This window comes from Vibrio sp. 10N.247.310.98, assembly GCF_041467395.1.
GTDB classification, from domain to species: Bacteria; Pseudomonadota; Gammaproteobacteria; order Enterobacterales; family Vibrionaceae; genus Vibrio; species Vibrio crassostreae_C.
Map to the genome: position 1 here is coordinate 35,220 of NZ_JBFSUL010000017.1, position 52,609 is coordinate 87,828.

The 52,609-nt window shown below is 43.9% G+C and carries 47 protein-coding genes and 2 pseudogenes; 25 read left to right on the plus strand and 24 right to left on the minus strand.

Annotated elements, in window-relative coordinates; all coding sequences use genetic code 11:
* Nucleotides 1–389, minus strand: a pseudogene (locus AB6E78_RS09140) (hypothetical protein); the annotation flags it as partial.
* Nucleotides 390–934: 545 nt separating this feature from the next.
* Here AB6E78_RS09140 and AB6E78_RS09145 point away from each other — a divergent pair.
* The 7 genes from AB6E78_RS09145 (at nucleotide 935) to pheT (ending at nucleotide 11,342) form a co-directional block, all read left to right on the plus strand.
* A complete protein-coding gene (locus tag AB6E78_RS09145; RefSeq protein WP_004741595.1) occupies nucleotides 935–1,720 on the plus strand; it encodes a TetR/AcrR family transcriptional regulator in 786 nt (261 codons plus the stop codon).
* A gap of 171 nt (nucleotides 1,721–1,891) precedes the next feature.
* Nucleotides 1,892–4,354 carry an RND family transporter gene (locus AB6E78_RS09150; RefSeq protein WP_241823402.1) on the plus strand — a complete coding sequence of 821 codons (2,463 nt, stop codon included), beginning with the start codon at nucleotides 1,892–1,894 and terminating at the stop codon, nucleotides 4,352–4,354.
* Between the two features lie 44 nt (nucleotides 4,355–4,398).
* A complete protein-coding gene (locus AB6E78_RS09155) occupies nucleotides 4,399–5,205 on the plus strand; it encodes an outer membrane lipoprotein-sorting protein (RefSeq protein ID WP_136974813.1) in 807 nt (268 codons plus the stop codon).
* Nucleotides 5,206–5,214: 9 nt separating this feature from the next.
* Nucleotides 5,215–6,423, plus strand: a complete 1,209-nt coding sequence (locus AB6E78_RS09160) for a hypothetical protein (protein ID WP_017060449.1) — start codon at nucleotides 5,215–5,217, stop codon at nucleotides 6,421–6,423.
* Nucleotides 6,424–6,625: 202 nt separating this feature from the next.
* Nucleotides 6,626–7,735 carry a GGDEF domain-containing protein gene (locus AB6E78_RS09165; protein ID WP_029235308.1) on the plus strand — a complete coding sequence of 370 codons (1,110 nt, stop codon included), beginning with the start codon at nucleotides 6,626–6,628 and terminating at the stop codon, nucleotides 7,733–7,735.
* 217 nt (nucleotides 7,736–7,952) lie between these two features.
* A complete protein-coding gene (gene pheS / locus AB6E78_RS09170) occupies nucleotides 7,953–8,936 on the plus strand; it encodes a phenylalanine--tRNA ligase subunit alpha (RefSeq protein WP_004734764.1) in 984 nt (327 codons plus the stop codon).
* Between the two features lie 18 nt (nucleotides 8,937–8,954).
* Nucleotides 8,955–11,342: a phenylalanine--tRNA ligase subunit beta gene (gene pheT / locus AB6E78_RS09175; protein WP_372133168.1), complete on the plus strand. Its 2,388-nt coding sequence runs from the start codon at nucleotides 8,955–8,957 to the stop codon at nucleotides 11,340–11,342.
* Between the two features lie 166 nt (nucleotides 11,343–11,508).
* Here pheT and AB6E78_RS09180 read toward each other — a convergent pair whose 3' ends face one another.
* Nucleotides 11,509–14,391, minus strand: a complete 2,883-nt coding sequence (locus AB6E78_RS09180; protein WP_372133171.1) for a TrlF family AAA-like ATPase — start codon at nucleotides 14,389–14,391, stop codon at nucleotides 11,509–11,511.
* Nucleotides 14,392–14,659: 268 nt separating this feature from the next.
* On the opposite strand from AB6E78_RS09180, the gene AB6E78_RS09185 reads away from it, so the two are divergent.
* Together AB6E78_RS09185 and AB6E78_RS09190 are read left to right on the plus strand one after the other, a co-directional pair.
* Nucleotides 14,660–15,532 carry an alpha/beta fold hydrolase gene (locus tag AB6E78_RS09185; RefSeq protein ID WP_372133174.1) on the plus strand — a complete coding sequence of 291 codons (873 nt, stop codon included), beginning with the start codon at nucleotides 14,660–14,662 and terminating at the stop codon, nucleotides 15,530–15,532.
* A 571-nt stretch (nucleotides 15,533–16,103) separates the two neighbouring features.
* Nucleotides 16,104–17,030, plus strand: a complete 927-nt coding sequence (locus AB6E78_RS09190) for a hypothetical protein (RefSeq protein ID WP_372133177.1) — start codon at nucleotides 16,104–16,106, stop codon at nucleotides 17,028–17,030.
* Between the two features lie 138 nt (nucleotides 17,031–17,168).
* Here the strand turns inward: AB6E78_RS09190 and AB6E78_RS09195 are convergent, their stop codons facing one another.
* Both AB6E78_RS09195 and AB6E78_RS09200 read right to left on the minus strand, forming a co-directional pair.
* Nucleotides 17,169–18,194 carry a hypothetical protein gene (locus tag AB6E78_RS09195; protein ID WP_133154772.1) on the minus strand — a complete coding sequence of 342 codons (1,026 nt, stop codon included), beginning with the start codon at nucleotides 18,192–18,194 and terminating at the stop codon, nucleotides 17,169–17,171.
* A 581-nt stretch (nucleotides 18,195–18,775) separates the two neighbouring features.
* Nucleotides 18,776–20,284: a DUF3360 domain-containing protein gene (locus tag AB6E78_RS09200; RefSeq protein ID WP_017059070.1), complete on the minus strand. Its 1,509-nt coding sequence runs from the start codon at nucleotides 20,282–20,284 to the stop codon at nucleotides 18,776–18,778.
* A gap of 317 nt (nucleotides 20,285–20,601) precedes the next feature.
* On the opposite strand from AB6E78_RS09200, the gene AB6E78_RS09205 reads away from it, so the two are divergent.
* From AB6E78_RS09205 to AB6E78_RS09215, 3 genes are all read left to right on the plus strand, one after another.
* Complete coding sequence (locus AB6E78_RS09205) at nucleotides 20,602–20,940, plus strand: hypothetical protein (protein WP_017059071.1); 339 nt, start codon at nucleotides 20,602–20,604, stop codon at nucleotides 20,938–20,940.
* Between the two features lie 83 nt (nucleotides 20,941–21,023).
* On the plus strand, nucleotides 21,024–21,896 hold the full coding sequence (locus AB6E78_RS09210) for a patatin-like phospholipase family protein (RefSeq protein ID WP_372133217.1): 873 nt from the start codon (nucleotides 21,024–21,026) through the stop codon (nucleotides 21,894–21,896).
* Nucleotides 21,897–21,911: 15 nt separating this feature from the next.
* On the plus strand, nucleotides 21,912–22,280 hold the full coding sequence (locus tag AB6E78_RS09215; protein WP_032545629.1) for a hypothetical protein: 369 nt from the start codon (nucleotides 21,912–21,914) through the stop codon (nucleotides 22,278–22,280).
* Nucleotides 22,281–22,464: 184 nt separating this feature from the next.
* On the opposite strand, the gene AB6E78_RS09220 is transcribed toward AB6E78_RS09215, so the two are convergent.
* The 3 genes from AB6E78_RS09220 to AB6E78_RS09230 form a co-directional block, all read right to left on the minus strand.
* The gene (locus tag AB6E78_RS09220) at nucleotides 22,465–23,145 is read right to left on the minus strand and encodes a haloacid dehalogenase type II (protein ID WP_229647240.1); all 681 of its coding nucleotides are present in this window, start codon (nucleotides 23,143–23,145) and stop codon (nucleotides 22,465–22,467) included.
* Between the two features lie 197 nt (nucleotides 23,146–23,342).
* The gene (locus tag AB6E78_RS09225; protein WP_017059075.1) at nucleotides 23,343–24,146 is read right to left on the minus strand and encodes a MetQ/NlpA family ABC transporter substrate-binding protein; all 804 of its coding nucleotides are present in this window, start codon (nucleotides 24,144–24,146) and stop codon (nucleotides 23,343–23,345) included.
* A 331-nt stretch (nucleotides 24,147–24,477) separates the two neighbouring features.
* Complete coding sequence (locus tag AB6E78_RS09230; protein ID WP_017059076.1) at nucleotides 24,478–25,386, minus strand: dienelactone hydrolase family protein; 909 nt, start codon at nucleotides 25,384–25,386, stop codon at nucleotides 24,478–24,480.
* A gap of 410 nt (nucleotides 25,387–25,796) precedes the next feature.
* Here AB6E78_RS09230 and AB6E78_RS09235 point away from each other — a divergent pair, with 410 nt between their 5' ends.
* Nucleotides 25,797–26,414, plus strand: a complete 618-nt coding sequence (locus tag AB6E78_RS09235; RefSeq protein WP_372133180.1) for a type II secretion system protein — start codon at nucleotides 25,797–25,799, stop codon at nucleotides 26,412–26,414.
* Between the two features lie 20 nt (nucleotides 26,415–26,434).
* Here the strand turns inward: AB6E78_RS09235 and AB6E78_RS09240 are convergent, their stop codons facing one another.
* On the minus strand, nucleotides 26,435–26,890 hold the full coding sequence (locus AB6E78_RS09240) for an Lrp/AsnC family transcriptional regulator (RefSeq protein ID WP_012604166.1): 456 nt from the start codon (nucleotides 26,888–26,890) through the stop codon (nucleotides 26,435–26,437).
* 142 nt (nucleotides 26,891–27,032) lie between these two features.
* Between AB6E78_RS09240 and AB6E78_RS09245 the strand changes: the two genes are divergently transcribed.
* Nucleotides 27,033–28,844, plus strand: coding sequence for a PLP-dependent transferase (locus tag AB6E78_RS09245; RefSeq protein WP_372133183.1), 1,812 nt, complete (start codon nucleotides 27,033–27,035; stop codon nucleotides 28,842–28,844).
* A gap of 151 nt (nucleotides 28,845–28,995) precedes the next feature.
* Here the strand turns inward: AB6E78_RS09245 and AB6E78_RS09250 are convergent, their stop codons facing one another.
* Nucleotides 28,996–29,238: a hypothetical protein gene (locus tag AB6E78_RS09250; RefSeq protein ID WP_050650112.1), complete on the minus strand. Its 243-nt coding sequence runs from the start codon at nucleotides 29,236–29,238 to the stop codon at nucleotides 28,996–28,998.
* A gap of 326 nt (nucleotides 29,239–29,564) precedes the next feature.
* Nucleotides 29,565–30,431, minus strand: a complete 867-nt coding sequence (accD, locus tag AB6E78_RS09255) for an acetyl-CoA carboxylase, carboxyltransferase subunit beta (RefSeq protein WP_372133186.1) — start codon at nucleotides 30,429–30,431, stop codon at nucleotides 29,565–29,567.
* 137 nt (nucleotides 30,432–30,568) lie between these two features.
* On the opposite strand from accD, the gene AB6E78_RS09260 reads away from it, so the two are divergent.
* The 3 genes from AB6E78_RS09260 to AB6E78_RS09270 all read left to right on the plus strand — a co-directional run bounded on the left by AB6E78_RS09260 (nucleotide 30,569) and on the right by AB6E78_RS09270 (nucleotide 33,812).
* Nucleotides 30,569–31,465 (plus strand): LysR family transcriptional regulator, encoded by an 897-nt coding sequence (locus AB6E78_RS09260; protein WP_372133189.1) that lies wholly within the window; start codon nucleotides 30,569–30,571, stop codon nucleotides 31,463–31,465.
* A gap of 262 nt (nucleotides 31,466–31,727) precedes the next feature.
* Nucleotides 31,728–32,777 carry an HlyD family secretion protein gene (locus AB6E78_RS09265; RefSeq protein WP_102428604.1) on the plus strand — a complete coding sequence of 350 codons (1,050 nt, stop codon included), beginning with the start codon at nucleotides 31,728–31,730 and terminating at the stop codon, nucleotides 32,775–32,777.
* Nucleotides 32,778–32,789: 12 nt separating this feature from the next.
* Complete coding sequence (locus AB6E78_RS09270; RefSeq protein ID WP_372133192.1) at nucleotides 32,790–33,812, plus strand: DUF2955 domain-containing protein; 1,023 nt, start codon at nucleotides 32,790–32,792, stop codon at nucleotides 33,810–33,812.
* Here the strand turns inward: AB6E78_RS09270 and AB6E78_RS09275 are convergent.
* Nucleotides 33,809–34,693, minus strand: coding sequence for a LysR family transcriptional regulator (locus tag AB6E78_RS09275; protein WP_017059087.1), 885 nt, complete (start codon nucleotides 34,691–34,693; stop codon nucleotides 33,809–33,811). The two genes, AB6E78_RS09270 and AB6E78_RS09275, sit on opposite strands and share 4 nt — an antisense overlap.
* A gap of 164 nt (nucleotides 34,694–34,857) precedes the next feature.
* Between AB6E78_RS09275 and AB6E78_RS09280 the strand changes: the two genes are divergently transcribed.
* Nucleotides 34,858–35,358: a nuclear transport factor 2 family protein gene (locus AB6E78_RS09280; protein WP_017059088.1), complete on the plus strand. Its 501-nt coding sequence runs from the start codon at nucleotides 34,858–34,860 to the stop codon at nucleotides 35,356–35,358.
* Between the two features lie 197 nt (nucleotides 35,359–35,555).
* Nucleotides 35,556–36,302, plus strand: coding sequence for a nuclear transport factor 2 family protein (locus AB6E78_RS09285; protein ID WP_017059089.1), 747 nt, complete (start codon nucleotides 35,556–35,558; stop codon nucleotides 36,300–36,302).
* 154 nt (nucleotides 36,303–36,456) lie between these two features.
* Here AB6E78_RS09285 and AB6E78_RS09290 read toward each other — a convergent pair whose 3' ends face one another.
* From AB6E78_RS09290 to AB6E78_RS09340, 11 genes are all read right to left on the minus strand, one after another.
* Nucleotides 36,457–37,137, minus strand: coding sequence for a GGDEF domain-containing protein (locus tag AB6E78_RS09290; protein WP_133151389.1), 681 nt, complete (start codon nucleotides 37,135–37,137; stop codon nucleotides 36,457–36,459).
* Nucleotides 37,138–37,335: 198 nt separating this feature from the next.
* Nucleotides 37,336–37,713: a hypothetical protein gene (locus tag AB6E78_RS09295; protein ID WP_240798951.1), complete on the minus strand. Its 378-nt coding sequence runs from the start codon at nucleotides 37,711–37,713 to the stop codon at nucleotides 37,336–37,338.
* 249 nt (nucleotides 37,714–37,962) lie between these two features.
* Complete coding sequence (locus AB6E78_RS09300; protein WP_102333225.1) at nucleotides 37,963–39,132, minus strand: MFS transporter; 1,170 nt, start codon at nucleotides 39,130–39,132, stop codon at nucleotides 37,963–37,965.
* A 128-nt stretch (nucleotides 39,133–39,260) separates the two neighbouring features.
* Entirely contained in the window at nucleotides 39,261–40,169 is a 909-nt protein-coding gene (locus AB6E78_RS09305; RefSeq protein ID WP_372133194.1) for a LysR substrate-binding domain-containing protein, read from the minus strand.
* A gap of 200 nt (nucleotides 40,170–40,369) precedes the next feature.
* A complete protein-coding gene (locus AB6E78_RS09310) occupies nucleotides 40,370–40,549 on the minus strand; it encodes a hypothetical protein (protein ID WP_017059095.1) in 180 nt (59 codons plus the stop codon).
* A 63-nt stretch (nucleotides 40,550–40,612) separates the two neighbouring features.
* The gene (locus AB6E78_RS09315; RefSeq protein WP_372133197.1) at nucleotides 40,613–41,338 is read right to left on the minus strand and encodes a metallophosphoesterase; all 726 of its coding nucleotides are present in this window, start codon (nucleotides 41,336–41,338) and stop codon (nucleotides 40,613–40,615) included.
* A gap of 79 nt (nucleotides 41,339–41,417) precedes the next feature.
* Nucleotides 41,418–41,912, minus strand: a complete 495-nt coding sequence (locus AB6E78_RS09320) for a YcxB family protein (RefSeq protein WP_102320053.1) — start codon at nucleotides 41,910–41,912, stop codon at nucleotides 41,418–41,420.
* A gap of 481 nt (nucleotides 41,913–42,393) precedes the next feature.
* The gene (locus tag AB6E78_RS09325) at nucleotides 42,394–44,388 is read right to left on the minus strand and encodes a choice-of-anchor X domain-containing protein (RefSeq protein WP_372133200.1); all 1,995 of its coding nucleotides are present in this window, start codon (nucleotides 44,386–44,388) and stop codon (nucleotides 42,394–42,396) included.
* A gap of 12 nt (nucleotides 44,389–44,400) precedes the next feature.
* Complete coding sequence (locus AB6E78_RS09330; protein WP_372133203.1) at nucleotides 44,401–45,918, minus strand: esterase/lipase family protein; 1,518 nt, start codon at nucleotides 45,916–45,918, stop codon at nucleotides 44,401–44,403.
* Between the two features lie 489 nt (nucleotides 45,919–46,407).
* Entirely contained in the window at nucleotides 46,408–47,505 is a 1,098-nt protein-coding gene (locus AB6E78_RS09335; RefSeq protein WP_017067870.1) for a nickel/cobalt transporter, read from the minus strand.
* A gap of 94 nt (nucleotides 47,506–47,599) precedes the next feature.
* Nucleotides 47,600–48,322 carry a DUF1007 family protein gene (locus AB6E78_RS09340; protein ID WP_372133206.1) on the minus strand — a complete coding sequence of 241 codons (723 nt, stop codon included), beginning with the start codon at nucleotides 48,320–48,322 and terminating at the stop codon, nucleotides 47,600–47,602.
* Nucleotides 48,323–48,797: 475 nt separating this feature from the next.
* Between AB6E78_RS09340 and AB6E78_RS09345 the strand changes: the two genes are divergently transcribed.
* Together AB6E78_RS09345 and nqrM are read left to right on the plus strand one after the other, a co-directional pair.
* Nucleotides 48,798–49,244 carry a NifB/NifX family molybdenum-iron cluster-binding protein gene (locus AB6E78_RS09345; RefSeq protein ID WP_017059102.1) on the plus strand — a complete coding sequence of 149 codons (447 nt, stop codon included), beginning with the start codon at nucleotides 48,798–48,800 and terminating at the stop codon, nucleotides 49,242–49,244.
* Nucleotides 49,241–49,438 (plus strand): (Na+)-NQR maturation NqrM, encoded by a 198-nt coding sequence (gene nqrM / locus AB6E78_RS09350; RefSeq protein WP_102398118.1) that lies wholly within the window; start codon nucleotides 49,241–49,243, stop codon nucleotides 49,436–49,438. The genes AB6E78_RS09345 and nqrM overlap by 4 nt, the downstream gene beginning before the upstream one ends.
* Nucleotides 49,439–49,501: 63 nt before the next feature.
* On the opposite strand, the gene AB6E78_RS09355 is transcribed toward nqrM, so the two are convergent.
* Nucleotides 49,502–49,780, minus strand: coding sequence for a DUF134 domain-containing protein (locus AB6E78_RS09355; RefSeq protein ID WP_029235478.1), 279 nt, complete (start codon nucleotides 49,778–49,780; stop codon nucleotides 49,502–49,504).
* Between the two features lie 34 nt (nucleotides 49,781–49,814).
* On the opposite strand from AB6E78_RS09355, the gene AB6E78_RS09360 reads away from it, so the two are divergent.
* A complete protein-coding gene (locus AB6E78_RS09360) occupies nucleotides 49,815–50,264 on the plus strand; it encodes a PaaI family thioesterase (RefSeq protein ID WP_372133209.1) in 450 nt (149 codons plus the stop codon).
* 34 nt (nucleotides 50,265–50,298) lie between these two features.
* Nucleotides 50,299–50,427, plus strand: a pseudogene (locus AB6E78_RS09365) (ABC transporter substrate-binding protein); the annotation flags it as partial.
* A gap of 42 nt (nucleotides 50,428–50,469) precedes the next feature.
* On the opposite strand, the gene AB6E78_RS09370 reads toward AB6E78_RS09365, so the two are convergent.
* Nucleotides 50,470–50,673: a hypothetical protein gene (locus tag AB6E78_RS09370; protein ID WP_017059106.1), complete on the minus strand. Its 204-nt coding sequence runs from the start codon at nucleotides 50,671–50,673 to the stop codon at nucleotides 50,470–50,472.
* A gap of 364 nt (nucleotides 50,674–51,037) precedes the next feature.
* Here AB6E78_RS09370 and pnuC point away from each other — a divergent pair, with 364 nt between their 5' ends.
* On the plus strand, nucleotides 51,038–51,772 hold the full coding sequence (gene pnuC / locus AB6E78_RS09375; RefSeq protein WP_372133212.1) for a nicotinamide riboside transporter PnuC: 735 nt from the start codon (nucleotides 51,038–51,040) through the stop codon (nucleotides 51,770–51,772).
* A gap of 8 nt (nucleotides 51,773–51,780) precedes the next feature.
* A complete protein-coding gene (locus AB6E78_RS09380) occupies nucleotides 51,781–52,509 on the plus strand; it encodes a nucleoside phosphorylase (protein WP_372133215.1) in 729 nt (242 codons plus the stop codon).
* The last annotated feature ends 100 nt before the right edge of the window (nucleotides 52,510–52,609 follow it).

Genomic DNA, 52,609 nt, shown 5'->3' on the forward strand with positions numbered 1-52,609 from the left:
TCAGGTGCAGGTGCAGGTGCAGGTGCAGGTGCAGGTGCAGGTGCAGGTGCAGGTGCAGGTGCCGTAGAGTAGACCGGAATACTATTGGTCGGTTGAACCTCAACGTGCGCCGCAGTTTGCTCTTGCTCAATGAGCATTTTGAAAACGTGAATCTCTTTTTTATCCCGATAATCTACTTTTACCTTATCGAGAAAACCTTGGTCGACTAAACACTTAAGACAGTCGGCTAAACCAAACGTAGAGAGAGCACAAAGTTGACCTGCTGTTTGTAGGCACACATTGGTGTAGCCGAATTCGTCAGCACCGTCTGCAAGCATCAATAAAACCAGCTTTTCTGCAGGGCTAGAAGTATTCACTTGCCAAGCTAAATAAGAATATTTGGCGCTCAATATCGTGTTCTCAAAAAAGGTAAGTCGTTGTCACTATTGTAAGTCACCCCTTACCGAATTTATAGCAACTTAACAGAAAACGGCATTAGTAAGCCAAATATTGACCATAAGGAGACGTCTGCCCCATAAAGTAAGCCTACAGTCATTCATTCTTGTGGTTTAAGCTAGGAATCATTGGGCATGAATACGCATAGCAGCTTAAAGTGCCTACATTCTTTGTTAGGTTAAGAATGCCCAATTCGCGTCCACATTCTGTTGGTCACAATACAGGTCTTATTTTAAAGTCTTCTCTTTAGGTCAACTATTGATGATTTTCTTAGCTATATCCCATTTATTCTCTTTCCATTCACAAAATGTATTTAATTTATAAAACCCCTTGATATGATCAATACTTGCGCTATTATGACGATAAGTCAGAAATGACGAAGCGTCACAAAATGGTTAACTACATGAATTTACTATTCGTGTTAATATATTGGATAGGAGTGTTTTAAATACTGGCGAAGCTTAGATAACGGCTAAGCTCATATACGGACTAAAAAATTATGTTTGGCTTTGGTTGTAAAGGCGATAAACAAGGTATTTTTGGTTGCAAAGGCGTGTTGTCTAAAAAGCAGCAGTCTATTGCAGACCGAGAAGTAGAGTTGATGTTGTTAGCAAAAGATCTGGTTCGAGAACAAGGGTTCGGAAACCTCACGATGGACAAGCTAACGGCAGCGAGCTCTTATTCTAAAGGTACGATATACAATCACTTTTGCAGCAAAGAAGACGTCGTTTTAGCGTTATGTATTCACTCTCTCAAGACAGAAGCAATGATGTTTGCTCGCTCTGGAGAGTTTGAAGGCAACACACGTGAAAAGATCGTCGCATTGCACGTTGCTTACCGAATCTATGCTCGCATGGAACCGGTACTATCAACCTGTGCGATCATGGCTAAAAGCCCGTGGGTACTAGAGAAAGCGTCTAGTGCACGCGTCGCCGAGATGAATGAACTGGAAGAGTTGGTGATTGAACAATGCGACTCTATGGTTAACCAAGCGGTAGAAGCGGGTGACCTAAAGTTCTCTTCTGGCGTTGGCTCAGATGCCATCGTTTTTGCTAACTGGTCAATCGCATTTGGTTCAAATGCTTTGTCACAGAATGCATCAAACAGTCATTGTATTAAGCGGTTACAAGACCCGTATTCAGTATTACACAACGCGAACATGATTCTAGACGGCCTCAATTGGCAGCCCCTTTCTAGTGACTGGGATTACCGCAAAACTTGGCGTCGTGTAGAACAAGAACTGTTCAGTGAAGAGATCGCTTACTTAGAGTCTGTAGGTCGATAGCTTCCGTTAAGCCCACACATGTGGGTTTATTAATAACCATTTTTGACGATTCGTCACAAACTTGAGACTGACCGACTGTGGTTGCTGTTTTCTTGAGTGTTTGACTAAGCATTGTGTCTTTTGTCAGCTTCGGCTGGCTTTTTATGACACAAATATGACGAATCGTCACAAATGGAGACTGTGATGAAACATGACAGCCAGAAGCCCACGTTCGATCAGCAAAACCGAGATAACCCTAATGCCGATAGCGCAAACACAGATCTAAACAGTTGGCACTCAATACCTACCAAGCGTTCGTTTATCGTTCTGCTGGTGGTGTTTTCAATCATCATTCTCTCTGCATTAGGGGCTAAGAACCTCTACTTTAGAGGGGACTACAACATCTTCTTCGAAGGCACCAACAAGCAGTTGATGGCGTTCGATGAAATCCAAACCACCTTTGCAAAAACCGACAACCTTGCGATTGTTGTCGCACCTGAAGATGGCAATGTCTTCACCCCTGAAACTCTCACCCTGATTCAAAATCTCACGGTTGATGCGTGGCAGATCCCGTATTCAAGCCGTGTCGATTCCCTTGCTAATTATCAGCACACCGAAGCCATTGAAGATGATCTTTTGGTAGAAGACTTGCTGTATGAAGAGTACGAACACACACCAGAACGCATCGCCAAAGTAAAACAGATCGCCCTTAACGAGCCGTTGCTTAAGAATGCCTTGGTGTCGGCCTCTGGCGATGTGACGATTGTGAACGTCACCGTGCAACTGCCAGAAGTGGACAAAACCGCAGAAGTGCAAGAGGTGATTGCGGCAATTAATACCATGATCGGCAAGTACCAAGCTCAGTATCCTAATGTCGAATTCCATAAAGCGGGCATCATAGCCATGAACAACGCATTTATGACTTCGGCTCAAGAAGACAGCTCAACGCTCGTTCCCTTAATGCTGTTGGTGGTACTGGTGTTCCTGACCTTTATGCTGCGCTCGTTCTTTAGTGTGGTGGCGACGCTCATTGTGATCATCTCTTCGATTGTTGCCACCATGGGATTGTCTGGTTGGGCAGGGATGTTCTTGAGTACCGCAACCGTGAATGTGCCAACCTTGGTTTTAACTTTGGCGGTGGCCGATTGTGTTCACGTGATTGTGACCATGAGACAAGCTATGCAGCGCGGTATGGAGAAAGCACAAGCCATTCAATACAGCATCAAGCTCAATGCGATGCCGATTCTGATCACCTCGGTGACCACTGCGATTGGTTTCCTGATGATGAACATGTCGGACTCACCAGTGCTGCGTGATTTCGGTAACTTATCGGCACTGGGTGTACTTATTGCGTGCTTCTTGTCTGTGACTATGTTGCCAGCGTTGCTAAAACTGCTGCCAGTCAAACGTCTACCTGCCAACCCTAAGGCGGCAGACAAAGTCACCTTCATGGATAAGCTGGGCGATTTTGTCGTAACTAACCGTAAAGCACTGCTGCCGATTTCTACGCTAGTGATTGTTGGCGCTGCCGCGTTAATTCCGCTCAACAAAGTCAACGATGAATCGGTGAAGTATTTCGATACCTCAAGTGAATTCAGACAAGCGGCCGACTTCATGGAAGAGACCGTCAGCGGCATGACAACCCTCAGTATCGCAGTGAAAACTAACGAGTCTCAAGCGATTGCTGATCCTGTGTTCTTGCAAGCAATTGGTGACTTTACTAAGTGGCTACGCGTTCAACCAGAAACTGACCATGTGGCAACGCTTTCTGATGTTTATATGCGTTTGAACAAGAATATGCATGCCGACGACGACAGCTACTACAAGCTACCGCTGAACCGTGAACTTGCCGCGCAATATCTGCTGCTTTACGAAATGTCTCTGCCGTACGGCTTGGACTTGAACAACCAGATCAACGTCGATAAATCATCGATCAAAATGGTACTCACCGTCGATAACCTTGGCAGCGTTGAGCTAGTCGAACTCGAAGAGCGTATTTACTCATGGTTTGCAGCCAATGCACCGCAATATGAAGTGGTGGCTTCGAGCCCGTCACTGATGTTTGCTCATATTGGCGAAACCAACATGGCGAGCATGCTATCAACTTTGCCTATCACCCTAGTGCTTATCTCTGGCTTGATGATCTTTGCATTGCGCTCGGTTCGCTTAGGCATGATCAGCCTAGTGCCCAACATTGCGCCTGCGATCATTGGCTTTGGTTTATGGGCGCTTATCTCAGGTGAAATCAACCTAGGTTTGTCAGTCGTGGTCACGCTCACGTTGGGTATCGTGGTTGATGATGCGGTGCACTTCTTGAGTAAATACCAGCGCGCAAGAATCGAAGGGAAATCAGCAGAAGAAGCGGTTCGATACGCTTTCCACACCGTAGGTCGCGCTTTGTGGATCACCACTGTTGTGCTAGTGGCCGGTTTCTCTGTACTGGCGATGTCGAGCTTCAGACTCAACTCCGACATGGGCTTACTCAGCGCGATTGTGATTTTCATTGCGCTGGTGGTCGATTTCATCTTGCTACCAAGCTTACTGATGATCTTCGACAAACAGACCCACTATTCAGCTAAAACTCAGCACGAATCAAAGCCAGATACCAAGTCGCAGCCTAGATCGACAGCCGAACTGACTACTTCGACCAAATAAGGAAACGTCGGCCTGCTGCGGTGGGCTGACACAAGGAGATATTTATGAAAAGCGTTAAACAAACATTCGCTACTACATTACTTACTGTTAGCTCGTTGGCACTGAGCACATTCGCCGCTTTCCCAGCGTTAGCAGACCCTGCGAAAGGCTTAGAAATTGCCGAACAACGCAAAGCCGTCGATATGGGGTGGGGCGATTCTGTCGCGACCATGGAGATGCTACTTCGCAACAAACAGGGCGAAAGCAGTACACGTCTGATGCGATTGAAATCTTTGGAAGTCGATGACGATGGCGACAAAGGGCTGACCATTTTTGATGAGCCGCGTGACGTAAAAGGCACGGCTTTCTTGAACCATTCGCACATCACCAAATCCGATGACCAGTGGTTGTATCTTCCTGCACTCAAGCGTGTAAAACGCATCTCTTCACGCAACAAATCTGGCCCGTTTATGGGCAGTGAATTTGCGTATGAGGACTTAAGCTCGTTTGAACTTGAAAAGTACACCTTCAACTACATTGAAGACGCGAAACTGGAAGGCGTAGACACCTTTGTTTTAGAGCAAGTACCGACCGATAAAAACTCAGGCTACACCATGCAAAAGGTATGGCTAGACCAACAGCACTACCGCCCAATGAAAGTCGAGTTTTACGACCGCAAAGGCGCACTGCTTAAAACTCTATCGTTCCAAGATTACAAACAGTACCTAAACCAATACTGGCGCGCACACACCATGGCGATGCAAAACCATCAAACAGGCAAAAGCACCGTATTAACCACGACAGATTTAGTGTTCCAGACCGGTCTTAAAGACAAGGATTTCCAAAAGAACACACTAAAACGTGCGAAATAAGGCAGGAATATGAAAAGGATTGTGGCAACAGGAACCCAATTATCCTTAACCTTGGCGGCGACCGTCGGGCTTATGCAGGTGTCGTTGCCTTGTGTGGCGGCAGGCTTTAGTCCTGATATCGCAGGGCAGGTTAACCTTGAACATAGGCAGTTCTTTAGCGACGGCTTACAAGGGCAAGACAAAGGACAAAGCTCACTGGTGTTGCAGCCAGAGTTTTACTGGGAGCAACAAGAGGGCAACGGCAGCATTACCTTCACCCCGTTTTATCGCCTAGACAGTGAAGACGATGAACGAACTCATGGTGATATTCGCGAAGCCTTGTATTTAACCTATTGGGATGATTACGAACTGCGAGCGGGTGTTGGAAAGGTATTTTGGGGCGTAACCGAATCGGCGCATTTAGTGGATGTGGTAAACCAGACCGATGCCATTGAATCGGTCGATGGCGAATCCAAGTTAGGTCAGCCTATGGTGCACTTCACCTCGATAAAAGAGTGGGGCACCATAGACGCCATGTTACTGCCGTATTTTCGTGAGCGTACCTTCGCAGGCGAAGACGGTCGATTAAGGCCAACCGTGCCAGTATCGGACGATGCGCTTTACGAATCTTCACGAGAAGAAAAACACGTTGATGTGGCATTGCGTTACAGCCAAATGTACGGTGATTGGGATGTCGGTTTAAGCTACTTAGGCGGCACAAACCGCGACCCTTATTACCGTGTGGAAGGCAATCAACTCAAGCCATACTACGCCCAAATGCAACACTTCGGATTGGATGTTCAAGGCATTATCGGTGACTGGTTATGGAAGCTGGAAAGCATTTATCGCGACAGCTACGACAACCATACCGGCGTGGCGACAGGCTTTGAATACACTTGGGTAGGGGCGCTTGAATCGTACTGGGACATCGGCTTCATCGCTGAATACCTGTATGACAGCCGAGGCAACAATGCCCAAACCATCGGCCAAAATGATGTGTTCCTTGGGGCACGTTTCGCTTTGAACGATGAAGACGGCACCGAAGTGCTTACTGGTATCACTCAAGACTTAGATAACAGTGATGTCTACAGTGCCAAGCTAGAGGCATCGAGCCGTATTAACAACAATCTCAAGTGGCGACTGAATGCTTGGTTGTTTGAGAACGAAACCCCAGAGGACTTGTTGTTCTTCGCACGCAAGGATGACTTTGTTGAGATGGCGTTGGAATATTATTTCTAATGTTAGCTTCGTGGGGCGTTCCTGTTGGGGGGGACGTCTCAAATTTAAGATGAGCCATATTTAGAATGTTCAAAGTCGTCTTTTTATAAAGTGGATCAAACAATCGAATAAACCTACAGGTAAAATGGTTATATTTTTTCAGTATCTATAACCTCCGAATATGCATGTAAATCGTGCTGGTGGTATCGGCCTTAAGGGATTTATGAATTCATTTAATTGGGATAAAAACTTTGAAACAGGCATTGGTGTTGTAGATGAACAGCATCAATATCTTGTTGGTATTATCAACCACTACGGAAATCTGTTGTCAGAGAACACTATCTCTATCGACGACATAAACGTCGCTTTACTCGATCTCACATGCTATGCCGAATTTCACTTTAAAGAAGAAGAATCTTTGATGAGAGATTGCGGTGTGTATGAGCGACACATTGAAGAGCATATCAAAGTGCATCGTGTATTTATGCAAGATATCTACAGTATGCAAGCTTTCATCATGGAAGAAGATCAGTCGTCAGCACGGCAGTTACTTGATTTATTGATCCACTGGCTTGCTTACCACATCCTCGGCATCGACCAAAACATGGCGCGACAAATGACCGCGATAGAAGAGGGCGCGACACCTCTGCAAGCCTTTGAAGCGGAAGAAAAGCAGCAAGATTCTGCGACTGTCCCGCTGTTGGCTGCGCTTAACGGCCTGTTTGAACAAGTCTCTGAACGAAACAAACAGTTGTTACGCTTCAACCAGTTACTCGAAGATAAAGTTGAGGAACGTACGGCAGAATTAAAACGAGCGAATAAGAGACTTGAAGAACTGTCATTAACCGACTCTCTTACTAATTTGCATAACCGTCGTAGTGCTTTTAAACAGTTAGCGCTGCATTGGCAAGACTCCAAAGAACTGGGCATGCCTTTAGTGTGTATTATGATTGATGCCGACCACTTCAAGCGCATTAATGACACCAGCGGCCATGATGCAGGCGACTTGGTGCTACAAACCCTCTCGCGTGAACTGAAAAACACGTTCCGTAATGATGATATTGTTTGCCGGTTAGGTGGCGATGAGTTCTTGGTTATTTGCCCAAACACCGACCTTAAAGGTGGGATGTACATCGCGGAAACCGCTCGACAGAAAGTGTCTGAATTAGAGGTTGAAACCAGTCATCAAGTTTGGATTGGCAGTATTAGTGTCGGTGTCGCTGAAATGACCCAAGAATTCGAAACCATGAACGAATTGATTAAAGCGGCGGATGAGTCCGTCTATTTAGCAAAAAACGCAGGGAAGAACAGCGTTTGTTCTATTCAGATCTAGCCTTCAGGTCATTTCCAAATTAAGAAGTGGAACCTGTAATTGTTCCACTTCTTCCTACTCCTCATTAATATCCTGTTAAATTTGCCGTGTTTTTAGGCAATAACTTGTTCTTTTCGCGATTCAATTTGGCATTGGTAGCGTGTTTGATTACTATGTGTAGCTATCTAAAAAATTAATCATCCGATACGGACACTACCCACTGGTAGATGAGGAAATGATGCAACATCTAGAAGAGATCATTGCTAATGCAACGACTGCTATTGATACAGCAGATTCGTTAGTCGCACTTGATGAAGTGCGAGTTCAGTATTTAGGTAAGAAGGGTGAACTCACTCTTCAACTACAAAGCCTAGGTAAACTTCCACCTGAAGAGCGTCGCACTGCTGGTCAAGAGATCAACAAAGCGAAAGGTGCTGTTCAACAAGCGATCGCAGCTCGCAAAGACGCACTACAACGTGCAGAGCTTGAAGCGAAACTAGCTGAAGAAACTATCGATGTGAGCCTACCAGGTCGTCGCATTGAGAACGGTGGTCTTCACCCAGTTACTCGCACAGTTGAGCGTATCGAACAGTTCTTTGGTGAGCTTGGCTTTAGCACTGAGTCTGGCCCTGAGATCGAAGATGCATTCCACAACTTTGATGCACTAAACATCGCAGACGATCACCCAGCTCGTACTGATCACGATACTTTCTTCTTCAACCCTGATCTAATGCTACGTACGCACACTTCTGGTGTTCAAATCCGTACGATGGAAAACGGCAAACCGCCATTCCGCTTCATTGCTCCGGGTCGTGTTTACCGTAACGACTACGATCAAACTCACACGCCAATGTTCCACCAAGTGGAAGGTATGTTAGTTGATGAGAACGTAAACTTCGCACAGCTTAAAGGCATTCTTAACGATTTCCTTTGTAACTTCTTTGAAGAAGAAGTTGAAGTGCGTTTCCGTCCTTCATTCTTCCCGTTCACAGAGCCTTCAGCCGAAGTTGACGTGAAACGTAAAGATGGCAAATGGCTAGAAGTTCTAGGCTGTGGCATGGTTCACCCTAACGTACTTCGCTCTGTTGGCATCGACCCTGAGAAATACTCTGGTTTTGCATTCGGTATGGGTGTAGAGCGTCTAACGATGCTTCGTTACGGCGTAAATGACCTTCGTGCGTTCTTCGAGAACGACCTTCGTTTCCTTAAACAATTCAAGTAATCCGGGGCAGTCGAAACTATGAAATTCAGTGAATCTTGGCTACGCGAGTGGGTTAAACCTGCAATTAACAGCGAAGAGCTAGCTCACCAAATCACTATGGCTGGTTTGGAAGTTGACGATGTAGAACCTGTTGCTGGTGAATTCACCGGCGTTAAAGTAGGTAAAGTGGTTGAGTGCGGTCAGCACCCAGACGCAGACAAACTACAAGTAACTAAAATTGATATCGGCGAAGAAGAGCTGTTAGACATCGTATGTGGTGCATCTAACTGTCGTCTTGGCCTAACTGTAGCAGTAGCAACAGTTGGCGCAGTACTGCCTGGTAACTTCAAAATCAAGAAAGCAAAACTACGTGGCGTTCCATCGCACGGCATGCTTTGTTCTTTCTCTGAGCTAGGTATCGACGTAGAGTCTGACGGCATCCTTGAGCTACCAGAAGGCACAACGCTAGGCATGGACGTACGTGAGCTTCTTGAGCTTAACGACGTAACTATCGACGTAGACCTAACAGCAAACCGCGCAGACTGCTTCAGCATCCGTGGCCTTGCTCGTGAAGTTGGCGTACTAAACCGCGCAGACGTTACAGAGCCAACAGTTGACGCTGTTGCAACAAGCATTGAAGACACAGTATCTGTTGAAATCAAAGCAATTGATGCTTGTCCACGTTACCTTGGCCGTGTGGTTAAGAACGTAAACGTGAAAGCGGAATCTCCAATCTGGATGCAAGAAAAACTGCGTCGTTGTGGTATCCGTTCAATCGACCCAGTTGTAGACATCACAAACTACGTGATGCTAGAGCAAGGCCAACCAATGCACGCATTTGATCTCGCTAAGATCGAAGGCGGTATCGTGGTTCGTCTAGCAGAGCAGGGCGAAAAGCTAACACTTCTAGATGGCAACGAAGCTGAACTAAACAGCAACACGCTTGTTATCGCTGACCAAAACAAAGCACTAGCAATCGCTGGTATCTTTGGCGGTCAAGATTCAGGTGTTACTACTGAAACGACAGACGTACTTCTTGAAGCAGCATTCTTCGCACCGGATCACATCCGTGGTCGCGCACGTGCTTACGGCCTTCACACTGATTCTTCTCTACGTTTCGAACGTGGTGTTGATTCAACGCTACAAGCAGCAGCTATGGAGCGTGCAACACAGCTTCTAGTTGAAATCTGTGGTGGTGAAGTTGCGCCAGTAAACGGCAGCGAATCTGAAGCTGATCTTCCTAAAGCAAACGTAGTTGCTCTACGTCGCGCTAAGCTAGATAGCCTACTAGGTCACGAAATCCCATCTACAGACGTAGTGGAGATTCTTACTCGCCTAGGTTGTAACGTTGAAACGACAGACGCTGGCTGGACGGCAACGTCTCCATCTTGGCGTTTTGATATCGCAATCGAGCAAGACCTAATTGAAGAAGTAGGTCGTATCTACGGTTACGATAACATTCCAAACCAAGCGCCTAAAGCGGCACTTAAAATGAATGACCACAAAGAAGCTGACCAACCGCTTAAGCGCGTTCGTGACCTTCTTGTAGACCGTGGCTACCACGAAGCAATCACATACAGCTTCGTAGAACCAGAGCAGCAAAAACTTGTTGTACCTGGTGTTGAGCCGCTAATCCTGCCATTCCCAATCTCTGCGGATATGTCAGCAATGCGTCTTGGCCTAATCCAAGGTCTACTAAACACAGTTGTTCACAACCAGAAGCGTCAACAGTCTCGCGTTCGTCTATTCGAATCAGGCCTACGTTTCATCCCTGAAGCAACTGCTGAAAACGGCATGCGCCAAGAAATGATGCTTGCGGGCGTTATCTCTGGTACTCGTGGCGAAGAGCACTGGGACATTGCAACTAACACTGTAGATTTCTTCGATCTTAAAGGTGACCTAGAAGCCGTTCTTGAGCTTTCTGCAAACGAAATCGCATACAGCTTCAAAGCTGCGAAGCACCCAGCACTTCACCCAGGTCAAACTGCGGCTATCGTAGTAGACGGCAAAGAAGTGGGTATCATTGGTACTGTTCACCCAGAACTAGAGCGTAAGTTTGGTCTAAACGGCCGTACTATCGTATTCGAAATCGAATGGGCAGCTATCAACACTCGCGTGCTTCCAGAAGCAGTAGCCGTATCTAAGTTCCCTGCAAACCGTCGTGATATCGCAGTTGTTGTTGACGAAGCAGTCGCTTCTGGCGACATCGTAGAAGCGTGTATCGCTGCTGGTGGCGAATTCCTAACAGGCGCTAAACTGTTTGACGTATACGTTGGTCAAGGCGTTGAAGAAGGTAAGAAGAGCCTAGCAATCGCACTTAGCCTACAGTCTGTAGAGCGCACACTTGAAGATGCAGACATCGCTGGTTCAGTAGATGCTATCGTAGCTTCAATCTCAGAGAAATTCGGCGCAGCACTTCGCGACTAATCTCTTCTGATAGATAGAAAATCAAAGGCCTCGCATTGCGAGGCCTTTTTTTGTGGAGCAGGGCTCTAAATCGTAACTGGAAAGGTGAACTAAAGATTAGACTCTCGAGTGATTTTATTTAGTTCAATAAAATCAATACTTTAAAAGCAAGGGCGTAGTTGTCAATCTAGTTGATTTGATACTTATCTCGCCTCAATGTGAAGGCAGGGATTGTTCCTTCTAGTACCTCAACAATATGATTATTGATAATCTGAGATTCGATACCACCTGATATGAATGAAAAACGGTTGCCATCTTCTTTGTCTATTTCCACTTTAATAACTTGCTCTGAATCCGAAACAACAGCTAAATTAGGGTTGTGGGTTACCATTATAATTTGACGATTTAACTTAGCATCTCTGATATAAGGAACTAAAACCGTAGCTACGCTATTATTATCTAGGTTATCTTCTGGCTGATCAATTATTAATGGAATGTCTTCCTTATCTAGGACCAGGTAGAATACTAGCAGTAAAGCCCCTTTTTCTCCCGGGGATAACTGGTCTAAACTTTTTCCCTTTTGTCTTAAATCATAGTGCGGTGATAAATACTCTAATCCAAAAATAAGATCGTAGAGTTCTTTTCGGTTGTTCGTGACATCTCCTATAAATATTGGTGCTTCTTTCTTATTTTCTCGATGATCGCACTCAAGATAATCGATCAGTTTACAAAGGAAAGATGTGATACTTTCACCATCATCCCAATCCGTAGCTCCAATTAGATCTTCATCTAGTATTCTAGAACCTTCATCAACTCCAAAAAAAGTGCCAGAACGATTTTGCTTTATATTCCTAAGAATATTCTTTGCAAGGTCACTATCTGGATAAAAAGCGCTAACAATATTTAATCCGGAAACATCTGACCCATTTAATACTGGGTCAATTTCAGATTTAATATCGTCATAAAACTCCTTTATCTCAGATTTAATCTTGAATATTTCCCGTGTTTTACTTAAACGCTCTTCTCTTAAACCGTTTAGTTTTTCAGGTAAATCTTCGCTAATAAAATTCAAAGCTGCTATATAATAATTTAATGTTCCATTTTTATCAGAGCTACCTTCGATCTCATCTTTGCGGACTTGCCAATTTGCGAGATTACGTAGGTAGTCTTGGTATACTTTTTGTTCTCCAGTAAACTGTGATTCAAGTATTGATATATCATGCTCATAGCGCTTTATTTTAGATTGTATATTTAATGTAGAGATATCCGCTTTCTGATAGTCATCGTGCAAAACAATTTCTTTTAGATCAGATTCCAGTTGATTCTCTACAACAGATATTTCTTTATCCAAAGATTCTTTATCAAATTTATAATCTATAAATTCTGAAATTTTGATTCCTAGAGGTTTTAGTTCATCATCGGCCTTTTCTAATACTTTATTAATATCCTCAAATTTTGATATTAATTCAGCGTTGAAACCCACTAGGCGACTTGTAAGTTGAGAACGGGAGCTAATCGATTCATTTAGCTCATTGAATTGTATTTCCAGTCGAGCCTTACTATCGATTAACTTTTGTAAAGTTGCTTTCTTTTCTCTTACTTCTTCGGTTTCTTCTTTTTTTGACGGGTCTGCAATTTCTAAAGGTTTTGTCGTAATGTGGACTCTTAATTCCTCTTGAACAATAGCTTTTTGACTAATAAAACTCTCTGCCTTGCTTGGACTGCTCCAATCTTCAAGATTTATTATTTTTTCATTTAAAGAGCGAACTTCTTCCAAAAGGTGATGAAGAAGTTTATTTACTGCCTCTTTTTTAAATGTGATTAGCTCGCTGAAAGTGGGTTGTCCAAAACGTTTATGGTAAGGAACATATTGAAAAACCACTTTTTCTACTTCAGCCCGAAAAGCTTCAACTTTCCCTATTTCATTACAAACTTTTTCAAAATAACTTTGAGGCAAGTAACGCACTAGTCGCTGTTGATTAGTATCTATCTCATGAGTGAGAAGTCTGTCACTCGACGTTTTACCGCTCTCGAAGGTTAACTTCGCACTAAATCTATCTGCGAGACCTCTTTTTTTAAATTTGTTTTTGTGTAGGAATAAAAAGTCATCTGAATGTTCTGAGTCAGCGCACATAGCAATGATGTCAGAAATTGCACTCTTACCGTTACCTTTATGTCCAATTATAGTGACCAACTCACTATTTAATGGGATATCAATATCCTCAAACCATTTATTCTTCGCATCATGTTTACCAGTCATAGAGATATTCAATGATTTTATATACTTTGTTCTATTTTCTCTAACCCTGGCTATTACTGGAGGTTCGTCACCGATATAAAATCTACTTTCTGGCTCGTTTAAAGCGTATTTTAGCCCAGCAAAATTTGGAGTACCCTTTATCCACATCTTTTGCTTACGTTTGTAGTGACCAATATGATGATTATCAGAACATATGATCATAGGTATTGTTCGATTTATATGAGGAAACACAAATTTTCGATAACCATCTTGGTCACTTTCCTTGCCAAGTTCGTATATATCCACTTCTTGTGCGATGTCGGTTTTCTGAGCGCTATTATGTGGTAGGGAATGTGTTATGTTTTCCACTGACCCACTTTTATCCCCAGCATGAATTGTTGTGATCCCACCTAAGCTTTTCACAAGCCTCATAGTATCGATTAGGTCGCAATATACTTCATTGTGTTTTAATTGCTCAGATTTGATTTTATGTAAATCAGTCTTGTATTGCAGTTGTCCCCATACATTATTGATATCGCAATTTTCTGGAAATATGCCAATGAAATGTATGGGTTCCTTACCCCTAGCATCAGATAAAAACTCAATACCTGGTAGTACTGTAATGCCTTCACTTTTCCCTAATGATTGTAAATCATTTAGACGCTCTATATCGATCACATGATGATCGGTTATAGCAAACACTGATATACCATTTTTCTTCATTTCGGCGATGATATCGGCGTTAGTTGCTGTTTTAGCTTTATAATCGTATGAAGATTGCGTATGAAAATGCAAGTCCCACTGATGCCACTCTGAACCTCTAGATTGCATTGATAAAACCTTTTATAAATAGTGATGGAGTTAAAATTACATCGTTCTTCCATCACTAGAATCAAACATAGACAAAGATTATCATATCAATTGGTTGAGTATTTTGAATTGACTCAATATTCGTTATCAATACTAAAAGTAAGCAACAAAAGATTGTTAACCCTTAGTTAAAACATCCTTGACCCGTCTACAGCTTCACACTTTATAGTGGCTATATTGATTGAGAGGGACGCATTGGTGAGCCCTCTAAAGTAACTAGAGAGACACTATGAAACGTTTAATTCTAAACATCACATTCTTGGGATTCATGGCGCTTGGTAGTATGAATGCCATGGCTCATGATTCAAAGGTTAAGTACGGCATTGCGATATCTCACGATGGTGAGCAAATTGCGTATGGCAAAAGCGGGAGTGGGGATACGACGCTGATCTTCATTCACGGTTGGAGCTTAGACAGCAGGCTGTGGCAAAACCAAGCGAGTGAGTTTTCAAAGCAGTACCAAGTGATCACCATGGACTTAGCAGGGCACGGTAACTCATCGTTTAATCGCGAAGAGTACACCATGGTTGCATTCGCTGAAGACATCAAAGCCGTCATCGAGAAAGAACAACTCGATTCAGTCATCTTAGTCGGCCACTCCATGGCGGGTGGTGTGATTGCCGAAGCCGCTAAACTGATGCCGAAAAGAGTGAAGGGCATTGTTGGTGTCGACACATCGCAAAACGTCGCACTAGCGGTTTCACAAAGCGATCTAGATGCAATGACTAAACCATTTGAAGCAGACTTCCAAGCGGGTATTACTATGTTCGTGAAAGACTCGCTACCAAAAGACGTAGACGAAGATTTACTTTACTGGGTAACGCAAGACATGGCATCAGCACCGCCAGCTATCGCGATAAACCAGTTCCGCCATTATCTAGGCCAATACGTAACAGGTGAAGCACACCGCGTGTACGAGAACGTGAATGTGCCAGTAATCTTGGTGAACGCTCGTCTATGGCCAACGGATTCAGAAGCGAACAAGAAACACATTAAGGATTACACCATTTACTACATTGAAGACTCAGGCCACTTCCCAATGCTAGAACAACCACAGCAGTTCAACGCAACGTTGATGAAAGCGATTAAGTCAGTGAAGTAGTGCGGTTGTACGTGAGAATAGGCTGATAATCCCCTCCTAGCCTCCCCTTGGTTTACATCTCCAATCTCTTGTTGGTAATGGGAAAGGGGAGGAACTGAATACCGATCGTGAAAAGTGCAGCTATATGTTCAGCGATAAAGAATGTTCTCCCCCTCGAACGTTAATCTAAAGAGATCGGTGAACTCCATTTGAGGGGGAGCTAGAGGGGGAGATTTTGGTTTACTAGACCCATTCCACAATGTTGATGAACGAGGTGAAGTCAGTGAAGTAGGGCGCAGTAGTTGTTAAAGGATGGATATAATCATTCTATAGAGAAAACTAAGGCCTCGCGTGTGCGGGGCTTTTTTGTTCGTTGGAGGTTTTTGCTAGATACATTCATTTCAATTTGCGAGTCATACCCGCGTCTTTCACTCGTTTATAGTCCTTAAACGACGGCCTCATAGTTATATAAATGCTCTATCAACCACCCCTAGATACGTAATTAGCACCGCTGTTATTAGTAATAGCTGACCGAATCTAGTGGTGCTTTCTACTGACAATCACTTTAACTATGTGTTTAGGACGTCCTGCTATGGCTAAGAAAATAATATTCATTCATGGTCGCGCTCAAAAGCCCGATAAAGCTTTCCTTCAAGCACTCTGGTACGAGGCTATAGAGCATGGCTTGCAGCGAGATTGTAGAGACACAAGTTCATTACAAGCTTTTAAAGATGTAGATAAACGGTTTGTCTATTACGGTGAGCTATCAAACACATTGTTAGACAAACCAACGGAAGACCCTGCAAGTCGTCAGCAAGCGTTGTCTGAACTCAAAAAGTACAAGACAAGCCAGTTCAATAAAACAACGTATAACAAGGTGTCTAAAATTGGTTTTCTAAAAGAGGCGTTAGCCGATACTTTTTCATCGCTCTTTGGAACGCTAGGTGTGGCTGAAACACTGATAACGAAGGTCGCGCCGGACATGGCGCATTATTGGTATGAAGATACCTATTTCGGTAGCGATGTCAGGCATAGGCTAATGGTTGAGCTGAAGGAAGCGCTTGATAATCAGGATGACGTGATGATCGTATCGCACAGCCTTGGGTCAATGATCAGTTATGACGTGCTGTGGAAGTTGTCTCATTACGGAGAGTATAGACACGACTATGGTGCAGACAAGAAGGTCAACTTATTGCTGACGCTCGGGTCCCCGTTAGGCGATGAAAACGTAAAAGATAGGCTAAAAGGGAGCCGCTTGAAAGATGAGAAGAAGTACCCGTTAAACATTCAGCAATGGATAAACATATCGGCAGAAGATGATTTTATCTCTCATGACAGCAAAATTAGAAATGACTTTAAAGATATGCTCAAACTGGAGCTGATACCCGACGGAATGAAAGATATCCACCCGATTTATAACCTCAATATTCGAAACGGAAAAAGCAATCCGCATGCTTCCATCGGCTATCTAATCAACCCTAAATTCATCACAGTACTGGATGAATGGCTCTCTAGTTGATTTGGTTTACCATCTCAAATTGCTTCGCTGCTTGTTCGTTGGAACGCAGATAAAACAAGGCCTTGCGTGTGCGAGGCCTTAGTTTTTCCACTAGTTTCAATAAACCATTATTACTGAAAAGAAAGCTCTGACTGAGGCTTACTGTTGACCGAACTTTAAAGTTTCTTGGGTCGATAGTTTGATGATTTTTGGCGTTGGACTAAAGTAACCCTGCTCCCAATACGGTTTCAAAGAGTTAATATCTTTTATCAGGTACCCCTTGATGTTTTCATCTTCAATGTAAGACTGCGCTGTTTGGTAGAAATAATCATTCGGGTTGTCAGACACTAAACTATCAATTGGAAATAGAGTGGGAATATATGCCTTCATTATAATGAAGTCAGAATTAGGTATCAAAGTGCCATCACCAGCAGCGTTGTTGTAGTAATAGTGACCTTTAGCCTCGACACGCCCAAAACAGTTTAAAGTCGAAATCGGCAAGTTACTATCAGCTTCGTAATCTGAATCCATATAGCCAGTAAACTTATTGAATATTTCTGGGTCCGAACAATATGAAACGCTACCTTCGTCGTTCAGTGGAACAACGTAACTCGTATCAATAAAAGTCGACAGCCCCACCTCAACAGGAACAAACCTTTCTACTTTTACAACATCGTTACTCTTCAAATAAGCTTTCTCAATGATCGTTGTCAGTTCGTTCTGGTTTTTGAGAAGAGTCGCTGCGATGTCAGTTTCGTCCTTTGAATCTACAGGTATCACACGAAAAAGAATGTTACGTTTATAGTGGTAGATCATTTTAGACAAGCTGCCCTGAAGCCCAATAACATTGAACGCAGCTTGAAAGGGGTTTAGCGTGGTGGTTGCTACTGCGGCGACGTTCGCGGCTTGGGTCGCCCGAACTGAAACATTGGTATAGCCATCAACGTTTCGATCGAGGTCATTCGATTTGGTCGGAGCCTTACGGCTAACCAGATAGGCTAGTTGCATCGCATCTGAATGTTTGTAGTCGGTTTCGGACGCTAAATCATAATCTTCAAAAGGTTCGGCATTTAGCATAGTGCGTTCTGTAGTAGTACCAAATGTACCTGTAAACATGGAGGTACAACCGGAGAGAGCTAAGGCCGTGGATAAAGTGGAAAAGATGATGAGTGACTTGGTTTTCATTTTTGAAACATCCTGTAACTTCTGAAATATAATGTCATTTTATCAATTTAAATCAATCTATTACCATACGGTGCGAGCCTCTCTTTGTTACAAGCTTCACAGAATAGTAAAGCTGCGGTCAGCTTGACCTATTGACTAACCCGCGATACTAGAACGACAAAGCAGTTTGTTAAGACCTTTATTTAGCGGGTTAAGTCCATTAAGTGGAATTCCGTATCTGCTAGGCAACCAATCCCCTCCTAACCTCCCCTTGGTTTACATCTCCAATCTCTTGTTGGTCATGGGAAAGGGGAGGAACTGAATACCGATCGTGACGAGTGCTGCCATGTGTTCAGCGACAAAGAATATTCTCCCCCTCGATCGTATGTTTAAAGAGATCGGCCAACTTGTTTGAGGGGGAGTTAGAGGGGGAGGATTTGGTTTACTAGAATCGTTCACGCAACGTTGATGAAAGCGATTAGGTCAGTGAAGTAGGACGCTGTAGTTGATAAAGAATAGCTGTAACCGTTCGATAGATAAAACAAGGCCTCGCGATTGCGAGGCCTTTTTGTGGTCCGACTGAAACTCAATATTAATCGAGCCTAGCGAAAGCTCGGGATAATCGCTGGAATCCCCGGTAGAAGGCCAACCAACGCCATTACGCCACTTAGCACAATAAACATAGTGCCAGGCAACACCCAGCGGCTCATTTTACTCAGTTCACTACTACGTTCTTTACAACCGACTAAGCCTAAGTTATCCAACAGCATGGTGAGAGCCCAACCAAATGCTGGGTTAACGAGCGCTGAAGAAAATACAACAATCGCTGCCGACTGTGTGGTTTTTCCTTCACGCGTCATTTCCATTCCAGCTTCTAGCAATGGAACAAATACCCCAACAATCAGCGCCACACACAGTACAGGTTGCCAGATAGCTAAATCCATCGGGTAACCCCAAACTGCGGCGATGATACAGAACAGAGCTGTTAGCAAAGCGCCAGCAGGAATAGGGCGTTTAGCTATCGCCGCTGGTACGATGTAAGTACCCCATGAAGATGTAAAGTTAGTACCGCCAAGCAGAGAACCGAACGTTTGACGAATTGATGCCGTGGTCATGGTGTCGTCGATGTTCATGTGTACTTTTTCGGTACGTTCTGGGTAGCTGATCTTTTGGAATACTTGATGCCCTAAGAAATCCGGTGACCACATCGCTACGGCTAGAATCGCAAACGGCAATACCACCATGAAGTGTTCAATCGTCGGTAGGCCTAGCATCCAACCTGTATCTTCTCCCCACCAATACATAGGGTTCATGTTGGGCAAGCCTGGCTCAGTGTGGAAAGCAAATGGGGCGCCCATGGCAAATGCGATCGTACCACCCAACAAGCAGCTAAGAGGGACAGCTAACCAACGTTTGCGGAAGTGTTCCAGTAGCGCGTACAAGATAATGGTGCAAAAGATCACCACAAACGCGATGTGGCTCATACCGATTCCTTCAGCCCAAGCGAAAAGCTTTTTCACTTGAGAGGCGGTTCCAACAAAGCCGAGGTAGAGCAATAAGCCGCCACACACGCCTTTACTGGTGAGGTTGGCCAACATGCTGCCACCTTTACTGATGGCTAAGATGAGGCCAAAAGCGCCAATCAACAGGCCAAACGCCATCGGGTGTCCACCTGCTGCAACCACAATCGGAATCAAAGGGATAAGTGGGCCGTGGGTCCCTGCGAGGTTTGCAGTCGGCAATAAAAAGCCAGAGAAAATAATAATGAAAACAGAGGCGATGAGCAGTTCATAACGAACGTTTTCTAGAATGAAGTCTTCATTTAATCCGAGAGCCCCAGCAAAGGTGGCTGCAATCGCGCCCACCATAACCACTTTACCAATGGTCGCCGCCATCGCTGGGATGGTGTCTTCTATCTCAAATCGATAATCTTTAAACGGCAAATTTGGACGCCAGCGCTTAGGCGACATGATTTGCAATTCGTGTTCTAGATACTGTTCTCGGGATTCAAACTCTGAGCTTGGTTTATGTTGTTGTTCATAGGTGAGTTCATCCTCATTGGCTTGAGGCTTCTCTGTTTGTATATGTGCGGACTCTAAAGTAGTGCTCATTTTGATTCCTTTCGTTCACACTCTTAGGTGTGTTATTCCAACAAACGTTGTTGACTCACGGTATGAAGTGCAAACAATGCGTCAACTTATAATTAAAAACTCATTAACATTTAGTTGTTAGTACCTTATACCAAACCAAAAAAAACAAATAGACTCAGTCGGTTAGACATTAGTCGTAGAGTCGGACGACTAGTATTAGACCCTGTAGATAGTATGTGTCTGGTTATTTGTAGTCCCTTAATTTCTCCCACGTTCTGCACTTGATAGTGATAGAATCTCCGCATTAGAGTTATCGAGAAACTAGGTATTTATAAACAATGTTTATCCATCACGTAAATGGCATCGACTGGCTGGTAATTACAGCCTTTGAAGAACTGAAAACTATGTTTATCGAAGATGCAGGCCCAATCCCAGCTTGCTTTTCTACCGCCAGCGAGTTGAGCCTGATTGATCAAGCCAAACGCAGTTATGGATTTTTGCCTAAACTCCGCGGTGTGATCACCGATACCGGCACTTTTCAAAGTAGAGATATTGAAGAAGATTTGAACCCACAGCTTGCGTGTATCGTTGAAGGGCGTGGTCGGGTTTTTATCTATCACGGCGACTACGTGGCTTTTGTCGATGACGAGCAAACCTTCATTACCCGTATGGACTGAGAGTGATTCAGTGAGTTGAGATCGGCGAATTGGTAAATCGGCGAGTTAGCCCACCTAGAATTTAAAACTAAAGGATTAATATGATGGCAAAAACGATCTCATTGGTACTTGGCAGTGGTGGCGCAAGAGGCTTGGTTCACGTTGGAGTCATCCGCTGGTTAATTGAGCATGGCTATCAGATAAAATCCATTTCTGGCTGTTCAATTGGCGCACTTATCGGTGGTGTCTACGCTGCGGGCAAGTTGGATGAATTTGAAGAGTGGGTCACCAGTATCGATCAAGGTGATATGGCGATGTTGTTGGACTTTTCATGGCAGTCGAGTGGTATGTTCAAAGGGGACAAGATCATCGACACTCTGCGTGGACTGATCGGCGAGATTTCAATTGAAGATCTGCCCATCCCTTATACCGCAGTTGCCGCTAACGTCGCCGATGAAAAAGAGGTTTGGCTGCAATCAGGTTCTCTGTTTGATGCCATTCGCGCCTCTATCTCTTTGCCACTGTTCTTGACCCCTCACGTTATCAATGGAGAAGTGCTGATTGATGGCGGCGTTCTTAATCCCGTACCGATTGCGCCTACCTTTGGTGATAATACAGACTTTACACTGGCTGTGAATTTAGGTGGTGAACCTGAAATGGTTAAACAGGAAGTGATACCGGTTTCCCTGCCAACAAAAGAGAGCAACCTGCATCAGAAGGTTGTGCATTTTATCGATAACCTCGGTAGCAGTGTAAAAAGCAAAATGAGCTTCAACTTTGCTTTTTACGATATTGCCAACCAAGCATTTGATGCGATGCAATCGACCATTGCTCGCCAAAAGTTGGCCGCTTACCCCGCCGATATCACGCTTGAGATCCCACGCAATGCTTGTGGCACCCTAGAGTTTGATCGCTCACAAGAGATGATCGACAGAGGCTACCACTTAGCACAGGCTAAACTGGGCAATCGACTTTAATGTATTTGCTGCTGAATGAGGGTAACTATGGAAACTGAACTCAAACTATCTGAACTCAAAGAATTGGTCACAACAAAAGATGTCATCGTGCTCACCAGCATAGAAGAGCCTGCTGTATCTTGGTTGATAGATTGCTATCAAGAGAATGCTGATATCCAAATTATCGAGAACGCACACCAACTAGATACTGAAGCGATTTTGTCGCAATGCAGAAGCAGCCTTAACGAAAGTAAAAAGGTCATCCTTACAGCGCAGTTTCGTAGCCAACTGCCTATCATCAATATCGCTTCACTGTGTAATGAGAAGCGCAAGTCATTGATCAATATTGAGCTATTAGGCTGGGATGAAGAAAAACGCGTTCCTCAATCGTACAGTTGTTTTTAGCTTATATTTGTTGCTAGCTTATATTTGTTGCTAGGTAACTGCAGTTTTTAGGTAACCGACAGCGTCTCTATAACCAGAGCAGTTCAACACAAGGTTGATCAAAGCGGTTAAGTCAGTGTCCGGAATTTGTTGACCACTACAGGGTGGTTGTATCGAATCAGGAGTAGAAAAGTCTCTTGAGATTTTACTTGTCTAAATTGTGCTTAATTATCTGTTCTACCACACCATCCATCGTCTTTGAGCTAATCTCCGGCTTCAAATACAAGGAATGATACTCAACGCCTGTGCGGTCTATATAGGCTGCTTGTAAGCCAGCGGATAGCGCACCATGAGTGTCCCAATCATGAGTAGCGACAAGACGAAGGTTTTCGACAGGCTCTTGTAAGGTTTCGGCTGCAAATTTATACACGTCTGAATTTGGTTTGAAACTGCCTGTTTCCTCAACAGAAATGACGGTGTCGAAATAATCGTTTAAGCCCGAGTTCTTGATTTGAGAAGTGATGAGATCGAGGGATGAGTTGGAAAAAGCGACGGTTTTAAAGCCGTTGTTACGCAATTTAAGTAAAGATGCTTTGATATCAGTGTGCGCTGGTAGATTGGCAAAAGAAGTTAACAAGGCACTTTTGCTTTCTGCCGTTAAATCACACTTGTATCGCTGTGCAATAGCGTTGAGCGCTGCATTCGCTAATTCAGAAAAAGTAGATTTTACGTTTGTTGCGATGCAAACCGTTGAAGAGTGTAAAAGCTTTGAAAACCAAAGTGATAATGCATCCTCCTTTCCAAACACCGCTTTAAATTTAGGCTGTAATGACTCCAAATTTAAAACCGTTTCGTTTATATCAAAAAGTATCACTTCTTTTTTCATGCAAAGCCCCCAGATTTAATTGAATTTTATGCTTACATAATCTGCTCTGACGATATGGTTTTCAACCTCCATTCAAGTAACTAAAGCTTTGCTCTCTAATTTGAAAAGAAGCTGGAATGCGTCAACGACAACCCGCCAACTCAAATCTGGCATTGCTTTATGAGTATCATGCAACGCCAAATCTGAAACGATTTAGCTTAATTTGCGGCTTCGATGGTGCCTTTGAAAGTGCTGTCTAAAAAGTCATTGATCTCTTGTGAGTGGTAAATTGAGATAATCTTTTTATACGTTTCATTATTTTTGTCTTCTTCTCGCGCCGCAACAACCATCACTGCTAAAGGTGCGTCTTTTTTCTCTAAGTAAATGCCTTGTTTCTTAGGGTCGAGTCCAGCCGACATTACATAGTTCATGGTGATTGCAGCAGCATCTACATCGTCAAGAGAGCGGGGTAGCTGCGCGGCATCCACTTCAACAAATCGAATGTTCTTCGGGTTGCTAACAATATCGTTTAAAGACGCGTTGAAACCAGCGTTGTCTTTTAATGAGATCAGCCCTGCATCTTCAAGCAGTAATAGTCCACGCCCGCCATTCGTTGGATCGTTTGGAATCGCGATTCGAGCGTTTTCGGGAATAGAATCAAGCGAAGTGTACTTGTTCGAGTAAACGCCCATACGCATCAAAATTGAACGTCCGATAGAAACTAACTGGCTATCGTGATTGGCATTAAAGTTATCGAGGAATGGCTGATGCTGGTAACTGTTCAGTTGGATACTTCCATCATCTAATGCTGCGTTAGGGGTGATATAGTCTGAGAACTCGACGAGTTCAATGTTTATCCCTTGCTTTGCTGCTTCTTTGGCAACAGCTTGTACAACTTGTGCATGTGGGCCAACTGTCGCCCCAATCTTGATGACAGCCTCGTCTTTTTTTCCACATCCTGTTACACCGAATACGAAAGCTAATGCCAACAGGGATGCTGTGATTTTTTTGTAGCTGTTCATGATAACTCCATTTAATAAATAAAAGACATGTAGACGTCTAGCTATCTATATTATCTATTTGCGCGATCGGGTCAATAGGTTTGTTTGAAGCGAAGTTACATTGATGAGCGGTTAAGTCAGTGAATCAACGAGGCTTCTGTACGTGAGACTCGACCGACAATCCCCTTCTAACCCCCTTGGTTTACATCTCAAACCTATTGTTGGTAATGGGAAAAGGGAGGAACTGATTACCGACCAACAAAGGCCTCGCGAGTGCGAGGCCTTTTGGGTTTTGTAGGGAATAGGGCAGTCACTCGGAATCTAAAGAAAACGGGTTCAGTAAAGCTAACTATTAAGAAAGCTTTTGGTTAAAGAACTCAAGTGTACGTTTCCAAGCTAACTCTGCTTCTTCTTCAGCATAGCGGCCAGTTGAATCGTTATGGAAGCCATGGTTCACGCCGTCATAGATGTAAGCTGTGTAGTCTGCTTCGTTCTCTTTGAGTTCGGCTTCATAATCTGGCCAAGTCGCATTCACGCGTTTATCGATTCCCGCAAATTGGATGAGCAAGGGGCCTTTTACATTTTTTCTTAAATCTGGTGCGGCAGGAGTACCATAAAATGGAACGCCTGCATCGAGTTGCTCTGGCATGACAGCGGCCAACATATTCACGATATAGCCACCGAAGCAGAAACCGACTGCGCCTAGCTTACCGTTACTTTTTTCATGGGACTTCAAGAAGTTTGCCGCTGCGATAAAGTCTTCTTCGATTTTCTCTTTTGATAGCGACTTCTGCATCGTTCGACCTTCATCATCATTACCTGGATACCCGCCAAGCGAATAGAGTGCATCAGGTGCAAACGCAATAAACCCCGCCGCTGCGAGTCGTCTTGCCACATCCTTTATGTATGGATTGAGGCCTCTATTTTCATGAATGACCAATACAACAGGCGCATTGCCCTCTAACTCTTTGGGTACAACCAAGTAACCATAGCCTTCGCCGTGTCCTTTAGGTGAAGGAAACTTCTCGTAGGTTGCTTTGATGGAAGGGTCATTGAAAGAGACTTGCTCTGCCTGCGCATAATTAGGAATCAGTGCAGAAGTTAGCGTCGTCATGGTTAAGCCAAGTACAGCTAGCCCAGATAGACGAGCCATAAACTCTCTGCGATCAATCAGGCCGTGTGCATATTCGTCGTACCAATCAAATGCTTCTTGAGGGATAGATCGAGTCGGCGTTGATTGAGATTCGGTATTTGGATTCATAACTTTTCCTTGTTGTGAGTTGTTTGACCAATCAACTATAGTGGAAAATTTGATATAATTGAACGATCGCTCAATAATTTTTGAGCTATTTGTTATATCAAAGTACAAAAATTAGATGACAGTCCGATAAAACGATCACTTCGAATCGATTTCCATCGCTTTGGTTTGTTTTACGGAGCAATTCAATACAAGGTTGATTTGAGGGTTAAGTCAGTGAAGTCGGGTGTGATGATTGTTTGTTTTTAGGGAGGCTCTAAATCGAAGTTGGGCACATTAGAGCTAGGCTTATTTTCCGCAGACATGGACAAGTAAGTTTCAATGCAAAACGCTTGATTTTACTCTGGTATAATCTTTCCTTATAAGGGAAGCCATAGCGTTATTAGAACCTTTTGATGAGAGATAAAAAATAGATGTTAAGACTTTTGCGTCAGATAGAAAAATGGAAACTTGCATCGTTTAGTTTACTCATGCTCATTGCCGCATTTTTTATCTACAACCAGATCGGTAATCGTATTTCCCGTGTCGATGAGGCAACATTTTTGATCGGGCAACTGAATACTGTCTTGGATGCAGCGGAGCAATATTCTCATGACAATGGCTCTTTACCTCCAATTACTTCCGATACCGACACGAACTTCGGCTACTTAAACATCAATCACTTAATTGAAAATCCGGGCTTATCAACATGGCGAGGACCATATCTACCTTATGGCGATACATGGATAGGTGGTGATCAGTACATCGATCACCCAGATTACATAGCAACGCAATTACTGCTTAAGGAAAAGGGCAGCCAATGGGCACGAGGAAGCTCCGAGACAGGTTGTGAATCGTCATCATCCACTTGCTCTGTTGCAGCTTGTATATGGTTGGTACCAACAAAAGTGGCACAAGAAATTAATCAGATTGTGGACGGCAACACGGATATAGAAAGTTCGAATACGACCGGAAAAGTACGTTACGACAAAGCTTTTGGCGGCGCACTTATCTGTATGATTGGAGATGACTATCCAATGTCTTCTATATAGACAAATTAAGTCGTTTCTAATTATCTCACTGGCAGCTTCGTTTTTGTTTTTACCTGACCAAAGGCGAAGCTCGATTCTATAGAAGCGATATTGGGTAGGCGAGTTAATTGCTTACGGATGAACTGCTCGTAGCTTTTGAGTGATTCACTGACTACATGCAATAGGTAGTCGTGATTGCCCGTCATTAGAAAGCACTCTAACACCTCGTCAATCACTTCGATGTGCTGTTCAAAGTCTCGCATGTTCTCTTCTGTCGGCTTTTCAAGTTTCACCAACACAAACACATTCACAGGTAAGCCACATGCTTCTTGGTCGACACTGGCGTGATAGCCGCGAATAATCCCCTGTTTCTCTAATGCTCGAACTCGACGTAAGCAAGGAGAGGGCGACAGCGCCACTCGATCGGCCAACTCTTGATTGGTGAGCCGAGCGTTGCTTTGCAGTTCAGCCAGTATTTTCTTGTCGATCTCGTCCATTGGCATATTCCATCAATATTGAGTTTAGTTTGGCAATATTATTGCTCAAAGTGTATGTCTTACTTCGCAAATAGCAATTTTTAACATCAGCACAAAACTAAAATTAAAGGAGGAACAACAAGTATGGAATGACTTAGGAATTATGAATACTTCAACTCAACTTAGCCCGCTGCGTAAAACCACCAAACACGAACAAGCAGAAGCCCTTGCGATTGAGCAAGCAAAGCACTTTGGTATCGATCCAAACAGTGATTACGGCGTCACGCTTATCGAACTGGCGACGACGCTGTACAAAGCCAATACCAAGACTCACGACCTTTGGGCATTGACCGTTGATGGACTTTCAGAACTCGACAAGAGTGACCGAATCGCCTGGTTTAACGCCAAACGTTTTTTGTCATTCCAGATCGCTAAGATCCTCGATAATCTGCAAAACCCAATGCGCGCCACTTACCAGTCTATTGCCACCAATAATGGTAATTTTGCGTCTAAAGGTGCGTATCCAATTTTCGATAATGTCGCTGCTATATTTTCTGCAAGCCCTGTGATTACACGTACCGCGACCTATTTGTTTGCGTGTACAGAATGGATTGAAGATGCGTTTAACGGTAAAGAGCCGTTGCACGATATATATTCTCGACTGCTTAACCCTACATCGATTTCACTGGCTAACCATATGGTTGATATCGAGGCAGGCTCTAGAGCCAACGAATACCTCGCATGGAACTTTAACTCGGGTATGGCGGCTATTGATGGGTTGTTGAGCCACTTGCTCGGGCATGAAGACATTGTTTTGGCTTCACGCAATATCTACGGTGGTTCTTACCAGCTGTTGGAAGATTGGTTTGGAAAACCTTCTAATCTGAATGTCGCGGTAGAGTGGGTGGATGGTTACTCCGGTGATGAGTTTGCGACGCGCCTTGATGAGGTTGCTGATAAATACGCAGATCGCATCGCTGCAGGTAAGAAAATCTACGTTTACCTAGAGTCACCGTGTAACCCGCATGGATACGTGTTGGATGTTGCTAGCATCAGTAAAGCTGGTCACTCTCGTGGTTGGGATGTGATTGTTGACTCGACAGTGGGGACTCCATTGCTGCATCCAGTACTAAAACGCGACGATGTGGCTGAAAGACCCGATTATGTGATTCACTCCTACACCAAAGAACTGGCGGGTTCTGGCACCACAACCGCTGGAGTTGTGATTGGCCGCAACGAGACCATGTTTATTCCAAAAGGAGAGGAGGTCACTTTCACCAAGCCCAACGGTGATGAGGCCAAAATCCTATGGAACGAAACGCTGTTTTGGAATGTGTACTACATTAAGGGTGCATTCCTAGATGCAGATAAAGCGTTTGAAGTGCTCAATGGTATGAAAACGTATGAGATGCGAGTGGTGCAGAAAACGATTAATACACTGACTCTCGCGAAGATCTTTGATGCTCACCCTGACATCAACGTATCGTGTCCTGCTTTGCCAGACAGTGACAACTATGAACACTGCCAGAACAACATGTACTTGGGTTTGCCAGCGGCGCTTTTCACAATCGATATGGAAGGTAACGGCGATCGTGCGCCAATCAATCGAGATGGATTCAAACAGTTCTTCGACATGCTTGAGCCAGCAATCGGCATGCAAGTGAGCTTAGGGCAAACCAACACCGTGGCGCTGTGCCCAGCCCTGACCACGCATTCAGAACTCAGTGATGAAGCGCTCAATGAAGCCGGTATCAAACCGACGACAATGCGTATCTCTATCGGGTTGGAAGATCCTAGAATGTTCATTGCTCATATTGTCGAGGCGGCTAAATTGTCGATTGACCGCAACCACGTAGATTTCTCATCCAGCTTCCCGAGTGGTGACAATATCGATGAAATCTATATGCAAACCTATATGGATGTACACCAGAGGTTTGTGAAGAGCTTGCCGAAGTTCAGTCAGCTGAGTCAGTAACTTAGCTCGGTAACTTAGGTCAGTAAGGAAAGTTAACAAGATTAGTCAGTAAAAAGGCCTTCAATAAAAAAGCACCCTGCTGACTCAGTAGTCGGTAGGGTGCTTTCTCGATATAGAACCAAGTGACCATATTGGTTTACCAAGTCACTTACTATTTAGGCTGGTGGCCTGTCTTTTTCGCAAGCTCTTGCATAGCTTCGGCAAACGTAGTTGTTCCGCCTTTCGCTTTAACCTGAACCACCTTATATCCTTGGCTTTCCAGCGCTTGGCGCTCTGCTAAAACCGCTTTATCGTCTGGCAGACTGCCCTGTACAGGCTGATGAATGTAACACCCCTCAAGTTGACCATCTTCGACCAGTTGGTGGTGTTTCAGTGCATTGATATCAAAATTCATAGTCAGTCTTTTCGTTTAAATGGAGAGTCTCTGTGGCAAAGGCATAGGCCGCGAGTCTTTATAATTTTATGGTTTGTACAATAGGCATTTTAACCATAAGAAGCCAGTGCAAATTAAGCAATCCAATGGAATGTAACTGGGTGCGGCTTACTTCTTCAATCTCTTATTGCTCGTAGGGAAGGGAAGGGGAGGAACGGAATTCTAACGTTACAAGTGTTGCTGTATGTTCAGCGATAAAGAATGTTCTCCCCCTCGGTCGTTAATCTAAAGAGATCGTTGTTGGTCATTTGAGGGGGAGCTAGAGGGGGAGCTAGAGGGGGAGGTTTTTAATGATCAACTTGAATCTGAGTGTTGGTCATCATTGCGATTAGCTTGGCCACTCGTGCGCGCATCTCACGTCTATCAACAATCATGTCTAAAGCACCATGCTCGAGTAGGAACTCACTCTGTTGAAAATCGTCAGGTAATTTTTCACGTACCGTTTGCTCAATCACTCTGCGACCGGCAAAACCAATTCGGGCTTTAGGTTCACCTATATTGATGTCACCGAGCATAGCTATACTTGCCGAGACTCCGCCAAAGGTTTGGTCGGTTAACACGGATATATAAGGGAGCTTTGCATCGGATAGTCGCTTTAACGCAGCACTGGTTTTGGCCATCTGCATTAATGCCATTAGCGATTCTTGCATGCGAGCTCCACCACAAGCCGAAAAACAGACTAATCCACAATTAGCCTCAATGGCTGAGTTAACCGCGTCAACAAAGCGAGCACCCACAACGCTGCTCATCGAACCTGCCATAAAAGAAAATTCGAAAGCGCACGCCACTACCGGAAGCCCCAAAAGTTCTCCTTTTGCAGCGACTAGGGCATCTTTTTCGCCCGTGCTTTTTTGAGCAAGTGAGATACGTTCTTTGTAGCGTTTCTGATCTTTAAAATTGAGTAAGTCTTGTGGTTCATGTTGGCTACCAATTTCAGTCATCACTCCTTTATCCAAGAAGCTGTCTAAACGATAGCGTGCTGTCATCCTCGTGTGATGATGACACTTTGGGCAGACTTCCAGGTTTTCTCTAAGGGCTAATCGGTATAAGACTTGATCACACGCAGAGCACTTGGTCCATACCCCTTCAGGAATAGAAGCTTTACGGGTACTTATTATATTTTTCTTATCTAATAGCTTTTCTAACCAACTCATTGGAAACCTTATCTAGTTCACTTTAATGATGAGCATTGTATAAGCCTGTTTTTGGTAATAAAGTGCTTAATATTGGCTTTATAGTCCTATCTGATGGGATTGTTGGTATGGGCGGATAATTGGTATGGATGAGATTAATGGGAATGCTTGAGAAGATTGACCAACAATGGCTAAAAAGTTTTCACTGTGTTTATGAGAACAATAGCTTTAAAAGAGCAGCGGAGTTTTTGTGTTTGCCGACCTCAAATGTAAGTCGTCACATTGCTTTATTAGAAGAGCAGTTAGATGCTCGATTGTTCGATAGAACGACCCGCCGTATAGCCCCAACGGAAGCAGGCGAGCATCTTTATTTACGTACTCAGCCTTTGTTGGACAAGCTTAACGAAGCGCTTACGGAGGTAACGCAGCATTCACGTCATGTGGTGGGGCAGCTCAACATTCTAATGCCTGATTCACCGGAACTCGCTCAAGCCGTTGTTTCCTTCTGCACCAAATACCCCTCTATTTCATTGTGTTGCGATACAAGCATCAGTCCTAAAGAGGACTTGCTCGATGGATTTGACGTTATTCTGAGTTTTCATCGAGGGAAACTTGAGGATAACAATTGGATAGCGAAAGAGATTAAACGTTGGTCTAGCATTGTTGTGGCTTCCCCCAAACTTCTTCGCACATCCTCTAAGCCTTTTAAAATTACGGATTTGAAACATGTACCGTGTATTAATAGCTTTACCGCGCTAAACGGAACGCCATGGGTATTTAAGAACGAAACAGGTGAGGTGATTACTCAAAGAGTAAAATCTGCGTTTAAAGTGAATAGCGGACAACTTGCTAAAGCTGGCGCATTGGCTGGTTTGGGCTTTGCGATACTTCCTAAAGAACTCTGTCGTCAAGAGATCGAGACAGGCGAACTAGAGATCATAGAACTTGAATATCAACCTGAAGACTTAGTCTTATACGCCTTTTATGCATCAAGAAAGCACATAGCGAAAAAGGTTCCGGCTTTCATTGCGCACTTACAGGAGCAAGGAAAGTAACTTGGGTTAGTGTGTGAGGTTCCAATGTTAAGCTCGCCTTGATTCAGTCTTCTAACGTTTCAATACACCCTTATCTGACCTTTTTGCTCAACCACTGAGCGAAATCGGTACAAATCATCAACCTTTCCAAATGTGGAATCCATACTTCTTTTATTGGCTCTGTTTTCCAATTGTGAATGGTTATAACCTAGTTTTCGTAGAAAAGAGAATCGAATAAGCCGTGAGCGCGGCGCTTTATAACGAATGAAAACTAGGCACAAGCATGAACGAAAATTTTTATAGATACGCGATTTACACTGTTTTTTCAGCGGCAGCATTGTTCTCCGCTTTTTTAGTCACCTCAGATAATGTTTCCCCTTTCACCACTCAAGCGACTTTGTATCGTAACGTGGCGACCATTGCGCCAGAAGTGTCCGGTGTGATTACCGATGTCATGGTTAGTAATGGCGAGTTGGTTGAAAAAGGTCAGCCATTATTTGCTATCGATGCCAGTAGCTACCAATTGAAAGTGGCACAAGCGCAAGCCGAACTGCATCAAGCGCGTGATTCTGATTCAGCGAAATGGCAGCAATTAGCAGCAGCGAAACAAACACAAAGCCAACGAGAATTCGAATATCACAACGCGAAACAGAAACTCGCACGTAACCAAAAACTGCGTAACAAAGGGCTCGCGACGGAACAAGATCTTGATGATGCAATCACCAATACACAAGTTGCGAGTAGTGCGGTTGAAGCTGCGAACGCGGAAGTGAAACGCATTGAGGTTGAGTTATCGACCCAAGACCGCACAGCGGCCATTGAACTGGCAGAAGCAAAACTTGCCAGTGCGGAACTGGATTTAGGCCACACTCAAGTCGTCGCGCAAACGGAAGGCGTCGTGACCAACTTGCAATTGCAATCGGGTAGTTATATCACTCAAGGTACTTCATCATTGCTGCTGGTGGACGAAGCTCATGCGTGGATCAGTGCGGACTTCAATGAGAAAGGCATTGATAAGCTAACTAATGGCCGCGAAGTTTTGGTCTCTTTTGATGCGCTACCGGGCAAAGTCTTTACGGGTGAAGTGAGTAGCCAAGAGCGTGCGATTTACGACACCAATAATGCCAATGGCAAGCTGTCTAGCGTGACTAATGATACGCGTTGGATCCGTGAGCAACAGAAAGTACGTACCCGCATTACAGTTAACGAACTGGATCCTTCGATGATCTCAGGTTCACGAGCGAGTGTGATTGTTGAAAGCGGTAACCCAATAATGCACGTTATTGGCTCGGCTTGGATTCACTTGGTTTCAACATTTCGCTACATCTATTAGTAGGAGATGACTATGTGGACATTCGAAAACACCGCACAGGGTCATTCTCAACGTAATGAAGCGCTGCGTGTCGCACTTACTGTGACGATTTGTATGGTGTTGGGAAAGCTACTAAACCTAGACTCTCCCGTTTATCTGGCGTTGTATCCAACCATCATCATGACCAAGAATAAAGATTACTCTTGGCTTGGTCTGATCCGTACCTTGGCACCCACTTTATTGGCAGCAAGTACAGCGTTGGTGGTGACTGAGGTATTTTCACAGCATCCGTTTGTGGTGTGGACCATCAGCCTGTTCTTCTTCGACTTTATGCGTCGTCGAGCCACTACGCCAGCGAAGAAAGGTAAAATGTTGATGCCAACCTTCAACTGGATTTTGATTGTGGTGTTTGCTCAGCATACCACCATGGATATGCCGATGCGTATTCATGAAATTTTGGTATCCATGTTGATTACCATGGTAGTAGCAAAAACCATGGTGGCTCTGTTCCCTGTTGAGCAAGGAAACAAGCCTCCTGTATTTAAAGAACAGCCTGTCACATTTGAGAGCAGAGCAATTTCACTCGCGTTGATTGGTCTTGGTTTGGCATTCTTGATGATTGTCGACATTATCTCTGCAACGTTCTGCATGGTGCCAGTGATTGCTGCTGCAACCCAAACCACACACAAAAGCTTTATCGACGTGGTTGACCGCCGTTTTCAAACTCAAGTGGGCGGCTGTGCATTCGCCGTGGTGTTCACCTTGTTGATGGCAGGGCATCAATCTACATTCGGTTACTACACCATAGTGTTGGGTTTATTTGCCTTTCTGATCACCGCATCAATGGCCAAAGCGAAAGGTTCAGCCAGAGACATTCATGCCGATGCGTTATTGGCGACTATGCTGCCGATTCAGTTGTACATGACCAGTAGCAATTTAGGGTTGGAAAGTACCTTCCTACGCGCTTGGGAGCTGACTGTGACTTTGTTTGTGCTGTGGGCTTTGTGTCATTTTGTTCGTAAGCCTAATGGTGAAGAGCCGGCACTCGTTCGCTAATAATCAAATCCGGCCAACCGATTATGGTCTGATTTGATTGCGCCTTTCATAAAATTAAAAAATGCTTTTACTTTGGCTGAATCTTCTAAATCTTTATGAGTCATCATCCATAGGTCTGTATTTTGGTGCATCACTTCCATATCTACTCTTTGCAGAGTTCCCTTACTGTTACCTAAAAAGCAGGGTAAGTAGGCTAACCCCATCTGATTTTCAGCCGCGATGATCAGGGGCTCAAAAGAGTCGGCTTTCATGACAATTTTGTCTTCCGAAATCAGTTCAGAAACCTGTAGCGAAGCACTGCCTCTATGCATCATTAACCAAGATGCAGACTTTAAGGGGTGCTTACTCTTAAGGCCATTTATATATTCTGGCGATCCGTAAACACCAAAGGCAATTTTACTTAACTTGGTCCCAACTAAATGGGCTGGCAACTCATTTGCCGGGCGAATCGCGATATCTGCATCTAGGTGTGAAATATCCAATTGACGAGATGTGAGGCTGAGTTCTAACTGAATTTTTGGATAAAGCCGATGAAAAGCAGCCAAATGAGTACCCAGAATGAGGCGAGATAACGCATCGGTCGTCGTTATTCTTAGCGTACCTTCTAGCTTCAATTCCTGTCCAAAAACCTTGTGCTCCAATTCTCTTACTGTGGATTCGATAGCGAGAGCTGACTCCAGAAGCTTTTGCCCTTCAACCGTTAGTTTGTATCCGGTAGGAAGTTTATGGAAAATTCGTAATTTGTGACGATACTCAAAGGTGTCAATACGACGTAAAACGGTGCTGTGGTTTACACCAAGTGCTCTTGCCGCGGCCGACAGGGATCCTTCATTCGCCACTGTTAGAACATATTGCAGGTCATCCCATCTTATGTTGTGCATTTGCGCATATCCAACGTGTTCAATTAGTGAGTTTACCAAAAATTTAGCACAGCTATAGTTATCTCAACAAGGCAACAAACAGAACTGAAGTTCAAAGCATGCACTGATGGCACTTTTAATCTCCCACGCATTGAGCTTCAAAATTGACAATCAGGAGAAAGAAAATGTTAAAGAAAAATCTACTTATCGGTCTAGCGAGTCTTCTGGCTTTCTTTCAATTCACTCCAGCCCTTGCAGATGAAACAAAAGCAGTCGATTCAGCAAAGACACTAGAAACGGCTCAAGCATTCTTATGGGCGGCAGGCTCAGGTGATATGGCAAAACTCGAGTCATTAATGGCCGATGATTTTGTCTGGCACAACGAAGGTGACGCCGACATCCCTTGGATCGGTAACTGGGAGTCAAAAGAAAAAGTGCTCAACACTTTCTTTCCTCTATTTGGCGCAGGTTTGAAAGTCACAAGCTGGTCAACAGACTATAGTTTTGTAAACGGCGACCAAGCAGTATTCATGGGCAGCATGAGTGCCATTGCGAATGAATCTGGTGTAGACACGGGTAAATTCAGCTGGGCGGTTCGAGTTCAGGTTGAAGATGGCAAAGTGAAGAGTTGGAACTGGTTTGAGGATAGCTACGCAGTATCTAAAGCTTATCACGCCAAACAGTAACCACAGTGACCAATTAGGTTGTAAAGGCTCGATATGCTGTAGACGTATATCGAGCTTAACTTGGTTTTGAATAGCGACGCGAAGAGCCTATTCAACAATCCGACAGTTAAAAGGACACCTGAGACAATCTAGTTCTGAGTTTCAGTGTACGAGCCAAATAACGTACTTTGGCACTATTAAGTTTGGAGAAACTATCTATGAGCAATAAGCTAGCGAATGCGACTAATCTGTATATGGAAGGTATCCGAGATGGTCATGCATTAGAGGCGGTAACGAAGTACACCGGTCAACGTTATACTCAACATAGCACTGGGGTTCGCAACGGTATTGATGGTTTTGTTGAGTTCTTCGAACCGTTCTTAAAACGCTGCCCTGTTAGAGACATAAAGATCATACGTTCAATCGTCGATGGCCAATTCGTGTTTGTTCAAGCATTCCAAGATATTAATAATGGCGAATATAAGTGGGTGACTACGGATCTATTCGATACCGATAATGACGATAAAATTATTGAACATTGGGATGTGATTTCTGCCTTCGAAGCTCAACCGACGGAAGGGGAAGGTCGACTGCAAGGGCCAATCAATCATACTGACTTAGATAAAACAGAGGAGAATAAGAACCTTATCCGTGATTTTTTATGTGATGTCATGGTACTAGGGCAGAAAGACAAGCTATCAAAGTATCTCCAGCACGAAGAGCTAGCCGTTTATCAAGCCTCAGATGTGAGCCCTTTAGATAGCTATATTGGTGGCTATGACCAAGTGTTCAAGATTGTCGGTCAAGGTAACTTCGTAGCAGCTTACAGCCGAGTTATTGATAATGGTCTCGAGGTTGCGCGTTTTGATCTATTCCGAGTTGAGGGAGGTCAAATTAAAGAGATATGGGTAAACCAAGAGCCCGTGCCACCAAAAGCAGAATGGGTAAATGGCGGGAAGTTCTAGAGTCGCTTTAAGGGAGTTACGCCAATAATGCTATCGCTAAAACAAACCGAAAAAGCGCATCCTTGCTAACCTTACTGGTTGTGTGTTTAACCTCTTGAATCTTAGCCAACATGTTTTGTGATGGAAGAGTATTTACACTGTTTTACAACTCGCCTTAACGCTCAACAATGCAATCGCGCCCTTGAGATTTTGCGTCGTAGAGGGCGTTATCCGCTCTTTTAATTAATGAATTCCAGTCATCGTTTATGAGGGCTTGAGTCACTCCAATGCTGACAGTATACGTGCCAGAAGAGAGCTCTTGATTGGAGTTGTGTTTTGCGTGGTTTCTTATTCTTTCAGCTATCTGCATTGCTTGAACTTTATTCGCTCTAGGTAGCATGACAACAAACTCTTCTCCACCATAGCGAAAACAGAAATCGCTTGTGCGGCATGTATCTTCAAGAATTTGACCAAAGTGCTTAATCACATCATCTCCCTTGTCATGACCATAGGTATCATTAATTTTTTTGAAGTGATCTAGGTCGGCAATCAGTACAGAAATGTCACTCTCTCGGCCTGGTTGAACAAGCTTGGGTATCAGTTCTGCTAGGCCTCTACGGTTATAAAGGCCGGTTTGTTCATCAGTGATCGATGAACGATAGGTCTGCTTCAACAAACGATCAGTTAAGATCCAAAACACTGAAAATGCGAGGCTAACAATTGTGATTGTCATGATAACGAAAGACAATTTATGAATATCTGATATCAGGTAATAGTTCGAATTCGTTCCTTTGGTATGAGCAAGTACGCCCCTAATTGCCATATAGAGAATGTTGATAAACAGGGTCAGATTCAACAGACACTTTGCTTCTCTGTTATCGTGCTTTTCCCCTGAATAGTTTGCACAGAGGGCTAAGATACATATCGTCACAACGAGAATACTTCGAGCCTCGAGCCTCGAAGTTACAGAAGGCGCAATTAGGGCGCTATAAAGGAAGAAGCTAATGCCAAGGTGCGAGTTATTCAGGAGCCTAACCTTAGCTTTGTTATACCTTTATTTTAAATTCTCTAAGCCCGATGTATCGACGCCTTTTAAGGTGTCTTTTGCTACTTCATCTAAATCCGTCGTTGTCGATTTTTGAGGATAACTAGCAGCGGCACCTTTACCGATCGCTGTTGCTTCTGCTTGTAGCTTTTTCCCCTCAGACTCACCCGCGATCCAGCCTTGCTTGTAGTCACTGTCTGATTCAAAACGCTTTCCATCTTTTATGTAGTTTTCGAAGCTATTGCCGCTTTCTTGCATGCCGCTATGCCTACCGTCATGAAAACCTTGTATGTAAGAGGTGTTGTGACCACTCTCAATCAAAGCACTATCACTTGTTCCGCATCCGGACAAAAGAAAAACCAATAAGATTAAAAACAGTTTATTCATACTCAAAGCCTCGGAACTCAGTCGTCTAAATGATAAGAATAGACCAAGATCATCTCGCAAAGGCATAACAGCGCTCTAGGCGGGAAAGCTTGTTTGAGAATCATGATATTCAAAACTTGAGAGAGTAGAGTTACTACTGCCTTATTAGATCTAGAACGATAGCAAATCACTGGGTGGTAATTTGCTATCAATTACAGAGTGAATATCCGTTGTGCATATTGGTAAGTTCAAGAATTAAGACGAGGTGACTTATTGCTTATTTGAACGGTTAACGATAAAACTCAATATCACGACTGCAATACTAAAGCCCACAACACCAATCCAACCCGCACGTTCAAATACCTGAATTCCCACAAATGAACCAAACGCACCACCGAGATAGTAGCCAAGCATATAGATTCCGTTGATACGACTTTGAGCTTGTGGGTCAATTGAGAATACGCGTACTTGGTTCGATACTTGAGCGCTAAATACCCCAAGGTCGATGAGAATGATACCGACGATCAATCCAGCCAATGTGTCAGCGAAAAGCCCCGATATAATAAAACCAGCAGTAATAATAACTAACGCCATACTGATCATGTTTCGAGAGCCAAACTTGCTCACCAGTGACCCTGAAACTTTTGCTCCAATGACTCCAGCAAGAGCAATAACACCAAACATTCCTGCCTGTTGTGCATTGTAGTTAAACGGAGATTCACTGACATGCAGAGCTAACGTCGCCCACAGCGCATTGAACGAAGCAAACCAAAGCGCGCCAGTTAAAGCGGAAGTACGCAGTGTCGCATGCTGCTTGATTAACGTGGCCATGCTCGCAACCAGTTTAAGGTAAGGTATTTTCGTTGTCGGCGTGTTCGTCGGTAAAAAGGCATACAGCAACACACCAAAGACCATCGCAATAATTGCTGACATCATAAATACCGCGCGCCACCCAAACTGCTCACCGATGAACCCACTGAGTGTACGCGAAAGCAAGATGCCCACAGTTAGGCCTGTCATTAATGTGCCAATGACTTTTCCTTTCGTTTCTGGAGTACTTAGTGACGCTGCAAATGGAATCAGCTGCTGAGTGATGTTGGCACTCAAACCAATCGCAAAACACGCAACAACCAGAGCCACTAAGCTAGATGCAGTAAACGCGACAAAAGATGACAACACCAACATGACAGACAAGATCGCTATTAGGCGTCTGCGGGGTAACGTGTCTCCTAAGGGCGATAAGAATAGCAATGCCACGGCATAACCAATCTGACCGGCAGCTGGCACTGCGCCTAGCTGTTCGCTTGTTAACCCTAGCTCTGCGCCGATCTTAGGTAAGATGGGTTGGTTATAATAAAGGTTTGCAGCAGTTGCCGAGACTGCGCTCGACATCAGTAATAAACGTCCTGTGCTCAACACTTCTGTAGTCAATTTTGACATGGTGACACCTTAACTTTGGTTCATCGTTTTAATGAATGATTTCGATGAGCTAAGTCTAAGGTTAGCGATTGAATAACAAAAATAACCATTTGATTTAAATTCTATACGAATCTGGTATAGATAACTTTCTAAGCCATGTTTTGTTGAATCGCCTCTATTTCACTCTGTACGACAGCAACAAAGACACTGGCTGTAGGGGATAGAGTATGCGAATGGTGTGTCATCACTAATGGCATTTGTACGTCCACAGATTCAAGATTAACAAATACACATCCCTCACTGCGTAAATCACGAATTGCATGCGGTGCGATAGATACACCTAAGCCAGAAAAGACTTGGGTTAACACGGTTTGCATGTTGTTGGGTTGTTTTTTTATATTTGGAGAGAATCCAGATAGGTCACATTGAGTAATGATGGAGTCAAATAATCCTACCGCTTGTTCACGTTCAAATAAGATGAAAGGGTCTTGCTGCAGTTGTTTCATTTGAATGGTGGAGTATTTAGCCAACTCGTGGGTGACGGGCAAAACAGCAACAAGCTTATCTGTATAAATCGTCACCGAGGTGTAATCATCAACAAGCAGGTTCGGCAGTGGGCGAGAGAAGCTAATATCGATCTCTCGTTTGTCCAGAGCTTCGATCTGTTCAGAAGCCGTCATCTCAACAAGATCAACATCAATATTGGGGTTTTCAGCAATATACTGTCGAACTAAACGAGGCAAAAAGCTCAGAGTTGCGCCTCCAAGATAACCAATAGTTAAAGTACCAATACAACCAGAAGAAGCTCGAATCGCGGACTGTTTTGCTTGTTCCGTTTGTTCGATGAGTCTAATCGCATCTTTAAGTAAGTGCTGCCCTGCGCCGCTAATGACGACTTCGCGAGATGTACGGAAAAATAGGCTCACTCCAAGTTCGTGTTCAAGGCTTGTGATATGGCGGCTAATGGCAGGTTGAACGGTATTTAACTCTTTTGCAGCTTTTGAAAAACTGCAATGTGTCGCGACAGCCACAAAGCTTTTTAGTACTTTGATTTCCATATAGCCTCAATATAAACCTAGGTGATAAAAAAGCGCTAACTTGCGCCTATATTGCTTTTATTATCAATCACAAAGACCTTGCTAGCAAACCTTAGGGTAATAACGTTTGCAAGGCTCTGGTCACTTGTGAGAGTGGGGCGATAATCCTACGTATTCAGCTTTCAAGCTTTCTGTTTTCTAGATAATTCTTTTTCAAACTTTTAGTTTTCGAGCTCTTCGTTTTCGAGATTGCGCCGAACTAAATCGTGCATTTGTTTTACAGTCATCAGTGCTAACCAGGTAATTTCTTCTACTGAACGTTGACCCGTTGTGGAAGTTGGGTTGTGGGCTTCAATCACAGATTGATAAATTGAATCGCCGCAAGCCTCTTCTATTGGCATAGCTCTATATAGTTTGGTTTATTTGAAAGCTAATCTATAAGGTTTAAGACAGTAAGATAGGGTTCAAAAATAGACAGCTTGGTAGTTGATGGAATCAGTACAGAACGAGATTCGACTTAATCCTATCTTCTCGCTGCGATTGTATTCATTGATCGAGTGGTCAAAGCCATAGGCTGTCGACGGGGCCATATATTGAGTTATGCCTTGCTGTGTCGCTGTTATTTCATCATGGCCATGACCGCAGAACACGTCACGAACGCGATATTTTCGAAGCACTTTCATCACATCAGTATCGTTCTCTAGGCGGATCGCTTTCATCCAATCTGCACCGACTGGAATGACAGGGTGGTGAACAACCACGATAGGATCATTGGCCTTTCTCAATTGTTGTTTTAGCTGAGCCATGCCGCGGTTATCAATACGCCCTGAACCAAGTGGGTGGCGGCTGTCTAGCGGCTTGAAGCTTGAGTCTAGGAACACAAACTCTCGTTCACCGATGGTGGCTTTGTCGGTGACATAAATCGTCGAGCCTTTTAGCTCTGTGCGCATTAAGCGAGAGTCATCATGATTACCCGCAATCACGTAAATGGATTGGTCGCTAATGTGTTGCCTAATGAATGCCTCTAATCGAACGTAGTCGCCATACTTTGGGTTACAACAAATATCACCAGTCAGAAAGATGGTCTTGCATGCCGTGTCTTTGTTGACGTATTCCAGTGCTCTGCGCAGGTTCTCATAGCTGGATTCATCGGAAAGGTGGCAATCACTGATTTGGTACACGGTATTCATTGTTATTGTCCGGTAATTCGATACGTAGAATTAAAAGTGATAGAAAAATGCCTGCTAAATCAGCAGGCATTTATTGGTGTTATTTCGCTTTTGATGCGGCGTGGTGTTCAATCATGAAGGCAATGGCTTCATTGCTTAAACAAGATTTACTCACATATTGGCGCTGTTTACCGATATGCAGGATAAAACCAAGATTGGTCTGCTCAAGTTGGTCGATGTCACTCCACGCGATGGTGTTGGTCGCTTTGTGGTTTTTGTAACTTACTCCGTTAGCGTCACCTTGAAAGACAATTTTGCTGCCTGCGCCTGAGCTGATCTTTTGTCGCCATAACCACCAGGTTCTTTTGCAGTACACACTGAATGCTTCAATCACACTCAAAACGATAAAGAACCAGCCAACATAGCCGTTAGGTAATAGTTCAAACTCCAGTAGAACCACACCAAAAATAAGAAACAGTATTCCTTTTAAGTAGGCTTTTGGAAATTGAGTCGGAAGGCTAGTTTGATCATAACACTCCGCGAAAAACGTCTTGTCGAGTTTGTATTCTGTAGTGAAACCGGGTTCTTTAGACATGTGAGGCTACTTTATGGTTCTCTGTGAATGGGCTGTCAGTGGGCAGGTGTCCCACGCTGCAATTTTGCAACTTGATTATTGTATCGCTTCTCACTGTTTTTATTTAGATATTTTGGCTCTGTTTTGTAAATCGATGATACTTAACGGGTCTATTCTAACTTTAGCTATCAGACTAGTGTAGGGGCATCTTTAAAGTCACCTAAAAATTTGGTGATGGGATGGATAGATCTGTGGAGTCACCCGGTTGTTGGGACTACTGACCTTTTTGGATAAAACTTCGATCTCATTTTGTTGGTTGATGGAGTCTATAGTGATTAGCGTGCTTTATCACTACTGTTGAGGGGCTGGCATAGTCTGCTCTAACAGAATAAACATATGAAGCTTGCAAAGTTCATCACTGTTCACTCTGAGAGGCCATGCCCAAAGCGATACCTTGGGCATGGCCTTATTCTATTTCAGTTTTAGGATCTCAGTTTTAGGATCAGTACTCGATGAATAATGACACCTGCTTAACGTTAATGAAGAAACTTCTTTCATAGGGAGAAGAGGTAAGAGCAATATCTAGTTTGTTCAACCCAGACACTCTCTTCTCATTTAATGCTTCTAATAGTTTAGAGTTGGTAAACCTAAGCGTTTGACCGGCTTCTACGTTGTTGAATGTAGTGAGTGGATTACTCCATGCTGCACATATTGTAAAAGACTCACAGAACGTGTCGTAATCCAGTGTGTTTGGAGACCAAGTTTGATTAACGATATGCGCAGTTACATTGTTGAATGGAAATTGAAGAGTTGAATCTCCGAAATCAACAATAAGCGTTGCCTGTTTAATTTTCCCTCGAACCTCACTTAAGTCAAAACTCGCTAGTGTTTCGTAGTCGTATGGGATTGAAGCCCCCGCTCTTAAGTAACCACCGACACGATGTTGCGTGACATGTGTTGCCGGGGTTGCTTGCCAGTTTTCTCTTTCCAAACCGAATAGGTTAGAGGGGAGGGTCACATTCACTGGCGGACTGAAATCAGAGGCTTGGTATGGTGGAGTTTGACCGAGAACTCCTTGTCGATAGGAGTCAACGCCACTGTAGATTAGCAGTGCGTTCAGTTCATAAGGACCATCGGCTTGCTTAAACGTGTCACCAGGAACGGTAAACTTGATGGTGTTTTCGCCAGCCTCAAGCGGTTCTTGGAAACTCACTAGCTCTAAATACTCTCCGGCTGCACCAACGATATTTACCGAACCTGTGTAAGTTCCACTGCGCGTAACATGGATAGGAAACTCAAAACTCAGCGAATCAATGTAGGTTCCATCTTGCGACATAGTCGGTGTGGTGACTAAACTCCCCGTGACTTCAATCGGTTCGCGGCAACGCTCAAAAGATGCTAAATCAATAAATTCTTCAAACTGAATTCGAGGGGCTGAAATTCGTATGTCATCTTGAGTGATTGCGTAGATGATCGTCGGGTTGGAGGTCAAAGTAGACGCTGAATCAAACGCGCCAAAAATATCTTCAGTTGAGTACTGTAGAGTGACGATTTGCTTCGCAGGTTTGAGTTGCAGACGTTTGCTTGTGTTCAGCTCGTCAATTCCATCGGTGAGGTAACCATGAATGGCAAAATCCCCCGCGGATTTAACATCAAGTTCCAAGCGCTGCTCTAAGGCAATAACACAGCCTTCAGAGGAAAACAGTGGAGCGAGTGAGAGGCTGACAAATTCAATGTCAGAGGGTAGTACGTGGATTTTTTTACTTGTCTGGCGAGTGATAGTTGTTCCATATTCTTCAAAAGACGTTATGCCTTCAATTAGATAATCCCCTTCAGCGGGTGGAATGAAAATATTGCTGTAGACACCATCTTTAGCAATAGCATCGAAATTGACACCCTCATCTTTAAGCGTCAGGCGTGTTTTTATTCCAGCTTCATCAATGATCACTGCGCTGGTTTGGGCACCTGTGATTGGATTCCCTTTGTTTGTCAGTAATGCAGAAACGGGAACTGGTTCACCGACCACAAATTGGTTTGCAGCTATCGCCATGCCAAACGCAATAGGGGATTGGATCGCAACCTGAGCAATAATTACTGTGTTGTAACTTGGGTTTGGAAAATCAACGACGATCTTCCATTCGCCAGGTTCAGGGTTAGTTACTTCAGGCAAAAATAAATAGCTGCCCGGTAGCGGCGGACTTTGTGTGTCACCTGAAAGTATGTTCGCTTGCACATCATTGGATGATGTTGCGACTTGCCCGTTAGGCTTGACTAAATATACGGTTGCATCATCCAACGGCACGATGATTTCTGCTTTTAGGGCTTCCGCTTTGTCGATGGTAAATAGCATTGTGACTTCGTTATCGTTACTAGTCACTGGTTGAGATAGTGTCGTGCTTGTACTCATCCCAACGGGTATTGCATTACTGGCGATAGCCGGTGTGATGAAGGTACAGAAAAGACTGAACACCATCACTAATTGCTTGATGAATTTCATTGTGGCCACTCCTTAGCGCATTGAAATAATTTGTTGTAGAAAACGTTCAACGTTTTGTCCCGTTTTCATTGTTGAGTGGTTAGCCAATACGTTACCCAATGCATTGGTATAACTTGGGTTAGCGCTTGCCAAGGTCACAACAACATCATTTTCTTGCGGTACTGTTTGAATGGCTTGGTAACTGACTATGGTGATTGGATGAGCTTGTGGTCCATGCACACTTGGCATTGTGACCGATTGAGTTTGAGTATCGAGGTAGGCCGCAGAACTAAAGCTTCTTAGCGCCTGCCAAGCGGTAACGCCTGCCCAACGCGATCCCCACGGGAATAGGCCAACGATATCAGGATCTTTCTCAATAACACCGTCTTGGTTGAGATCGGCATTTGCCCCAATAGAAAATGTATTTGCAATATTGCCGCGAGTACGCATTTGGATCGCGTTTGATGCTGTATCCGTTGTTAGATCACGGATACCAGGCATTTTAGGACCCGCAAACGGAATATTTGGGAGTTGCATGTACTTGCCAGCGTAATTATTTGGATCGGTACTGACGTTACTGTAGATATCGGCGTAGTGGTCCATTTTTATCACCGACAAATCTGCTGCGACGCTACCAAGGTGAGGTGTGGAGAAAGTAGAAAGGGAGGTTATCTCAAAGGAAGGGCTAAGTGCTTTGAGGTTTTGGGTATCTAGCCCGCCTTTACTGTGTGCAATGACGTGAACTTTGTCGGATTTCAACTCATCGAGAAAACCCTGAATTTTGTTGTTCAAGATATTAGCGTTAGTCGCTGTGGTTCCATTTTTGTCAGCAGAGAAACGAGTATAACGAATGCCATAGTCATCAAGTGTAGAAAGCACGCCTGGAGCCGTATCATCATCCCAAGTGTCTGATTGTGCAGCAATGCCATGAGCAAGAATCACAGGAATGGCAACATCAAACTCGATTGAGACCCAATCGACAGACATACACCAGTTGTCTCCCGTATTGCCAGTATCAATATCGACGCGAATCTCATTGTTTTGGGCGAACTTGACATCACTGATATCGACTTGAAGGTTAGTATCCGTCCAACGGTTATCAGCGCCTTGCAGCGTACCTAAAGACTTTCCGTTAAAAGATACGATATCTATTTCTGGAGCAATATTACTGACGTTGGCATTGGAGTCTATGTCGAAGACCGGCATGCTGATCCTTGCGTTAGAACCGATAACGCCTTTTTGCTGCATATCGCCCAGTTTACTCGGAGCAATTCTCCCGTCACTTTGTAAAACGTTGGGGCTGACGACCATAGGAACAGGTAAAGAGATAAGTAGAGGTCCGCCAGAAGCATAGGTACAACCGGTATCCAGACCAGGACCCGAATTCACAACATAAACGCCGAGTTCTTCTTGCGGTGGGGCTATCCCAGAGCTTTGTGAGCGCATCGAAAAATTACGCAATTCGTATGAATCAGGTATATCTTCGGCACTCGCGAAACTCGGAGAAAGTAACAAAACACTGAGCGTGGCGCTCGGAATGTATAGTTTCATTTGTTTACCTTTGAGTATAGGTTATCCAAGAATTTGGTTGAAGAAAGCTCTATCTGTAGTTGTAAGGTAAAGGCTTGGAGTTTGATGTGAAATTTATTGGGTATAATTTCGGCTTGTTACTCAATTGATAAAACTGCTGCTCTATTTTTTTTCAAAATAGGAAGAGTGCGATCGCAGTTTCTGGATTGCGGAAGTTATGTCCTTATTTTCAAAAGGAGGGGGATAGTGCTCTAATATTGTTAGAACAATCTAAGTTAGTTTATGAAAGAGTAGCTAAGAATAGGAAAATCAAAGTTGGATGTAGGTTTGTTACAGAACTACATAGAGCGCGCTGTTCTGAATGGCTGACTACTAACCTAACTGGCTGTGCAAAGTTAGGTTAGTAGAAATTATGTGGCTGTTAATTCAGATTTGAGAGATAAGGGCTAGTGTTTTTTAGTAAAAATGGTAAAGGTCGCAATAAACTGAGGTTTGTTATTACATCGTTCGCTACATAGTGAAAACAGGCGACATACCGCTGTCTTGTCCACTCATTAGCAACAAGCCAATTAAGACAAGTAAAACACCACCGAATAGCTGTAAATAATGACCTGCGGCTTTTAGTGAAGCACTGTTATTCTTGTTACCTGCTGCCAAATAGCGTTTTACCAAGTTCTTGCCTGTTAGTGTCATTATAGCAATCGTCGAGGTTGTGAAAGCAGTACCAATCGCCATGGCAAAAGCACTGACAACACCCATCCAATATAGGCCAACCATGTTTGCGAAAAGCAGTACCATGATGGCTCCGGTGCACGGTCTTACGCCAATCGTCACTATAATTCCAGCATATTCTCGGAGCGTTGAGGCTTTGTTGATTGCGTCTGCATCAGCTACATGCTGGTGGCCGCACCCACAGTCGGCATGAGAATGATCTGCATGAGTGTTAGCTGCGGCTTGCATTGTGCTAGTAGCGTCGATTATCGGAGAAGGGGCTGATATTGATGAACGAAGTGCCATTGGCGAACGCGCTGAAATTGTCGCAGCTGTGTCTGTTGCGAGTGTAGTGATGGCTTTCACTTTCAGCTTAGGCTTACGCATAGCGGTGTAGATGTTTTTCAAAGCCTTCCAACATATAAGTGCGCCGACGACCGCGACTAAGGCAAAGCTTAATGAAACAAACATATTCGCTTTGTCATTCACTACTCGCATGGAAGCACTAAAGCCCCACAGCAACACGCTTACTAGTAAGATTGCGACCAATGCTTGTAAAAAAGCGGAGACGACCGTAAGCACTAAACTCGCCTTGGCTTTGGTTGGGTGAGTCGCTAAGTAAGTCGACACGATAACTTTGCCGTGCCCAGGCCCCAAAGAATGAAGCATGCCATAGATAAAGCTGAACCCGATAAGGTAACTGCCTGCGCCCCAAGGGTTGGATTTAGCTTCATAGAGCAGGTCTGCAAGTTCTGAATTGACTTCTCTTTGCCATTGAATGCTAGAGATAACTAACGATGGCCACATGGACCACAGTTGATACGCACCAATAGCAATAAGCACGAACGCACCAGCACCAATGAGGTAGTGATTGATTTTGGATTGATTTTTCTTCATTTAACAAGAACCTATATCTGAAATCTTTCTGTTAATTAGTTGCCATGCTTAATCAGCTAGACGCTGACTTAAAGGCTGAAACGAACCACTGCGACTAAGAAGCGGGAACCGCCGCACAATGAAGCTCAACCGATTGTGTAAACAGTTGGCCTAGCGTGTTATCTGGATCTGCATCGACAGGTAAAGACATTGCATAACTCATTTGCTCTGACGTCGGGTTAGGCTCGATTAATTCTAAATGGCATTGTCTTGCTAGTTCAGGTGACAATGTCACGTCGCTGTTGGATAGCCACGACATGTCGACAAAGTAACTAGGGTCAAAAATCAATACGCGAAGCGAGTTTCGTGTCACAGGCTTAGGTTTAGAAAGTGGTAGGTCAAATGTTAGAACCATCTTGGCTTTATCACGCTCAAACTTTGCGTTCTCAACCACCTGATATTTGATGGGCTCTTCACCATCATAAAAGTACGTGAAGTAGTGCTCGTACATCATGTTTTCGATTACAGACGCAGCGAGCTTTTTGAATGTTTCAGTTTCTGTATCGGCAGAGACGTCTTCTCCATCCAACATGTACATCGAGGTCATTGCATCAAAAGACCACTCCATAGAGAGACCGGTGATCATGCCATTCTCTCCCTCAATATGAGTTTTCATCTCTATCCAAGAGTGAGGGTGGGCATATAGATTTGGCGCAAAACACAATAATGCTAGGCCAACAGTCAAGCCCTTGAGAGAGCGAAAGCATGTCGAGAAACGGCTTACATAGCGTGTGGAGAGGCGATTGATGACATCGATTAGAATAAATGGCTGTTTCATGAGAAATGATGGTAATTTAGTGTGATGTTATATTATAACAACCCGATGCGTTGTTCACTTCAAATTATAAGCTTGTTTACATTGAAGCCGACTGCAATTCTTGATTTTCAATCCAACCTATTTTTCCTATAAACATCTTTGATTGGTCCCTAATTCGACATTATTCAGACTAGTGTGTGACGTTGAATAGTCGATTAAGCTCTCGGTTGTGCGAGGCCTTTTTGTAATGGGTTTGAGCTTGGCTCTTGATAACAGGCATTAACAACGCAAAAAATACCCCCAGTAAAAATACTACCCCCTAGTATATATGGTTATTTGAAAGGTAACTGAGATAGGCTGAAGATGACGGTAAGTTTGGGTGCTTGTGATCTTAGTTATCGATCCAGTAAATCTTATTTTTCACATGATAGTTATTGGCATATGCCAATAATGGGGCGTATGCTGAACTCCTGATCATCAATAACAGGAAGTTACTATGTTATACGCAGTACCTTGTCGCGACCTTCATGTTGGCAACCACTTTGCTCGTTCCCCACAGATCGCGATTGTCGATGAACAACGACAGATAAAACAGATTGTTCCTTTGATTGACTCCGACACCTCTTGCAATAAAAAGAAGCAATGGATTTCGGTTCTCCGTTCTTACGATGTGAAATCTGTGGTGGTTCGTTATATTGGTAAGAAGATGCTGGCGCACTTGTTCAATAACGATATTCGAGTCTTGGCATCGACAGGTAAGGCAGAAATCGGGGCTTTGGATTTCGACAATCTACGGGAAGTGACCGATCTCGATTATGGTCGCGAGCCGAGAAATAGTGGGTGTGGCAATAAAACGTGCGGCGAAAACGGGCACAAAAAACAAGCTTCGATTCTAATGGTACAGCCTAATCAGCTAGGTGCTATTCGAGGGTTCCGACAATGACCTTTTTGTTGACGCTATTGGGGTTTGTCGGAGTCGTTACATTGATGGCGATAGGCGTGATTTTTTCGCGCAAGCCAATCAAAGGCAGCTGTGGAGGATTGGCGCAGTTAGATATTGAGCGTAAATGCAATTGCAAGGATGTGTGTGAAGGGCAAAGCAAAAAGCTGTATCAGATTACTGAGCCATCAAGCTAAGTATCGAAGTAAGCATCAGAGTTCTCGCTCACTGAGTTAAATAACTTCTGGCTAACACGTTAATTAACTACTTTGAATCACCAACGCGTGACCATTGACGATGCACTTGGCGACTTTAGCTCGTGCACGCTTGATAATGTTGCCGAACGTTTGGCGAGACACCTGCATTTGTTCAGCGGCTTCAAGCTGGCTCAGGCCTTCTTGATCAGCCAAGCGCAAGGCTTCGAGCTCTTCCAATAGCAATTCTTCTTTATGAAGCTCGTCCATAGGAACACCATTGGGCTTAAAACAAGAGTAAGCCGTACGGGTACACAACTGGCGATGTTTTTTTGGTCGAGCCATATCAATCTCTAGCAATCTATGGGTAAAGGTAAGTATGAAGGTTTTCATTCCACACAATCATCGGCGTTGCCAAGTGTGCAGCCAAGGTTTTTTCAACGACAGCGCCATTTGTTTTGAAGCTATTGGCGAGCATGACACTTTAACTAAGCATGAGGCAGTAGCTAAATATAAAACCAGAGCCAAGATTGTACCAACAGATAAAGCTGAGGGCTACGATGGCATCATGCAAGGTGGCATTGTCACTACACTGCATGACAGCGCGATGTTGCATTGTCTATTTCAGAATGATATCAAGGCGATGACGGTGAGTTTAACCTCTCGTTTTCATCATCCGATTTTGATTGGTCAAGAACTGGAAGTTCGTGCCCAGTGGGTGAAAAGTAGACGTAATATCTACTTCCTAGAAAGCCAAATGACTCAGTGCGGAAAGTTATGTTCGTCGGCACAAAGTCAGTTTATGTCAGTTTCTAGCTATCAAACTTAAGCTTGGTATAGCGGTGTTGTTTTATCAGTTATAAAAGTCCAACTACGGTTTCATAGTCACTGAAAATAACGTGTACGAAGAAGAGATTAACCGCGCCCTGTTGAAGATTCGTGAGTCACGAAAGTGGCGTAAAATCTTGGTCGATTATTTCGCAGATCAGTAATCGAAATTAGAGGCTTATTCAAAAGCTTTTGGACTTTCGCCGTTACAGTTGATCTGAATCTGAGGCCTTGATCTTTTTGAAGTATTTAAATGCACTCCAAACCGCGTAAGCCGCAACCCCTACAATCAATGCCGAGCGAAGGAGGATAGGCGCATCATGCTCAAGTTGACCAACATGAGGAACAATACTGGCAAACAATCGACTGGTAAAAAGCAGCCCCATTACTAACATAATTACTTTATTCATGTGACCTGCCATACAATTGAGTACGTTGCACAGAACGAGTTTTAGGGCGGTTAAACGGTTAACACGCCAGACAACGATTCTGATCGAAATAAAATCATGCGCTTCTCAAACGTAACCGTCAACGCGATATCAGCTTAAAGCCAGTAAGCTAAAATTTCGTTTTTGGAAGGGGGCTGTTCTGGTGCTGGAGTTTCGAGTTCGAGACTGTGGGAGGGCTATGACATCTTCCCGTGAAATTGATTTTCCGGATTTAATATTCTGATTTATGATCGCATGCATTCTAGGGGGGACAAATGTCCTCCTTTTTATTTGGAGAGGCGCAATAAAATAGGTGCCACTAAAACAAATAATAAAGGACACATCTATGGACCTATTCGCTCTACTTGATATCAACAATACTTTAGTCAATATCCCAATAGGGGGTGGCTACGCGATGAGCTGGATTGAAGCATTCGGCACCGTGTTTGGTCTGTTGTGTATTTGGTTTGCAAGCCAAGAAAAAACTATTAACTACCTGTTCGGATTGCTGAATGTCACCTTATTTGCGGTTATCTTTTTCCAAATTCAGTTATACGGACTGCTACTTCTTCAATTGTTCTTCTTCTGTGCCAACATTTACGGTTGGTACGCATGGACACGTCCTAATGAGCAAGGTGAAACACTAGAAGTTCGTTGGTTGAGCCAAAATAAACTAGTAGCAACGGCCGTAGCGTGTGCGATTTCTATTGCTTTGTTAACTATGTACATCGACCCATTCTTTTTTGCGCTAGCAAACATCGAGGTAGATAGCTTGAATCTATTTGGTGCGGATTTAGCGGAGCCAGTGCTTGAACCGGATGCGTTCCCATTCTGGGATGCCACGATGACCATTCTATCTATTGTTGCTCAAGTTCTTATGACACGTAAGTATGTTGAAAACTGGATACTGTGGATTGTGATTAACATTATCAGCGTTGGTATTTATGCGACGCAGGGTGTGTACGCAATGTCTGTTCAATACGCAATCTTAATGTTTATTGCGGCAAACGGTACTCGTGAGTGGGCACGCACAGCTAAACGAAACAGTGATAAATCGTTAACTCAAGCAACGGCTTCTTAGGAGTGAAGATGGCAAAGCAACCTCATATCTGCGTTGATGAAACGCAAATTGCTCCGTTAGTTATTGTTTGTGGTGAGCCAGATAGAGCGAATCGAATCGCTAACTTGCTTGAACATGCTGAACTGGTCTCTGAAAACCGTGAATATCGAATCTTCACTGGAACTCATCAAGGGAAAGCGATATCAGTTTGCAGCACGGGCATTGGCGCACCTTCAATGATCATTGCGGTAGAAGAACTTAAGTTTTGTGGTGTGACTCATATCATCAGAGTAGGGTCTGCAGGTGCGATGCAGTCACATATCGGGCTTGGTGAGCTAATTATTGCAGAGGGCGCGGTTCGCGATGAGGGTGGTTCTACCGCTTACGTTAAGCCGTCGTATCCCGCCTATGCAAGCTTCTCTCTGCTTAAAGAGCTAGACAAGTTCTTGCAGCAGCAAACAACACCTTACTATTTGGGCACGGTACGCTCACACGACAGTTTTTATACCGATGACGAGAAGGCGCTTTGTCAGTACTGGAATGGCAAAGGCATTTTAGGTGCAGACATGGAAACATCCGCGCTGTTTACCGTGGGACGCTTGAGAGGGCTTAATGTCGCTTCTATCTTGAACAATGTTGTCTTGTACGAACAAGATGTAAAGGAGGGCGTTGGGCAATATGTCGATGAGGCAGAGGTAATGATGCAAGGAGAGCGGCTAGCGTCATTAGCGGCACTGGAAGCATTAATTACTCAATAAGAGCCTGAATAAATGCAAGACGAAAGCGATGGGAGACCGTCGCTTTTTTATGGTTCATCGCGGATTAGCGGGAACTAAAAACAAAAACGGTAGTAAGTGA

Coding starts and splice junctions, on each gene's coding strand:
- AB6E78_RS09145 (WP_004741595.1), top strand. CDS start 935: ATGTTTGGCTTTGGTTGTAAAGGCGATAAACAAGGTATTTTTGGTTGC.
- AB6E78_RS09150 (WP_241823402.1), top strand. CDS start 1,892: ATGGAGACTGTGATGAAACATGACAGCCAGAAGCCCACGTTCGATCAG.
- AB6E78_RS09155 (WP_136974813.1), top strand. CDS start 4,399: ATGAAAAGCGTTAAACAAACATTCGCTACTACATTACTTACTGTTAGC.
- AB6E78_RS09160 (WP_017060449.1), top strand. CDS start 5,215: ATGAAAAGGATTGTGGCAACAGGAACCCAATTATCCTTAACCTTGGCG.
- AB6E78_RS09165 (WP_029235308.1), top strand. CDS start 6,626: ATGAATTCATTTAATTGGGATAAAAACTTTGAAACAGGCATTGGTGTT.
- pheS (WP_004734764.1), top strand. CDS start 7,953: ATGCAACATCTAGAAGAGATCATTGCTAATGCAACGACTGCTATTGAT.
- pheT (WP_372133168.1), top strand. CDS start 8,955: ATGAAATTCAGTGAATCTTGGCTACGCGAGTGGGTTAAACCTGCAATT.
- AB6E78_RS09180 (WP_372133171.1), bottom strand. CDS start 14,391: ATGCAATCTAGAGGTTCAGAGTGGCATCAGTGGGACTTGCATTTTCAT.
- AB6E78_RS09185 (WP_372133174.1), top strand. CDS start 14,660: ATGAAACGTTTAATTCTAAACATCACATTCTTGGGATTCATGGCGCTT.
- AB6E78_RS09190 (WP_372133177.1), top strand. CDS start 16,104: ATGGCTAAGAAAATAATATTCATTCATGGTCGCGCTCAAAAGCCCGAT.
- AB6E78_RS09195 (WP_133154772.1), bottom strand. CDS start 18,194: ATGAAAACCAAGTCACTCATCATCTTTTCCACTTTATCCACGGCCTTA.
- AB6E78_RS09200 (WP_017059070.1), bottom strand. CDS start 20,284: ATGAGCACTACTTTAGAGTCCGCACATATACAAACAGAGAAGCCTCAA.
- AB6E78_RS09205 (WP_017059071.1), top strand. CDS start 20,602: ATGTTTATCCATCACGTAAATGGCATCGACTGGCTGGTAATTACAGCC.
- AB6E78_RS09210 (WP_372133217.1), top strand. CDS start 21,024: ATGGCAAAAACGATCTCATTGGTACTTGGCAGTGGTGGCGCAAGAGGC.
- AB6E78_RS09215 (WP_032545629.1), top strand. CDS start 21,912: ATGAGGGTAACTATGGAAACTGAACTCAAACTATCTGAACTCAAAGAA.
- AB6E78_RS09220 (WP_229647240.1), bottom strand. CDS start 23,145: ATGAAAAAAGAAGTGATACTTTTTGATATAAACGAAACGGTTTTAAAT.
- AB6E78_RS09225 (WP_017059075.1), bottom strand. CDS start 24,146: ATGAACAGCTACAAAAAAATCACAGCATCCCTGTTGGCATTAGCTTTC.
- AB6E78_RS09230 (WP_017059076.1), bottom strand. CDS start 25,386: ATGAATCCAAATACCGAATCTCAATCAACGCCGACTCGATCTATCCCT.
- AB6E78_RS09235 (WP_372133180.1), top strand. CDS start 25,797: ATGTTAAGACTTTTGCGTCAGATAGAAAAATGGAAACTTGCATCGTTT.
- AB6E78_RS09240 (WP_012604166.1), bottom strand. CDS start 26,890: ATGGACGAGATCGACAAGAAAATACTGGCTGAACTGCAAAGCAACGCT.
- AB6E78_RS09245 (WP_372133183.1), top strand. CDS start 27,033: ATGAATACTTCAACTCAACTTAGCCCGCTGCGTAAAACCACCAAACAC.
- AB6E78_RS09250 (WP_050650112.1), bottom strand. CDS start 29,238: ATGAATTTTGATATCAATGCACTGAAACACCACCAACTGGTCGAAGAT.
- accD (WP_372133186.1), bottom strand. CDS start 30,431: ATGAGTTGGTTAGAAAAGCTATTAGATAAGAAAAATATAATAAGTACC.
- AB6E78_RS09260 (WP_372133189.1), top strand. CDS start 30,569: ATGGGAATGCTTGAGAAGATTGACCAACAATGGCTAAAAAGTTTTCAC.
- AB6E78_RS09265 (WP_102428604.1), top strand. CDS start 31,728: ATGAACGAAAATTTTTATAGATACGCGATTTACACTGTTTTTTCAGCG.
- AB6E78_RS09270 (WP_372133192.1), top strand. CDS start 32,790: ATGTGGACATTCGAAAACACCGCACAGGGTCATTCTCAACGTAATGAA.
- AB6E78_RS09275 (WP_017059087.1), bottom strand. CDS start 34,693: ATGCACAACATAAGATGGGATGACCTGCAATATGTTCTAACAGTGGCG.
- AB6E78_RS09280 (WP_017059088.1), top strand. CDS start 34,858: ATGTTAAAGAAAAATCTACTTATCGGTCTAGCGAGTCTTCTGGCTTTC.
- AB6E78_RS09285 (WP_017059089.1), top strand. CDS start 35,556: ATGAGCAATAAGCTAGCGAATGCGACTAATCTGTATATGGAAGGTATC.
- AB6E78_RS09295 (WP_240798951.1), bottom strand. CDS start 37,713: ATGAATAAACTGTTTTTAATCTTATTGGTTTTTCTTTTGTCCGGATGC.
- AB6E78_RS09300 (WP_102333225.1), bottom strand. CDS start 39,132: ATGTCAAAATTGACTACAGAAGTGTTGAGCACAGGACGTTTATTACTG.
- AB6E78_RS09305 (WP_372133194.1), bottom strand. CDS start 40,169: ATGGAAATCAAAGTACTAAAAAGCTTTGTGGCTGTCGCGACACATTGC.
- AB6E78_RS09310 (WP_017059095.1), bottom strand. CDS start 40,549: ATGCCAATAGAAGAGGCTTGCGGCGATTCAATTTATCAATCTGTGATT.
- AB6E78_RS09315 (WP_372133197.1), bottom strand. CDS start 41,338: ATGAATACCGTGTACCAAATCAGTGATTGCCACCTTTCCGATGAATCC.
- AB6E78_RS09320 (WP_102320053.1), bottom strand. CDS start 41,912: ATGTCTAAAGAACCCGGTTTCACTACAGAATACAAACTCGACAAGACG.
- AB6E78_RS09325 (WP_372133200.1), bottom strand. CDS start 44,388: ATGAAATTCATCAAGCAATTAGTGATGGTGTTCAGTCTTTTCTGTACC.
- AB6E78_RS09330 (WP_372133203.1), bottom strand. CDS start 45,918: ATGAAACTATACATTCCGAGCGCCACGCTCAGTGTTTTGTTACTTTCT.
- AB6E78_RS09335 (WP_017067870.1), bottom strand. CDS start 47,505: ATGAAGAAAAATCAATCCAAAATCAATCACTACCTCATTGGTGCTGGT.
- AB6E78_RS09340 (WP_372133206.1), bottom strand. CDS start 48,322: ATGAAACAGCCATTTATTCTAATCGATGTCATCAATCGCCTCTCCACA.
- AB6E78_RS09345 (WP_017059102.1), top strand. CDS start 48,798: ATGTTATACGCAGTACCTTGTCGCGACCTTCATGTTGGCAACCACTTT.
- nqrM (WP_102398118.1), top strand. CDS start 49,241: ATGACCTTTTTGTTGACGCTATTGGGGTTTGTCGGAGTCGTTACATTG.
- AB6E78_RS09355 (WP_029235478.1), bottom strand. CDS start 49,780: ATGGCTCGACCAAAAAAACATCGCCAGTTGTGTACCCGTACGGCTTAC.
- AB6E78_RS09360 (WP_372133209.1), top strand. CDS start 49,815: ATGAAGGTTTTCATTCCACACAATCATCGGCGTTGCCAAGTGTGCAGC.
- AB6E78_RS09370 (WP_017059106.1), bottom strand. CDS start 50,673: ATGAATAAAGTAATTATGTTAGTAATGGGGCTGCTTTTTACCAGTCGA.
- pnuC (WP_372133212.1), top strand. CDS start 51,038: ATGGACCTATTCGCTCTACTTGATATCAACAATACTTTAGTCAATATC.
- AB6E78_RS09380 (WP_372133215.1), top strand. CDS start 51,781: ATGGCAAAGCAACCTCATATCTGCGTTGATGAAACGCAAATTGCTCCG.